Raw genomic sequence first — 55,618 nt, 5'->3', positions numbered from 1 at the left:
CTTGTCGAGCGTCAGCACGAAGATCAGCGCGAAGCCCTTGACGACGAGCGAGGTGATCTTGCTGACCTTGGCCTCCTGCTGCACCGTCGCGTCGGGCTTGAGCCACGCCTTGTAGATGTTGCGCGTGAAGGTGTTGGCCGCGGCGATCGACATGATCGCGGCCGGCACGAGCGCGCCGATCGCGATGGCGGCGAAGGCGACTCCCGCGAACCACGCGGGGAACATGTCCTCGAAGAGCTGCGGGATGACGAGCTGGCCGTTGACCTTGCCGTCGAGACCGACCGGCTTGGTGCCGGCCGCGATCGCGACCCAGCCGAGGAGTGCGAGCAGCCCGAGCAGGAAGGAGTATGCCGGCAGGATCGAGGCGTTCTTGCGGATCGTGTTGCGGTTCTTGGCCGACAGCGTCGCCGTGACCGAGTGGGGGTACATGAACAGCGCCATCGCCGAGCCGAGGGCGAGCGTCGCATAGGCCCAGTACGCCTTGGGTCCGGGGATGAAGACGTTCGGGTTGCCCGTGGCCGCGTTGGTCGTCGTCTTCATCTTCTCCTCGGCCGCGTCGAAGACGTGACCCCAGCCGCCGACCTTCGAGGGCAGGTAGATGACGGCGACGATGATGACGATGTAGATGAGGATGTCCTTGACGAACGCGATGATCGCCGGCGCCCGCAGACCCGAGGTGTAGGTGTAGAGCGCGAGGACGAGGAACGCGATGAAGAGCGGCAGGTCCTTGGCGACCCAGTTGCCGCCACCGCCGACGCCTGCCACCTCGAGGACGGCCTGGATGCCGACGAGCTGCAGGGCGATGTAGGGCATCGTCGCGAGGAAGCCGGTGACCGCGACGGCCAGGGACAGGCCGCGCGAGCCCGACCGGCCGTGGACGAAGTCCGCCGGCGTGACGTAGCCGTGGCGGTGCGAGACCGACCACAGACGCGACATGAAGATGAAGATGATCGGGTAGAGGATGATCGTGTACGGCACGGCGAAGAAGCCGTTGACGGCGCCGAAGGCCCACATCGCCGCGGGCACCGCGACGAACGTGTAGGCCGTGTAGAGGTCGCCGCCGAGCAGGAACCACGTGATCCAGGTGCCGAACGAGCGGCCGCCGAGGCCCCACTCCTCGAGGCTCTCCATGCTCGTCGGGCGACGCCAGCGCGCGGCCCAGAAGCCGGCCGCCGCGACGACGACGAAGAAGAAGATGAGCACGGTCAGGGCGACGCCGTTGACGCCGCCGGTGTCGGCGGCCGGGGCGAGTGCTGCCACTGCAGGGGCGCTGGCGGTCATCGGGTGCCGTCCTCTCGGGGCGCGTCGTCGGCGTCGAGGTAGGCGTCACCCTCGGGGTTCATCGGCACGTGCGGTCGCGCCTTGAGGACGATGCGGTAGGCGGAGTAGGTCAGCGCCGAGCAGATGACGACCCAGAGGAACTGGTACCAGATGAAGAAGGGGAATCCGCCGAGTCGCGGCTCGTCCTTGGCGTAGGTGCCGACGAGGAGCAGGGCGACGATGGGGATGGCGAGGAGCACGCCGGCAAGGGCGAGCATGCCCTTGTTCGCCGGCGGCGCCTCGTGGCGGTGCGGAGTGGTGCTCACGCTGGTGACCTCCGTTGGTCGGGCCGGACAGTTCGGCCGTGCGTCGCGGAAACTTACTCCCGTGGCCGTGCGTGATGTGGTCTGCGACACCGTCAATTGCGCAGTTCTGTGCAGATCGTGATGTGGGGGCGGACGCCGTCTCGGCTGCTGCGCGCGCACGGATAGGGTGTCTCCATGGCTGATTTCGATCTCGTTGTGCTCGGTGCCGGTCCCGGTGGCTACGTCGCGGCGATCCGCGCGTCGCAGCTCGGCAAGAAGGTTGCGGTCGTGGAGAAGCAGTACTGGGGCGGCGTGTGCCTCAACGTCGGCTGCATCCCGAGCAAGGCGCTGCTGCGCAACGCCGAGATCGCGCACATCATCACGCACGAGAAGAAGACGTTCGGCATCGAGGGCGACGCCACGATGAGCTTCGGCCCGACGCACGCGCGCAGCCGCTCGGTCGCCGACGCCAGCGCCAAGGGCGTCCACTACCTCATGAAGAAGAACAAGATCGAGGAGATCGACGGCTGGGGCACCATCACCTCGGCCACCTCGCTCGACGTCGCCACCAACGACGGCTCGAAGCGCTCGGTCACCTTCGACAACCTCATCATCGCCACGGGTGCGACGGTCAGGATGCTGCCCGGCATGCAGGTCAGCGACAACGTCGTCACCTACGAGGAGCAGATCCTCGACGCCGAGCTGCCCTCGTCGATCATCATCGGCGGCTCCGGCGCCATCGGCGTCGAGTTCGCCTACGTCATGAAGAACTTCGGCGTCGACGTCACCATCGTCGAGTTCCTCGACCGCATGGTCCCGACCGAGGACCCCGACGTGTCCAAGGAACTCTTCCGCCAGTACAAGAAGCTCGGCGTCAAGGTCCTGCTGTCGACCGCCGTCAAGAACGTCGAGGACACCGGCTCGGGCGTCCGCGTCACCGTGACCCCGGCCGCCGGGGGAGACGAGACCGTCCTCGAGGCCGACAAGTTCCTCGCAGCCTTCGGCTTCGCCCCGCGCACCGAGGGCTACGGCCTCGAGTCCCTCGGCCTGGAGATGACCGAGCGCGGCGCCATCGCCGTCGACGGTCGCGGCCGCACGAGCGTCCCCAACGTCTACGCCATCGGTGACGTCACGGCCAAGCTCATGCTGGCCCACACCGCCGAGGCCATGGGCGTCGTCGCCGCCGAGACCATCGCCGACGCCGAGACGATGGAGCTCAACTTCGACATGATCCCCCGGGCGACCTTCTGCCAGCCGCAGATCGCCTCGTTCGGCTACACCGAGGCCCAGGCCAAGGAGAAGGGCCACGAGGTCAAGACGGCGAGCTTCCCGTTCTCGGCCAACGGCAAGGCCCGCGGCATGGCCGAGGGCGTCGGCTTCGTCAAGATCGTCGCCGACGCCGAGCACAACGAGCTCCTCGGCGCCCACATGATCGGCCCCGAGGTCACCGAGCTGCTGCCGGCGCTGACGCTGGCCCAGCAGTGGGACCTGACGGCCGACGAGGTCGCCCGCAACGTCTTCGCGCACCCGACGCTGAGCGAGGCGATGAAGGAAGCCATCGAGGGCATCGCGGGACACATGATCAACCTCTGAGCAGCCGGCCTTCGAAGGCCACAGCACGATGACGTATGCCGTCCGCCCACCTCAGGCGGACGGCATACGTCATCTCGTGGTGACGGGGGCACGACAGCACAGACACCACAGACAGCACGAAGCCCCCGCGGTGACCGCGGGGGCTTCGTGCACTTGCCGGTTCCTGCGACCGATCAGTACCAGTGCTTCCTGCCACCGATGGCGCGACCCGTCGCGCCGAGCACGAAGAGCACGATGCCAATCACCAGGATGATTGCGCCGATGGTCACAAGGATGCTGAGGGACTTCACCAGAAGTCCGATGATCAGCAAGATGAGTCCGAGAACGATCATGGTGTCGCTTAGCTCCTTCAAGATGGATTCCCCGAGCAATGGACGACGTACCCAAGCCGTGGCAGTCCTCGAACACCCCCACGGTCACGAAACGATCACGTGGCGGCGGCGCGTCGGTTCGGCGTCGGGGCGAAGGGCGGGTGGGCCGATTAGGGGCGCACGAACCCCACTGTTACGCTTGGAGACGCCGTAGACCGGCCGCGGACCGATAGCGCCCAGGTGGACATGCCCTGGAGCACCGCGCAACGAGAATGAGAAGGAGTCGGTTCATCCATGCCTTTGGACGCTGACGTGAAGAAGCAGATCATGACCGAGTACGCCACGGTCGAGGGCGACACCGGCTCTCCCGAGGTCCAGATCGCGATGCTGACGCAGCGCATCAAGGACCTGACCGAGCACTCGCGTGCCCACAAGCACGACCACCACAGCCGTCGTGGTCTCCTCCTGCTGGTCGGCCGCCGCAAGCGCATGCTGCGCTACCTCGAGGCGACCGACATCGAGCGCTACCGTTCGCTGATCAAGCGACTCGGCCTGCGTCGATGAGTTCGTGACGAAAGGCGGTCACCGCGTCCATCGCGGGGACCGCCTTTCGTCGTAGGTGCGGGTTGACGCCCGTCGACCGCCGCACCAGGGCCACCCGGCCCGAAGAAGCAACCACGCACACAACGACGATGTGCGCGGCACATGAGAAAAAGAAAGCGAGGGCCCACATGGAGGGTCCAGACATCACCTTCGCCGAGGCCGTCATCGACAACGGCAGCTTCGGCACCCGCACGGTCCGGTTCGAGACCGGCCGCCTCGCCCGTCAGGCCGGCGGCGCCGTCACGGCCTACCTCGACGACGACACGATGCTCCTGTCGACGACGTCCGCGGGCAAGTCCCCGAAGGACCAGTTCGACTTCTTCCCGCTGACGGTCGACGTCGAAGAGCGCATGTACGCCATCGGCAAGATCCCCGGCAGCTTCTTCCGCCGTGAGGGCCGCCCGTCCACCGAGGCCATCCTCACCTGCCGCCTGATCGACCGCCCGCTGCGCCCGACCTTCAAGAAGGGTCTGCGCAACGAGGTCCAGGTCATCATCTCGGTGTTCTCGCTGAACCCTGACCACCAGTACGACGTGCTCGCCATCAACGCGGCCAGCGCCTCGACGCAGATCTCCGGCCTGCCGTTCTCCGGCCCGGTCGGTGGCGTCCGCGTCTCGCTCATCGACGGCCAGTGGGTCGCCTTCCCGAACTTCTCCGACATCGAGCGCTCGGTCTTCGACATGGTCGTCGCCGGTCGCGTCGTCAAGCACGCCGACGGCAGCGACGACGTCGCGATCATGATGGTCGAGGCCGAGTCCACCGAGTCGACGTGGGACCTCGTCAAGAACGAGGGCAAGCAGGCTCCGACCGAGGAGGTCGTGGCCGAGGGCCTCGAGGCCTCCAAGAAGTTCATCAAGCAGCTCTGCGACGCCCAGGCCCAGCTCGCTGCCGAGGCCGCCAAGCCGGTCCAGGACTTCCCGATCTTCCTCGACTACGAGGACGACGTGTACGCCGCCGTCGAGTCCGCCATCGAGGCCGACACGACCGCTGCCCTCACGATCGCGGGCAAGCAGGAGCGCGAGGAGCGCCTCGACGAGATCAAGGCCGCCGTCAAGGCGCAGCTCGCCGAGCAGTTCGAGGGGCGTGACAAGGAGGTCTCGGCCGCCTTCCGCTCCGTGCAGAAGAAGCTGATCCGCCAGCGCATCCTGCGCGACAAGGTCCGCATCGACGGCCGTGGCCTCGCCGACATCCGCGCCCTCGGCGCCGAGGTCGAGGTCCTGCCGCGCGTGCACGGCTCGGCGATCTTCGAGCGTGGCGAGACCCAGATCATGGGTGTCACGACGCTCAACATGCTCAAGATGGAGCAGCAGCTCGACACGCTGAGCCCCGTCACGCGCAAGCGCTACATGCACAACTACAACTTCCCGCCCTACAGCACCGGTGAGACCGGCCGTGTCGGTTCGCCGAAGCGCCGCGAGATCGGTCACGGCGCCCTGGCCGAGCGTGCGCTCATGCCGGTCCTGCCGACGCGCGAGGAGTTCCCCTACGCCATCCGTCAGGTGTCCGAGGCTCTCGGCTCCAACGGCTCGACGTCCATGGGTTCGGTCTGTGCCTCGACCCTGTCGCTGCTCAACGCCGGTGTGCCGCTGCGCGCCCCGGTCGCCGGCATCGCGATGGGCCTCGTGTCCGACACCGTCGACGGTGAGACGCAGTACGCCGCGCTCACCGACATCCTCGGTGCCGAGGACGCCTTCGGCGACATGGACTTCAAGGTCGCCGGCACCAAGGAGTTCGTCACGGCCATCCAGCTCGACACGAAGCTCGACGGCATCCCCGCGTCGGTCCTCGCCGGCGCGCTGACCCAGGCCCGCGACGCGCGTCTGCACATCCTCGACGTCATGGCCGAGGCCATCGACGTGCCCGACGAGATGAGCCCGTACGCGCCGCGCATCATCACGGTGAAGGTCCCCGTCGACAAGATCGGTGAGGTCATCGGCCCGAAGGGCAAGATGATCAACCAGATCCAGGACGACACGGGCGCCGACATCTCGATCGAGGACGACGGCACGGTCTTCATCGGTGCGGTCGACGGCCCCTCGGCCGAGGCGGCTCGCGCGGCGATCAACGCCATCGCGAACCCGACGATGCCCGAGGTCGGCGAGCGCTTCCTCGGCACCGTCGTCAAGACGACCACCTTCGGTGCGTTCGTCTCGCTGCTGCCCGGCAAGGACGGTCTGCTGCACATCTCCGAGGTGCGCAAGCTCGTCGGCGGCAAGCGGATCGACAGCGTCGACGACGTCGTCAAGATCGGCCAGAAGATCCAGGTCGAGCTCAAGGAGATCGACCCGCGCGGCAAGCTCAGCCTCGCGGCGGTCCTGCCCGAGGGTGAGAGCGGCGACTCCGCTGCCGACGCCCCGGCCGAGGCCCCTGCCGAGGTCTGACCGGTCCCGGATCCACGCGAGCGGCCCGTCACCCCTTCCGGGGTGGCGGGCCGTTCGCCGTCCCCGGACGGCTCGCGCGCCCACCGGCTGGCGCCAGCCGCCGATCCGCGACGAGTCCGGTCAGCCGGCGGAGTCGCGGTGGCCGAAGCGGGCCGAGAGTCGCGGGTCGGTCTCCCACCAGAGGCCCGGATCGGCCGCGCCGGGGTCGTCCGGCGCCGGCCCATGCGTTCCGGCCGGGTCGGCCACCTGTGCGGTCTCGAGCTGAGCGTCGATGACCCGCGCCTCGCGCTCGTCGCTGCGCACCCACTCCATGAAGACGGCCCCGATGACCGGCAGCCCGACCGACTCGGCGACCGCGAGCAGCGCCCCGCCGCCGAGCTTCTGGTCGAGCGCCGGGTCGATGCCGCTCACGGCGGTCGAGAAGCCGGGGAAGTGGGGCGTGAGCAGCGTCGACGACGTCATCACGAGGATGCCGGGGATCGCGTCGAGCAGGCCGTCACCGAAGGCGAGGAAGGCGCGCACGGGTGGTGTGGCCCAGTGCGGCAGCAGCTCCTCGACGAGGAGCGGCAGCACGAAGAGCAGGCCCGAGCCGAGCAGGACGACGTAGAGCACGGCGGCGACGGTGTCCGAGTGCACCGAGCGGTCGAACCACGGGGTGTAGAAGACGGCCAGCAGCGTGCCCACCGCAAGCAGCGTGCTGACGGCGGGGAACATCAGGGCCCGGGCGAGACGGCTGTCGAGCAGCCGGAGCAGCCAGTGGCCGGACTCGGGGGAGACGGCCCGCAGCAGGCGCACCGGGTCGCCGAGCGCGAGTCCCACCGGCGTCAGCGAGGCAAGCACCCCGACCTGCAGCGCGCCGATCCAGAAGACCTGGGTGCGGTAGACGGCGAGAGGTCCGCACACGGCATACGCCAGCGTGCCGACGCCGAGGCCGAGGTAGAGGGCCGGGCGCCACCACGACCACGCGACCCCCAGGCGCCGGGCACGTCGCAGCCACACCGCGTAGGGCGCTAGGGCGAGCGTCACGAGCGCCAGCCCGACCGGTGCCGGGGTCCATGTGGTGAGCAGGGACGTCGGGGTGAACACGGGCACGACCCGCATCGTCGCGCCCGGTCCTGAGTGTCCGGTGGGAGCCGCGGTCCTCGCGGGACCCTGTGCTGGCGTGCTGACCCGGGTTTCGTATGCCGTGTGCGCCCGACGGACGCCCGGGCCGGCTCGTTAGGGTGGCCGGGTGAGCGACACGACACGCAACCCGTCCCGCGACCTCAAGGTCGCCGTCATCGGGGCCAGCGGCCGTATGGGGTCCGAGGCGGTGCGGGCCGTCGAGAGCGCCCCCGGCCTGTCCCTCGTCGGCGCCTACGGGTCCGGCGACGACCTCGGTGACCTCGGCGGCGCTGACGTCGCCGTGGAGCTGACCGTGCCGGGAGCCTCGCCCGCCAACGTCGCCCACTGCGTCGAGCGCGGCATCCACGTCGTCGTCGGCACCACCGGCTGGGACGACGCTCGGCTCGAGACCCTGCGGGGCCAGCTCGCCGAGGCGCCGCCCGCGGCCACCGGAGCCGGCGTCGGGGTCCTCATCGCGCCGAACTTCGCCATCGGGGCGCTGCTCATGATGTCGTTCGCCGCCAAGGCCGCTCCCTTCTTCGAGTCGGTCGAGGTCATCGAGCTGCACCACCCGGCCAAGGTCGACGCGCCGTCGGGGACGGCGGCGCGCACGGCAGCGATGATCGGCAGGGCCCGGTCCGAGGCCGGCTGCGACCCGGTGCCGGACGCCACGACCCACGACCCGGACGGTGCCCGCGGCGCCCGGTTGGACGGCATACCCGTGCACTCGGTGCGGCTGCGCGGGCTCACCGCGCACCAGGAGGTGCTGCTCGGCAACGCGGGCGAGATGCTCACCCTGCGGCACGACTCGTTCGACCGGGGCAGCTTCATGCCCGGCGTCATCGCCGCGGTGCGCGCCGTGGCCGACCACCCGGGCCTCACGGTCGGGCTCGAGCACTACCTCGGCCTCGCCTGACCGGCGCCCTCCTCGAACGAGCTCCTCCCGTGGCCATCCCCAAGGTCGTCCTCTTCTACGCGTTCCGGCCGCTCGCCGACCCTGACGCACTTCGCCTCTGGCAGCGCGACCTCTGCGAGGGCCTCGGGCTGCGCGGTCGGATCCTGTTGTCCCCGCACGGGATCAACGCGACGGTCGGCGGCGACGTGACCGTGCTCAAGACCTACGTCCGCAAGACCCGCGAGTACGCGCCGTTCCACGACATCGACGTGAAGTGGAGCGACGGGACCGGGCTCGACGACGAGGGACACAGCCTCGACTTCCCGCGCCTCGTGGTCAGGGTCCGTGACGAGATCGTCTCGTTCGGCGTGCCCGACGAGGTCGTCGTCGACGAGCACGGCGTCGTCGGCGGCGGCACCCGGCTGCGTCCCGACGAGCTCGACGCCCTCGTCGCCGAGCGGGGCGACGACGTCGTGCTCTTCGACGGGCGCAACGCCGTCGAGGCGCAGGTGGGCCGCTTCCGCGGCGCCATGGTCCCCGACATCGGGCACACGAGCGACTTCGTGCGCGAGCTCGACGCCGGCCGCTGGGACGAGCTCAAGGGCCGCCCCGTCGTCACCTACTGCACGGGCGGCATCCGGTGCGAGGTGCTGACGAGCCTCATGCGCTCCCGCGGCTTCGAGGAGGTCTACCAGCTCGACGGCGGCATCGTGCGCTACGGCGAGGAGCGGGGCGACCGAGGCCTCTGGGAGGGGCACCTCTACGTCTTCGACGAGCGGATGGCGGTGGGCTTCACGGACGAGGCCGTGCACCTCGCGGCCTGCCACGTGTGTGGTGCACCGACCAGCCGCCTGCACAACCGCGAGGAGCTGCCCGGGCGCCCGCTCCAGCCCGTCTGCGACGCCCACGCCTGAGGCCGGCTCAGGGGCCGAGCAGCTCCTCCGGAGCGCGCATGCGCCAGGCGTCGGTGACGAGCTCGTCGAGCCGTCCGACGTCGACCTGGTCGAGGCGGAGCATGACGAGCGGGGCGCCGTCGTAGGCGGGCGTCGTGAAGAAGAGGTCCGGCTCGCCGAGCACGAGCGCCTGCTTCTCGGCCTCGTCGCCGACGTAGAGCACCGCGATGTCGGTTCGGATCACCCGGCGCTGCCCGGGTCGTCGCTCGGGCCAGGACCACACGAAGCCCTTGTTGGCCACCCGGAAGTCGAAGCCGTCGCTCGCGATCTCCTCGACGCCGGGCAGCGCCAGGGCCAGTCGACGGACGTCGTCGGCGTCGGCCATGGGTCAGCCCCAGCCCATCGCCCGCAGCAGAGCCGCGGTGGCCGCCCCGAGCACGACGACGACGATGAACGGAGCGCGGAGCGCGAGCGCGACGACCGCGACACCGACGGCCGCGGCCCGGGCGTCGAGCACGAACGCCCCACCCGTGACGGTGAAGGCCTGCGTCGCGACGAGCGCGGCCAGCAGGGCGACGGGCAGGGCAGCGGTGACGCGGCGCACCCTGGGGCCGTCGAGCAGGTCGGCCGGCACGAGGTGACCGGCGAGCTTGAGTGCGAAGGCGATTCCGGCCGCGAGCAGCAGCGCGGTCCAGAGGCTCACGGCGTCTCCCTCCTCGGCGTCCGCCAGGCCAGCAGCGACGCGGCCGCCGCCACGACGACGGGTATGCCGGGCGGCATCGTCGGTGACAGAACGATCGCCACGACGGCGCCCAGGACGGCGATGGCGACCGCGTCCCGGTCGCGCAGCCGCGGCCACAGCAGGGCGGTGAACGCCGCACAGGCCGCGGCGTCGAGACCGTAGGTGCGGGGGTCGCCGATGTGTGAGCCGAGGACGGTGCCGACAAGCGTGGTGAGGTTCCACAGGACGAAGACGGTCAGTCCGGTGACCCAGAAGCCGAGGCGGGAGGCGCGCGGGTCGTCCTGCGCCACCGCCACGGCCGTCGACTCGTCGATGGTCAGGTGGGCCGCGGCGACCCGGCGCGGACCGCGCGCCCCGAGCAGGTGGGTCAGCTCCAGGGCATAGAGCCCGTTGCGGATGCCGAGCATCGAGGACGCGGCGATCGCCGCCGGCGCCGCGTGCAGCCCGTTCGCGATGATGCCGACGAACGCGAACTGCGACCCGCCGGTGAACATCAGCAGCGACAGCGCCATCGCCTGCCACGTGTCCAGCCCGGCAGCGACCGCGAGCGCCCCGAAGCTGAGGCCGTAGGCGCCGGTCGCGACGCCCACCGACAGCGCCTGCCGCACGACGGCCTGCCGCGCCGCCGGGTCAGCCGGGTCAGCCGGATCAGCCGGGTCTGCCGCGTCGGATCCTGCGGATGCGGTCACGTCGGCTCCGTGCCCCCGCTGTCCTCGCCGGGTGTGCCGTCCTCGCCGTCGACGACGGCCGCCGACAGGCGGATCTCACCGGTGGTGCCACCGTCCTGCGACACCACCCGCTCGCGGTGCGCACCGTCGGCCACCATCCCGGCTGCGGTGAGGAACCCCCGGGTGGCGTCGTCGCTCGCCAGCACCCAAGCGGCGAGCTCGGAGCGGCCCCGGCCCCGGGTCGTGTCGACGACGGCGTGCAGCAGCCGGGAGCCGTGCCCCTGGCGCCGCGCGTCCGGGTGCACGCCGAGGACGAGCAGCTCCGCGGTGCCGGGATCGGCGTCGGCGTCGTCGGAGGCGCCGACCGCGGCGAACCCGACGACCTGCTCACCCGCGCAGGCGACGAGCAGCACGCCGTCCCCGGACTGCTCGCCCTCGAGCGTCGCGCGCCAGGCGTTGGCGAAGGCCCGGGGCTCGAACGTCGCGAGGACCTCGGGTGCCAGCGTGGCGGCATACGCCTCCCGGAAGACGACGGCCTGCACGAGGCCGACCGCGGGGGCGTCCGAGGCCCGCGCGACCCGGACCGACGCGTCGGCGACGGGGCCGCGCTCGTGCTGGTGGTCGTGCCCGTGGTCGTGCTGGTGTCCGTTCGAGTGCTCGTGTGCCACCCCGGCATCCTCTCAGGCGCGAGCGGCGCGGTCGTCCACCCCGGTCGCTCTCGACCCGCCCCGGCCGACCCCGGCTTTGGACGCCCCCGGCCCCATCTCGCATACTGGACTCATGTATGGCAACGACGTCATCGACCCGAACGAACCGCTGAACGCGGCCGAGACCGGCGCGTACGACGCGGCCGCGGCGCACGAGGACCAGCGTGAGGCGATCGGGTCCGACTTCGACGCCCTCATCGCCGCCGACCAGCGCATCGAGCCGCGGGACGCGATGCCCGACACCTACCGCGAGACGCTGATCCGCCAGATCGCCCAGCACGCGCACTCCGAGATCATCGGCATGCAGCCCGAGGGCAACTGGATCACCCGCGCCCCGTCGCTGCGCCGCAAGGCCATCCTCATCGCCAAGGTGCAGGACGAGGCCGGGCACGGGCTCTACCTCTACTCGGCCGCCGAGACGCTCGGCGTCGACCGGCAGGAGCTGCTCGACCGGCTGCACGACGGCAAGCAGAAGTATTCCTCGATCTTCAACTACCCGACGCTGACGTGGGCCGACTGCGGGGCCATCGGCTGGCTCGTCGACGGCGCCGCGATCATGAACCAGGTGCCGCTGTGCCGGTGCTCCTACGGGCCCTACGCCCGCGCCATGATCCGTGTGTGCAAGGAGGAGTCCTTCCACCAGCGGCAGGGCTTCGAGATCCTCTGGAACCTCATGCGTGGCACCGAGGCCCAGCAGGCCATGGCGCAGGACGCCGCCGACCGCTGGTGGTGGCCGGCGCTCGCGATGTTCGGCCCGCCCGACACCGGCGAGGCCGCCAAGGGTGGTCACACCGAGCAGTCGATGGCGTGGGGGATCAAGCGGTTCAGCAACGACGACCTGCGCCAGAAGTTCGTCGACATGATGGTGCCGCAGGCCGAGAAGCTCGGCATCGTGCCGCCCGACCCGCAGCTGCGCTGGAACGAGGGGCGCGGCCACTACGACTTCGGCGAGATCGACTGGGACGAGTTCTGGCAGGTGCTGCGCGGTGACGGCCCGTGCAACGCCGAGCGCATCGAGCACCGCCGCCGCGCCCACGACGAGGGTGCGTGGGTGCGCGAGGCCGCCAACGCGTACGCCGCCAAGCAGACCATCCGCGAGAACGAGAAGGAGAGTGCCGCGTGACCGACGCACCCGAGGGGGCGACCGAGCGCAGCTGGCCGCTCTGGGAGGTCTTCGTCCGCGGCAAGCGCGGCCTGTCCCACGTGCACGTCGGCTCGCTCCACGCACCTGACGCGGAGATGGCCCTGCGCAACGCGCGCGACGTCTACACCCGCCGCCAGGAGGGCGTGTCGATCTGGGTGGTCAAGGCCGACGACGTCACGGCGAGCAGCCCGTCGGAGAAGGACTCGTTCTTCGACCCGGCCGGCGACAAGATCTACCGGCACCCGACGTTCTACGACGTCCCCGAGGACGTGGAGTACCTATGACCACCCCACGAAGTTCTCCGCTTCGCTCCGATACTTCGCAGGGACCCCGGCCGATGGACGACCACGCGACGTCGGCGGCCCCGTCCGCAGCGGAGTCGGCGCGGCGTGAGTCGCTGCCCGGGGCCGCGGAGAACACCGGCGCGGCCCCCGGCGACAAGCCGTATGCCGGCTACCTACTCGGCCTCGCCGACGACGCCATGGTCTATGCCCAGCGTCTCGGCGAGTGGATGACGAACGCGCCGCAGATCGAGGAGGACATGGCGCTCGGCAACATCGCGCTCGACCTCCTCGGGCAGGCGCGCGGGCTCTACCCCTACATCGGCTCGATCGACGGGTCCCGTCGCGGTGAGGACGACTTCGCCATGCAGCGCGACGAGCGCGACTGGCGCAACGTCCACCTCGTCGAGCAGGAGCGCGGCGACTTCGCCGACGAGATGGCGCGGCTGCTGTGGTTCTCGGCCTACCAGGTCGAGCTGCACACCGCGCTGACCGGATCGGGCGACGACGTCGTCGCGGGCGTCGCCGGCAAGGCGCTGAAGGAGGTGCGCTACCACCTCGACCACGCGTCGCTGTGGGTCGTGCGCCTCGGCGACGGGACCGAGGAGTCGCACCGACGCATGCAGGCTGCCCTGGAGCGCGTGCTGCCCTACGTCGCAGAGCTGTTCGACGACGACGAGGCCTCGGTGCTCGCCGTCGACCGCGGGGCCGGGGTGCTGCCCTCGAGCCTGCGCGACCGGGTCGAGGGCCGGGTCGCGGCCGTGGTGGCGCAGGCGACGCTGACCCTTCCCGAAGGCTCCCGGTGGCGGTCGCGCGGCGGCCGCTCAGGCATCCACTCGCGCCCGATGGGCTACCTCCTCGCCGAGATGCAGCACATCGCGCGGTCCCACCCCGGCGCGACGTGGTGACTGTCGTGGCCGCGGAGTCCGCTGTGGCACAGGCGATCTCGCGCATCCCCGACCCGGAGGTGCCGGTCATCAGCATCGCCGACCTCGGCATCCTGCGTGCGGTCGACGTGGACGAGCAGGCACACACCGTGACCGTGACGATCACGCCCACCTACAGCGGGTGCCCGGCCATGGAGGCCATCGCGTCGCGCATCGTCTTCGAGGCCGACCGTCAGGGGTATGCCGCCGACGTCCGCACGCAGCTGTCGCCGGCCTGGACGACTGACTGGATGAGCGACGAAGGTCGAGCAGCCCTGAGCCGCTTCCGCATTGCGCCACCCGGGCCGGCGCCGACGGGGGAGCCCTCCGGTCCCGTCGCGGTCACCCTGACCCGCCACGTCGTCGCCTGCCCGCTCTGCGGGTCCACCGACACCACCGAGATCGCCCACTTCGGCTCGACCGCCTGCAAGGCCCTGCGCCGGTGCAACGCGTGCCTCGAGCCCTTCGACGAGTTCAAGGCCATCTGAATGACCGACGTCACCACCCCGGCCGCGGCCGAGTCCGCCTCGGCCCCTGCTCCGAGCACGGCCGCGAGCACCGCCTCGGCACCTGCCGGCGCCCGTCACCGCGCCCGGTTCCACCCGCTCACCGTCGACTCGGTGGAGCGTCTGACCGAGGACGCCGTCGCCGTCACCTTCCTCGTGCCCGAGGACCTCGTCGAGGAGTTCGCCTTCGAGCCGGGCCAGCACCTGACCCTGCGCGCCACGATCCGCGGGGAGGACGTGCGCCAGTCCTACTCGATCTGCCAGTCGCGCCGCGCCGACCCGGCCGGGCGTCGCCTGCGGGTCGCCGCCGCCCGTGTGCCCGAGGGCCGCATGTCCAACTGGCTCAACGACGGGGTCTCGCCCGGTGACGTCGTGGAGGTCATGACCCCCCAGGGCTCCTTCACGTGCGCGACCCGGCCGGACGGCATACGCCATCACGTCGCCATCGCGGCAGGCTCGGGCATCACGCCCGTGCTGTCGCTCCTGACGAGCGCCCTCGAGGAGGAGCCCCGCTCGCGCGCGACGCTGCTCTTCGGCAACCGGCGGACGAGCTCGATCATGTTCCTCGAGGAGCTCGAGGACCTCAAGAACCGCTTCCCCGGACGCTTCCACCTGGTCAACGTGCTCTCCCGCGAGGCCCAGGACGTCGAGCTCTTCCACGGACGCCTCGACACCGAGCGGCTCACGGCGATCTTCGACACGCTGCTGCCCGTCGGGTCCGTCGACGAGTGGTACCTCTGCGGGCCGTTCGGGATGGTGACCGGTGCCGAGTCGCTGCTCACCGGTCGCGGCGTCGACGCGCACCACATCCACCACGAGATCTTCCACGTCGACGACGGCACCGAGCCGAAGCGCAAGGTCGTCGTCGACGCCGGCGCCCCGCCCGAGGCCACCGTCACGGTCAACCTCGACGGGCGCACGACGGTCATCCCGATGCCGAGCCGCGAGGAGACGATCCTCGACGCGACGCTGCGGGCCCGGCCCGACGCGCCCTACTCGTGCACCGGGGGAGTGTGCGGCACGTGCCGGGCGCGCCTGGTGTCGGGCGAGGTCCGGATGGACCGCAACTACGCCTTGGAGCCCGAGGAGGTCGAGGCCGGCATCGTGCTCGCCTGCCAGAGCCACCCGGTCACCGACGAGGTCAGCCTCGACTACGACGCCTGACCGGCGCCGGCTGGGTCTGCCTCCGTGTGCAGCCGTCGCCCTCCCGGGGGCTCCCTCTGCACACGAGGCCGCCACGACGCAGGCGTCAGCCTGCTCGCTGGCGCGCGAGGAAGCACCCGGGCCGGCGGCATGGGACGGCACGACCGGTCCACCCTCGGCTCCTGAGGATCGTGTCCAGGTCGGCGGCCAGCCGGCAGGGAGCATCGGCGACCTCGAGCCAGGTCGGCCGCACCGTCAGCCAGCCGGTGACGGCGCTGTCGATGTCACGGCGCCGGTCGACGGCCTGCGCGGCCCAGCCCTCGTGTCCGAGCCGGCCGTCGACCTCCACGACGACCTTCTGAGCGTCGTAGGCCGAGTCACGGTGTCGCTGTCCCGGCGCAGGAGCCTGCCGGCGCCCGACCGGCAACCCGTGCGCGCGCTCGACGTCCCGCACGTAGCGGTGCTCCGCCGCGCTCTCGACGCCTTCTCCGACCTCGCCCAGGGCCTCCATCAGCAGGCGCCGCTGCGGCTGGCGCGACCGAGTGGCCAGGGCAGCACGCAGCTCGTCGGGCGTGCAGAGGCGCAGCTGCTGCGCCTTGGCCATCAGGGCGACAGCCCGGTCCAGGGGCGCGCCGGCCGACAGGTCGAAGACGGTGTGGGCGGCGGAGACGCGGTGTGGCCAGGCCGTGGGGTCGAGGCGTTGGTGGAACTCGCGGCTGCGCACGATCGTGATCCCGTCGCGGGTCCGTCCGGAGCGGCCGATCGGCACGACGACCTCGATCGGGTCGTCGCCCCGGTGGACGAGGGACCACGCGTGCCCGGCACTCCACCGGAACAGGGCAGCGGGGCGCCCGACGTGCAGCAGCGCTGCCGTCGCACGGAGGTCCCACCCCTCTCGGCCCGGCTCCGTGAGGTACACCCGCGGGTGCACGACGGTCCACCGACCCGAGGTGACGCGCCAGCGGATCGCCTTCTCGGTGAGTCCTGCCGCCAGTGCCTGCTCGCGCGTCACGAGGCCCGACTGTCCCCTGATGCGCGCGGCGAGCAGAGGATCCATGACCCACAGCCTCTCGGCGCCGGGGCGGCGAGGGCGACGGTCGTCCACAGCCCCGGCGCGCACCAGCACTGGGGAAGGATTCGTGTGCATCCACGGCCCCAGACGGGGCGGGCTGTGCACACGCAGGTGTCGATCGTGGGCGGGGTCGGTGGCCGGGGTTAGGCTGCGGACCGTGCGGCAGTACCTCGACCTCCTCGACCACGTCCTGACCCATGGTCAGGAGAAGTCCGACCGGACCGGCACCGGCACGCTCAGCGTGTTCGGCCACCAGATGCGCTTCGACCTCGCCGACGGCTTCCCGGCCATGACGACCAAGAAGCTGCACCTGCGCTCGATCATCGGCGAGCTGCTGTGGTTCCTGCGGGGCGACACCAACGTGCGCTGGCTGCAGGAGCGCGGCATCTCGATCTGGGACGAGTGGGCCGACGAGCGCGGCGACCTCGGCCCGATCTACGGCTACCAGTGGCGGTCCTGGCCGACCCCTGACGGTCGCCGCGTCGACCAGATCGCCAAGGTCATCGAGCAGATCCGCACCAATCCCGACAGCCGCCGCCTCATCGTCTCGGCCTGGAACGTCGCCGACGTCGACGACATGGCGCTGCCGCCCTGCCACACGATGTTCCAGTTCTACGTCTCGCCGCCCGGGCCCCACGGCCGCCGCCGGCTGTCCTGCCAGCTCTACCAGCGCAGCGCCGACATCTTCCTCGGCGTGCCCTTCAACATCGCGAGCTACGCGCTGCTGACCCAGATGGTGGCGCAGCTGACCGACCTCGAGCCGGGCGAGTTCGTGCACACCCTCGGCGACGCGCACCTCTACCTCAACCACCTCGACCAGGCGCGCCTGCAGCTGACCCGCACGCCGCACGCGCTGCCGACGATGCGCATCACGCCGGGCAAGACCAACATCGACGACTTCGACCTCGACGACTTCGAGCTCGTCGACTACGTCGCCGACCCGGGCATCAAGGCCCCCATCGCGGTCTGACCCGCGGCCGTCTGGGAGCCTTGGCGCCATGTCGACCGTGCTGCCCAACGTCACGATGATCGCCGCCGTCGGGCGCAACGGCGTGATCGGCGACGGACTGACCATGCCGTGGCACCTCTCGGAGGACCTGAAGTACTTCAAGCGCACGACCATGGGCCACCCGATGGTCATGGGCCGCCGCACGTTCGACTCCATGGGCGCTCTGCCCGGCCGGCGCAGCATCGTCATCACCCGCCAGACCGGCTGGAGCGCGCCCGGTGTCGAGGTCGCGCACTCGCTGCCCGAGGCGCTGGAGCTCGCCGCGGGTGCCGAGCAGGTCTTCGTCGTCGGCGGGGGAGAGATCTACCGCCAGGCGATGGGGTATGCCGCCCGCCTCCTCGTCACCGAGGTCGACCAGTCCCCGGACGGCTCGGTCACCTTCCCGCCGATAGACCCCGCCGACTGGGTCGAGACGGCGCGCGACGAGCACCCCGGCTACGCGTGGGTCACCTACGAACGGCGCGGCTGACACGGCATACGCAGACGTTCGGAAAAAGTCTTCGGTCCGGGCTGTAACGCCCGCCGCAGACCCGCGATGTAGGGGGTGGCGAGGCACTACTCGGACCCCCGAGCGAGTAGTGCCTCGCCATTGTCGTGCCCCCCCCCAGGGACGGCTGACAGCGCCCGTGAAGGGGCGCTGTGGGCGTCGTCTCGGCGTGGCGTGGGCGTGGCGTCGTGCCCGGTCACACGGGCGCTAACCTTGGGCGCATGGCTGACGCACCCGCCCTCGGACGTGTTCTCTCGGCGATGGTCACGCCCATGCGGCCCGACGGCTCCATCGACCTCGACGCCGCCCAACGGGTCGCGACCCACCTCGTCGACGCCGGGCACGACGGCCTCGTCGTCTCGGGCACGACCGGCGAGTCGCCCACCACCTCGGCCGACGAGAAGGACGAGCTGCTCCGGGCCGTCATCGAGGCGGTCGGCGACCGGTGCATCGTCATCGCCGGAGCCGGCAGCAACGACACCGCCAAGAGCGTCGAGTCGGTGCGCCTAGCGCATAAGGCCGGCGCGGACGCCGTGCTGGCCGTCACGCCCTACTACAACAAGCCGCCGCAGGCCGGCCTCGTCGCCCACTTCACGGCGCTCGCCGACGCCTCCGACCTGCCCGTCATGGTCTACGACATCCCGGGGCGCTCGGGCATCGCCATCGAGCGCGAGACCTACCTGCGCATCGCCGAGCACGACCGCATCACCGCCGTGAAGGACGCCCGCGGCGACCTCTGGTTCGCCGGCGCGATCATGCAGGAGACCGGCCTCGACTGGTACTCCGGCGACGACGCCATGAACCTCCCGCACTTCGTCAACGGCGCGGTCGGCTTCGTCGGCGTCACCTCGCAGGTGGCCCCGGTGGACTACCGCGAGATGGCCGACGCCGTCGTCGCGGGCCGCTGGGAGGACGCACGCGCCGTCCACCGCCGGCTCGTGCCGATCGTCGACGCCGTCATGAACGTCACGCAGGGCGCGATCATGGCCAAGGCCGGTCTCGCGCTCCAGGGCGTCATCGAGTCCCCGGCGGTCCGCCTGCCCCTCGTGCCCGCCGACGACGACCAGACCGCGCTCGTGCGTGCCGCGCTCTCGACGATCACGGCGCCCGCGGCATCCGCTGAGCGCCCGGCGGCAGGATGACCGCCCCCACGACCTCCGACCGGCGCCCGTGACGGCCCGGCAGCACCACCGAATGACAGGACACCTGTGAGCCACCCCCACCCCGAGCTGAGCACGCCCCCCGCCCTCCCCGACAACGGCCTGCGGGTCGTCGCGCTCGGCGGGCTCGGCGAGGTCGGCCGCAACATGGCCGTGCTCGAGACGAAGGGCAAGCTGCTCGTCATCGACTGCGGCGTGCTCTTCCCCGAGGACCACCACCCCGGCGTCGACCTCATCCTCCCGGACTTCAGCTACATCGCCGACCGCCTCGACGACATCGTGGCGATCGTGCTCACCCACGGCCACGAGGACCACATCGGCGCCGTGCCCTACCTGCTCAAGCTCAAGGGCGACATCCCGATCATCGGCTCCACGCTGACCCTCGCCCTCGTCGAGGCCAAGCTCAAGGAGCACCGCATCCGGCCGTACTCCATGGCGGTCAAGGAGGGCCAGCGCGAGAAGCTCGGCGTCTTCGACCTCGAGTTCGTCGCCGTCAACCACTCGATCCCCGACGCGCTCGCCGTCTTCGTGCGCACCGAGGCCGGCACGCTGCTGCACACCGGCGACTTCAAGATGGACCAGCTGCCGCTCGACGGCCGCCTGACCGACCTGCGCGCCTTCGCCCGGCTCGGCGAGGAGGGTGTCGACCTCTTCCTCACCGACTCGACCAACGCCGACGTCCCGGGCTTCACGACGCCCGAGCTCGAGATCGCCCCGGCCATCGACAAGGTCTTCCGCCACGCGGAGCGCCGGATCATCGTGGCCTGCTTCAGCAGCCACGTGCACCGCGTCCAGCAGGTGCTCGACGCCGCCGAGAAGGCGGGGCGCAAGGTCGCCATGGTCGGCCGTTCGATGGTGCGCAACATGGGGATCGCGGCCGAGCTCGGCTACCTCCGGGTGCCCGACGACATCCTCATCGACATCAAGAAGATCGACAGCCTGCGCGACGACGAGCTCGTCCTCATCTGCACCGGTTCGCAGGGCGAGCCGATGGCTGCCCTGTCGCGGATGGCCAACCGCGAGCACCGCATCGACGTCGGTCCGGGCGACACCGTGCTGCTCGCGAGCAGCCTCATCCCCGGCAACGAGAACGCCGTCTACCGCATCATCAACGGCCTGATGCGCCTCGGCGCCACCGTCGTGCACAAGGGCAACGCCAAGGTCCACGTGTCGGGCCACGCCAGCGCCGGCGAGCTGCTCTACTGCTACAACATCGTCAAGCCACGCAACGTCCTGCCCGTGCACGGCGAGTGGCGCCACATGTACGCCAACGCCCAGCTCGCCATCGCCTCCGGTGTCCCCGAGGAGCAGGTCGTGCTCGCCGAGGACGGAGTCGTCGTCGACCTCGTCGACGGGGTGGCCGAGGTGACGGGCGTCGTCGAGTGCGGCTACGTCTACGTCGACGGCAGCAGCGTGGGTGGCGCCGACGAGGCCCTGCTCAAGGACCGCCGCATCCTGCGCGACGAGGGGTTCATCACCTGCGTCGTCGTGCTCGACGCCGCCACCGGCAAGATCGCGAGCGGCCCGGAGATCACCGCTCGCGGGTTCGTCGAGGACGCCGAGATCTTCCAGCAGGTCATCCCGAAGGTCGAGCGGGCCATCGAGGAAGCCGTGGCCAAGGGTGTCAGCGACGACCAGCAGCTCCAGCAGGTCATCCGCCGTGCCGTCGGCTCGTGGGTCGGTGGCAAGATCCGCCGCCGTCCGATGATCATCCCGGTCGTGCTGCAGGCCTGAGGTGACGGTGCGCGAGGTCGACAGGGGGATCGACACGGGGGTCGACGGGGGTGCCGAGCCCGCCGGCGACGGACCGGACCAGCCCGACCACTCCGCCGGGACGGATCGGGACGAGCCCCGGCGCCAGCATCGCGGGCGCTGGGTCGACATCGCCATCGGCCTCGTCCTGGTCGGCCTCGGCGCCGTCGGGGCGCTGCGCTGGTACGACTCCACGGCATACCCCGTCGTCGTGCTCCAGACGGCAGGGCCGTTCGTCGTCGTGGGCCTCGGCCTGCTGGCGATCGCGACGCTCGTGCTGCGTCGCTGGTGGATGCTGCTCCCGGTCGTCGCCGTGCTCGCGGTGGCCGTGACCGTCGCGGCCCCGGCCTTTCGCGACACGACCTCGCCGAAGGCCGAGCGCGACCTCACGGTCATGTCGGCCAACGTGTGGATCGGGGAGGCCAACGCCGTCCAGCTCATGGATGCCGTGCGCTACCACTCCGTCGACGTGCTCGTCCTGACCGAGGCGACGCCGGCGATCCTGCGCCGTCTCGACGCCGAGGGCGCCACCGTCTACTTCTCCCAGCGCGAGGGGGTGGCGCGCGCCGGGACGTTCACCGGGACGATGGTGCTCTCGCGCTACCCGCTCACGGTGATCGACCGCGGCGCCGACCCGGCCGTCCAGGGCACCGACAGCGTCCAGCCAGAGCTCGACGTCACCGCTCCGGAGGGCACGGTCCGCCTCAAGGTCGCCCACCCCACGGCGCCGCTCCGGGGCGACACCGAGCAGTGGCGGGCGGGGCTGCGTGCCCTCGACTCGTGGAAGCAGCGGCTCGACGGCGACGAGTTGCTCGTCATGGCGGGCGACTTCAACGCAGGCTTCGGCCACCCCGGTTTCCGCGACCTCGCCGCCGGGCTCGACGATGCCCAGCGCACCGCCGGCCAGGGCTGGGTGCGCACCTGGCCGTTCGCGGGCAACCGGCTGCCGGCGTTCGCGGCGCTCGACCACCTGCTGAGCCGGGGCCTGACGGTCGTCGCGGCCGGGCAGGTCGCCTACAACCGCGCCGACCACGCGGCGGTGTGGGCGAGCTACCACCTGCCGGCGCGCTGAGGCGGGACCGCACGGACGCGGCCCCCGACGTCGCCAGGGACGTCGGTCGTCACCAGGGGCGCTCGACCTCGACGTCGCGCGGGTCGGTGCCCTCGAGGCTCCAGCCGGACTCGGTGAAGGTCCACGTGCCGTCGGTGCCGTGCTCGACGAGCCGCGCGACGGCCGCGACGAGGCGCTCGACGCCCTCGAGGGTGCTGCCGAGGCCGATGCTCGCCCGCACGGCCGTGGCGGCGCGCTCGCCCCACGGGTCCTCGAGCAGCTCGTCGACGAGCAGGTGGGCGCAGAACTTGCCGTCGCGCACGCCGATGCCGTGCTCGACGGACAGGACCTGCGAGACGAGCGAGGAGTCCCAGCCCTCGAGGGTGAAGGCGACGACGCCGACCCGGTCGCTGTCCTCGCCGAAGATCGAGAGCACCTCGACCCCGGCGACCTCGTCGAGCCCGGCGCGCAGCCGCGAGAGCAGGCGCGACTCGTGCTCCTCGATGGCCTCGCGGTGACGGGCGATCGTCGAGCAGGCCGCGGCCAGCGCGATGGCGCCGATGACGTTGGGGCTGCCGCCCTCGTGCCGTGCCGGGCCGGTGGCCCACGTCGTGCCGTCCTCGGTCACCGACCGGGTGGCGCCGCCGCCGACGAGGTAGGGGCTGCCGGCGTCGAGCCAGTCGGACCGCCCGGCGAGCACGCCGGCGCCGTAGGGGGCATACGTCTTGTGGCCGGAGAACGCGACGTAGTCGGCGTCCCACTCGGCGAGGTCAATGGTGCGGTGCGCCGACAGCTGGGCGGCGTCGACGGCGATCCGCGCGCCGTGCTGGTGCGCGAGGGCGGCGAAGCGCTCGACGGGCCAGACCTCACCCGTGACGTTCGAGGCGGCTGCGACGACGACCAGACGGTGGCGCGACGGGTGGTCGGCCAGGGCCTCCTCGAGGAGGGCCTGCGCGTCCTCGACGGTCTGCGGGACGGGCAGGCGCACGGTGCGGAAGCGGCCCCACGGCAGCAGGGTCGAGTGGTGCTCGGAGTCGAAGACGAAGACCGTCGTGCGGCTCGGCAGCGCCTTGCTCAGCAGGGCCCACGAGTCGGTGGTCGTGCGGGTGAAGACGACCGAGTCGCCCTCGCGCGCACCGACGAAGGCCGCGACCTCCTCGCGGGCCTGCTCGTACCACGTGCTCGTCAGGCGTGAGGCGAAGCCGGCGCCGCGGTGCACGGAGGAGTAGGTCTCGAGCGCGCGGTCCACCGCCGCCTTGACCGTCTCGAGCGCGGGCGTCGACGCGGCGTGGTCGAGGTTGGCGTATGCCGTCTCGCCGTGGAGGGTGGGCACGCGCAGTCCCGCGCCCACGACGGTGGGCAGCGTGCGCGACTCGGGCACCACGTGCAGGGCGCGGGTGCGCACGACGGGGGCGGGGGAGCCGCCGCAGAGGGAGGCGGCGGGGTGCGTCGAGTCAAGGGTCGAGGGAAGGGGCGAGGGAAGGACCGACATGAGGGTGCTCCTGGGTCAGGGACCCACCCGGTGCGGGTCCGCGCTTGCCGACCTCAGTTCCACGAACGGACCGAGGGCGGCCTGGTCGTCACCCGGAGCACCCCACCGCGGAGGAGGGTTGCTGGCCAGCGAGCCGGGGCTTGTCACTGGCACTCATGACCTGCGACGACGATAGGGGGACGGCTCGCGGACTGTCCACCGGTCGGTCCTCGGGTGTCGCGATCTGAGACGCGCGCAGTCGTGCGACCCCATTCGCGGAGGCTCGGCGGCCGCGCCGACCGGGCCACCCGGCATACGCGACGGGGTTGCGCCGCCGTCCAGTCGGTCGTCGCTGTTGCGCGTGTGACGCGTGAGTTCAGCGGTGCGTTGACGTACGGTGCGAGCATGGCGTCACGTCCGTCCAGCAGCCCACGCTCGAGCACCACCGCGGCAACCCGTGCCAAGGGGTCCTCCGGCGGGGCCACGTCGCGCCCGCCCGCAGCCCGGTCGACCCGGCCCGCGCAGCGCAAGCCGGCGGCCCGCAAGCCGGCCGCCAAGACCCCGACCAAGACGTCCTCCAAGGCGCGCGGCGGGGGTCTGCCCTTCCCGTTGGGCGCGATGCGCAACACGTGGATGGGCGTCTCGCACATGGCCGGGGGAGCGGTGCGCCGCGTCGGCCACAGCGCCGCCGACCTCGAGCCCGAGCACAAGCGTGACGGCATCGGCTTCTCCCTCATCGCGCTCGCGATCGTCGTCGCCGCCCGCGAGTGGTGGGGCGTCTCGGGCACCTTCGGCCAGATCGTGCACGCGGTCTTCGCCGGCACGTTCGGCCGCGTCGCGTATGCCGTCCCGCTCGTCCTGCTCGCCCTCGGCCTGCGCATGCTGCGCGCCCCGCAGGACGACGCGGCGACCAACCGCATCGTCGTCGGCACCATCGCGCTGACCTTCGCCGCATGCGGCCTGTCGCACCTCGCCGACGGCATCCCCAACCCGCCCGACGGCGCCGACGGCATGCGGGCGGCCGGCGGCATCCTCGGCTTCCTCGCCTCGAGCCCGCTCGCCGCGGCCGTCTCGACCTACGGCGCCCTCGTGCTCCTGATCCTGCTCGGGCTCTTCGGCCTGCTCGTCATCACGGCCACACCGGTCAACATGATCCCGACCCGGATGCGCCAGCTGCGCGCCCTCGTCATCGACCGCGGCCACGGCGACGACGACCACGCGCCCGACGACGCCCCTGCCGCGGCCGTCAAGCGCGCCCGCCGCAAGCCCGTCGACCTGTCCGACCGCGACGGCGACGAGGCCTTCCGCCAGGCCGCGCAGAAGGCGCTCGAGGACGACACGACGACCCGCCCGCGACCTGGTGAGAAGCGCCCGACGCCGCCCGGCCTGGTCGTGCCGCGCCCCGGTGGCGAGAAGGGTGAGCGCGTCATCGACGCCACCGACCCGAAGACGCTCGGTGCGCCCGACACGGGCAAGGTCGGCCCCAAGGCCGAGCTCATCCCGCCGCCCATGTCGGAGCTGCCGGCCCGCGTCGAGCAGCTGAGCCTCGGCGGCGACATCACCTACCGCCTGCCCGACCCCGCGATGCTGACCCCCGGCGCGCCGCACAAGACGCGCAGCGAGACCAACGACCGCGTCGTCGAGTCGCTGACCGGCGTCTTCGACCAGTTCGACATCGACGCCGCCGTCACCGGCTTCACGCGCGGCCCGACGGTCACGCGCTACGAGGTCGAGCTCGGCTCGGGCACCAAGGTCGAGCGCGTCACCGCCCTCTCCAAGAACATCGCGTATGCCGTCGCGTCGGCCGACGTGCGCATCCTCAGCCCGATCCCGGGCAAGTCCGCCATCGGCATCGAGATCCCGAACCTCGACCGCGAGAACGTCGCGCTCGGCGACGTGCTGCGCAGCCACACGGCCCGCAGCAACGAGCACCCGATGGTCATGGGTGTCGGCAAGGACGTCGAGGGCGCCTACGTCATCGCCAACCTCGCGAAGATGCCCCACCTGCTCGTGGCCGGCGCCACGGGCTCGGGCAAGTCGAGCTTCGTCAACTCGATGATCACCTCGATCCTCATGCGCTCGACGCCCGAGGAGGTGCGCCTCATCCTCGTGGACCCGAAGCGCGTCGAGCTCACGGCCTACGAGGGCATCCCGCACCTCATCACGCCGATCATCACCAACCCCAAGAAGGCCGCCGAGGCGCTCGCCTGGGTCGTCAAGGAGATGGACCAGCGCTACGACGACCTCGCGGCGTTCGGCTTCAAGCACGTCGACGACTTCAACAAGGCGGTCCGTGCCGGCAAGGTCAAGCCGCTGCCGGGGTCCGAGCGGCAAATCACGACCTACCCGTACCTGCTCGTCGTCGTCGACGAGCTCGCCGACCTCATGATGGTCGCCCCGCGCGACGTCGAGGAGTCGGTCGTGCGCATCACCCAGCTCGCGCGAGCCGCCGGCATCCACCTCGTGCTCGCCACGCAGCGACCGTCGGTCGACGTCGTCACCGGCCTCATCAAGGCCAACGTGCCCTCGCGGATGGCGTTCGCGACGAGCTCGCTCGCCGACAGCCGCGTGGTGCTCGACCAGCCCGGCGCAGAGAAGCTCATCGGCCAGGGTGACGCGCTCTTCCTGCCGATGGGCGCGAGCAAGCCGATGCGTGTGCAGGGCGCGTGGGTCAACGAGTCCGAGATCCACGAGGTCGTCAAGTTCGTCACGACCCAGCTCAAGCCCAACTACGTCGAGAACGTCACCGTCGCGGCGCCCAAGAAGCAGATCGACGACGACATCGGCGACGACCTCGACGTGCTGCTCCAGGCGACCGAGCTCGTCGTCACGACGCAGTTCGGCTCGACGTCGATGCTCCAGCGCAAGCTGCGCGTCGGCTTCGCCAAGGCCGGACGCCTCATGGACCTGCTCGAGTCGCGCGGCGTCGTCGGCCCGAGCGAGGGCTCCAAGGCCCGCGACGTGCTCGTGCGCCCCGATGACCTCGAGCAGACGCTCGCGCTGCTGCGCGGTGAGGACGTGCCGCACCCCAACGAGCCGATGGACGACGACCTCGCGGAGCTCATCGAGCCCGCAGAGCCGTATGCCGCCCCGCCGGTCGACGTCGAGCCGCCCGAGGTCTCGGCCCGCTACGCCGACGAGATCGACGTGCCCGACGTGCCCGAGGTGGCGCCGCAGCGGACGGCCGCGATCGTCGCGCAGCGTGGCGAGCAGCGCCGCGGTGACGAGGAGACGACCGCCGTGCCGACCGCCCAGTGGACGCCCGGCGACATGGCGCGCACGGTCGACGAGGACGACGAGGAGTCCGAGGACGCCTGGAACCTCACCGACCGTGGTGCGCGCGGCTATCGCGAGCGCGACTGACCCCCCCCGACCCTCCGATCTCCACCGTCGAGAGGCCACGAATGGCCCCTCTTCGACCGTCGAAAGGCCACGTTCGGCCCTTCTGAACCGTCGAGAGGCCACGAGCGGCCGGTTGGGATTCAGGGGTTGAAGCGGTAGCCGAGACCGGGCTCGGTGACGAGGTGGCGCGGGTTGGCCGGGTCGGGCTCGAGCTTGCGGCGCAGCTGGTTGGCGTAGACGCGGAGGTAGTTCGACTCCCGGCCGTAGGACGGGCCCCAGACGGCGCGCAGCAGGTCCTGCTGCTGCACGAGGTGTCCCGGCTCGCGGCACAGCGCCTCGAGCAGGCGCCACTCGGTCGGGGTGAGGCGCACGTCCTCGCCGCCGACCGTCGCGCGCCGCTCCGCGAAGTCGAGCCGGAAGTGATCGGTCGTGACCGGTTCGAGGTGCCGCCCGGCGTCGCCGCCCCGGCGGACGGCGGCGCGCACCCGCGCGAGGAGTTCCTCGACCCCGAAGGGCTTGGTGACGTAGTCGTCCGCCCCGAGGTCGAGCGCCTCGATCTTGTCGTCGGACTCGTGCCGGGCCGACAGGACGATGACGGGGACGACGGACGTGGCACGGATGCGACGCAGCACCTCGGTGCCGTCGAGGTCGGGCAGGCCGAGGTCGAGGATGACGACGTCGGGCGCGTCCTCGGCGACCGACTGCACCGCGGTGCGGCCGTCGGCGGCGGTGACGACCTCGTTGCCGTGGGCGCGCAGCGCGATCGTCAGGGTGCGCTGGAGTCGGGGGTCGTCGTCGACGACGAGCACTCGGGTCACGCGTCCTCCTCCTGGGCGGTCTCATGGGCGGTGCGGTCGGTCGAGGTGATCCCGTCACCCACGTGGTGGTCGCCATCACCTCGACCCGGTGGCGGGGTCGGGGTCAGCGGGAGCTCGACGACCATGGTCAGGCCGCCGCCGGGGGTGTCCTCCGGCGCGAGCGAGCCGCCCAGGACGGTCATGAGCCCGCGGGCGACGGCCAGTCCGAGTCCGAGTCCGTCGCCCTGGGGGGCGTCACCGACGCGCTGGAACGCCGCGAAGATGCGCTCCTTGTCGGCGTCGGAGACCCCCGGCCCGCGGTCGATGACCCGCAGCTGCACGGTGTCGCCGATGCGGCCGGCCGTGATGCGCACGTCGGCGTCGCCGCTGTGCCGCAGGGCGTTCTCGACGACGTTGGCGAGCACCCGGTCGAGCAGGCCGAGGTCGGTGCGCACGAGGGGGAGGTCCGTCTCGAGGTCGACCTCCACGCGTCGCGGGTCCGAGGTGGTGCGCACCGTCGATACGACGGCGTCGAGAAGGTCGATCGAGTGGTGGTGGGCTCGCACCGCACCCGTCTCGAGGCGCGAGAGGTCGAGCAGGTTGCCGATGAGGGCGTCTAGGCGGTCGGCGCTCTCCTCGACCGACTCGAGCAGCTCCGCCTCGTCCTCGGCCGGCAGGTCGAGCCCTGACTGGCGCAGCGTCGAGACGCCGGCCTTGATGCTGGCGAGCGGAGTCCGCAGGTCGTGCGAGACGGCGGCCAGCAGCGTCGTGCGCGCGGCGTTGTCACGGGCGAGACCGGCGGCCTCGCGCGCGGTGCGGACGAGCTGCTCGCGTCCGTGCAGGATCGCGGCGTGGGCGGCGTACGCGTTGACGACGCGCTGGTCCTCGGCGGCGACGGGCGGCCCGTCGAGGAGCAGGTGCACGCCGTCGTCGACGGTGACGTCGAGCGCCCACCCGTGGTCGGTCGGCAGCTCGCTGCCGGGCTGCAGGTGCGGGTCGGTCGAGGCCACGACGGTGGGCGGCCGGTTGTCGTGGGCCTCGGTGAGCACCGCAGCGCGCATGCCGAGGTCGCTCCGGGCGCGGTCGAGCAGGGCGGGCAGCGGCCGTGGCTCCGCGAGCAGGTCCCGGCTCATGGCCGCGAGCGCCGTCGACTCCCTCTCGGCGGAGATGGCCTGCTCGGTCCGGCGGGCGGCGACGTTGACCACCGACGAGACGGCCATGGCGACGAGGACGAAGACGGCGAGCGCCAGGGCGTTGGGCGGGTCGCTGATCGTCAGCGTGCCGCGGGGCTCGGTGAAGAACCAGTTGACGACGAGGGAGCCCACGACGGCGCAGAACAGGGCGGGCCAGATGCCGCCGACGAGGGCGCAGACGACGGTCAGTGCGAGGTAGAGCAGGAGGTCGAGCGAGAGGGTGTGGCCCTCGCGCGTCGCGACGAGCACGCCCGTCAGGGCGACGAGCGCGACGACGGCGAGCAGGAGCCCGGCGACGACGCGCCGGATGGGCAGGCCCGTGGCGCGCGAGCGACGGCGTCCGACCTTCGAGCCCTCGTGGGGCACGAGGTGCACGTCGATGTCTCCCGAGCCGTCGGCCACCTCCGAGGCGATGCTCGGTCGCAGGGTCTGCTGCCACCGTCCGCGCCGGCTCACCCCGACGACGATCTGGGTGGCGTTGACGCCGCGGGCGTGGTCGAGGATCGCCTCGGCCACGTCGTTGCCGGCGACGTCGTGGAACTCGGCCCCTAGGTCCCGGGCCAGGCGCCGCAGCCGGGTCAGGACCGCCGGGTCCGTCGACGCGAGCCCCTCGGCCGACCGGACGTGGCAGGCGATGAGGTCGCCGCCGGCGGCCCGCGTGGCGATGCGGGCCCCGCGGCGCAGCAGGGTCTCGCTGCCGGCGCCGCCGGTCAGCGCGACGACGACACGCTCGCGCGCGGGCCACGGCTCGTGGATGCCCTGGTCGGCGCGGTAGCGCTCGAGCGCCTCGTCGACGCGGTCGGCGAGCCACAGCAGCGCGATCTCGCGCAGCGCCGAGAGGTTGCCGATGCGGAAGTAGTTCGACAGCGCGGCGTCGACCCGGTCGGGCCCGTAGATGTTGCCGTGCGCCATGCGGCGGCGCAGCGCCTCCGGTGACATGTCGACGAGCTGCACCTGGTCGGCACGGCGCACCACCTCGTCGGGGACGGTCTCCTGCTGGCGGATGCCGGTGATCGACTCGACGACGTCGTTGAGCGACTCGAGGTGCTGGATGTTGACGGTCGAGATGACGTCGATGCCGGCGTCGAGGATCTGCTCGACGTCCTGCCAGCGCTTCTCGTGCCCCGAGCCGCCTCCGACGTTCGTGTGGGCGAGCTCGTCGACGAGCACGACCTCGGGCCGGCGCGCGAGCACCGCATCGACGTCGAGCTCGGTCAGCCGGCTTCCGCGGTGCTCCACCGTGCGGCGGGGTAGCACCTCGAGCCCCTCGGCGAGCGCCGCGGTGTGGGCCCGGCCGTGGGTCTCGACGTAGCCGACGACGACGTCCGTGCCGCGCTCGAGGCGGCGGTGCGCCTCGTCGAGCATCGCGACCGTCTTGCCGACTCCCGGCGCCGCACCGAGGTAGATCCGCAGCGAGCCACGCCCCATGCGGTGATCCTCTCAGGTCACCCCGCGCTCGGCGCCGAGAGGCGCGCGAGGGCGAGGTTGAGCTCGAGGACGTCGACCCGCGGCTGGCCGAGGAAGCCGGCCGTGCGTCCCTGCGTGTGCTCGTCGACGAGCTGGCGTATGCGTGCTGCGTCGACCCCGCGAGCCGCGGCGACGCGCTCGACCTGGGTCACGGCATACGCAGGGGAGATGTGCGGGTCCAGCCCGCTCGCTGAGGCGGTGAGCGCGTCGGCGGGTGCTGTGGCTGGGTTCAGCCCGGCGGCCCGCGCCCGGTCGGCGACCGCTGCGTCGAGCTCGGCGCCCGGACCGAGGTTGGTGCCACCGCTGGTCTCCCCGGAGTGATCGCTCGCGGACGGCCGCGAGTGGAACCACTCGTCGCCCGTCCACTGCTGGCCGAGCAGGCTCGACCCGACGAGGCGCCCGCCCGAGGCGACGAGGGAGCCGGCGGCCTGGTCGCGCGCGACCACCTGCCCGACGCCCCACACGGCCGCGGGGTAGAGCACCCCGAGCAGCACGGTGAGCACGAGCATGGCCCGGAGGCCGGCGAGGGACTGCTTGAGGACGTTGTTCACGGGTCTCATACCATTCCGGGGAGGTGGCTCACGACGAGGTCGATCAGCTTGATGCCGATGAACGGCGCGATGACGCCGCCGACGCCGTAGACGAGGAGGTTGCGTCGCAGCAGGGCAGTGCTGCCGGAGGGCCGGTAGCGAACCCCTCTCAGCGACAGGGGAATCAGCGCGATGATCACGAGCGCGTTGAAGATGACGGCCGAGAGCATCGCCGACTTCGGCGTTGCCAGACCCATGACGTTGAGGGCCTCGAGCCCGGGGAAGAGGACGACGAACATCGCCGGGATGATCGCGAAGTACTTCGCGATGTCGTTGGCGATCGAGAACGTCGTCAGGGCCCCGCGGGTGATGAGCAGCTGCTTGCCGATCGAGACGATGTCGATGAGCTTCGTCGGGTCCGAGTCGAGGTCGACCATGTTGGCCGCCTCCTTGGCCGCGGACGTGCCGGTGTTCATCGCGACGCCGACGTCGGACTGGGCGAGGGCCGGGGCGTCGTTCGTGCCGTCACCGGTCATCGCGACGAGGCGGCCGCCCTCCTGCTCCTGCTTGATGAGCGCCATCTTGTCCTCGGGAGTGGCCTCGGCGAGGAAGTCGTCGACGCCGGCCTCGGCCGCGATGGACTTCGCCGTCAGAGGGTTGTCGCCGGTGATCATGACGGTGCGGATGCCCATGGCGCGCAGCTGGGCGAAGCGCTCCTTCATGCCGGGCTTGACGACGTCCTTGAGGTGCACGACGCCGAGGACCCGGGGCTGCTCGCCGGGGCGTGCGGAGGCCACGACGAGCGGGGTGCCGCCCGCGCTCGCGATCGCGTCGACGATCGTCAGCACTCCCTGGGGCACGTGGCCCTCGTGGTCGGCGACCCAGCGGCACACGGCGTCCGACGCACCCTTGCGCACGGCGGTGCCGTCGGGCAGGTCGACGCCGGACATGCGGGTCTGCGCGCTGAACTCCACGAAGCTCGCTCCGTGCCGGCGCAAGCCGTCGAAGCGGACGCGCGTGTCGTCGGGCAGCCCCGTCGCCGCGAGCTCCACGATCGAACGCCCCTCGGGCGTCTCGTCGGCGAGCGAGGACAGGTAGGCCGCCTCGGTGATCTCGGCCTCGTCGAGGTGCGGGGCCGCGAGCAGCTCGGTGGCACGGCGGTTGCCGAACGTGATGGTCCCGGTCTTGTCGAGCAGGAGGGTCGACACGTCGCCGGCGGCCTCGACGGCACGCCCCGACATGGCGAGGACGTTGTGCTGCACGAGCCGATCCATGCCGGCGATGCCGATGGCCGAGAGCAGCGCGCCGATCGTCGTCGGGATGAGGCAGACGAGGAGGGCGACGAGCACGACGACCGACTGCGCCTGCCCGGAGTAGACCGCGAGCGGCTGGATCGCCATGACGGCCAGGACGAAGATGATCGTCAGCGTCGTGAGCAGGATCGTCAGCGCGATCTCGTTGGGGGTCCTCTGCCGGGCGGCACCCTCGACGAGGGCGATCATGCGGTCGATGAACGTCTCGCCCGGCTTCGTCGTGATGCGCACGGTGATGCCGTCCGAGAGCACCGTCGTGCCGCCGGTGACGGCGCACCGGTCGCCGCCCGACTCGCGGATGACCGGGGCGGACTCGCCCGTGATCGCGGACTCGTCGACCGTGGCCATCCCCTCGACGACGTCTCCGTCGCCGGGGATGACCTCGCCGGGCCGCACGACGACGACGTCGCCGATCGTCAGCTCCGACGCCGAGACGGTCTCGAGCGAGCCGTCGGCCCCGCGACGACGTGCGGTGGTCGTCGTGCGAGCCGCTCGCAGGGTGGCGGCCTGCGCCTTGCCGCGCCCCTCGGCGACGGCCTCGGCCATGTTGGCGAAGAGGACCGTGGCCCACAGCCACAGCGTGACGCTCCACGCGAACCACGACGGGTCGACGACGGCGACGACGGTCGTGAGCAGCGAGCCGACCCACACGACGAAGACGACGGGGCTGCGCCACACGTGGCGCGGGTCGAGCTTGCGCACGGCCTCGGGGGAGGTCGCGACGAGCTGCCGCGCCAGGACACCGAGGGACATCGAGCCGGTCATGAGAGAGCCTCCGCGAGGGGACCGAGGGCGAGGGCTGGGAAGAACGTGAGTCCGGTGACGACGACCGCCACCCCGACGAAGAGCCCTGCGAACGTGGGTGTGTGGGTGGGGAGGGTGCCGGCACTGGCGGGCCGGCGTCGCTGCGCGACAAGGGAGCCCGCGAGGGCCAGCACGAGGACGATGGGCACGAAGCGGCCGAGGAACATGCAGAGGGCCAGCGTGAGGTTCGTGCACGGCGTGTCCGCCGAGAAGCCCGCGAAGGCGCTGCCGTTGTTGTTCGCGGCCGAGGCGTAGGCATACATCACCTCGGTGAGCCCGTGCGGTCCCGACGCGAGCATCTGGGACGTGACGAGCGGCGCGACCATGCCGATGCCGGTGAAGACGAGCACGAGCGCCGGCATGACGAGCAGCGCGAGCGCGGTCAGCGTGATCTCGCGCCGGCCCACCTGCTTGCCGAGCAGCTCGGGCGTGCGGCCGACCATGAGGCCGGAGATGAAGACCGTCAGCACGGCGAGCAGCAGGGCCCCGTAGAGCCCCGACCCGACGCCGCCGGGCGACACCTCGCCGAGCATCATCGAGAAGAGCACGCCGCCGCCACCGAGCGGACTGAAGCTCTCGTGCATCGAGTTGACGGCACCCGTCGAGGTGCCCGTCGTGCTGGCGGCGAAGAGCGCCGACGGCCACACCCCGAAGCGCAGCTCCTTGCCCTCGAGCCCGCCCAGCCGGCCGGAGGCCGCGCTCACCTCGGCCCACGTCACCGCCGCGACCATGAGCCCCCACAGCGTCGCCATGAAGCCCAGCACGGCCCACCCCTGGCGGCGGTCGCCGACGAGGATGCCGTAGGTCCGCGGCAGCGAGAACGGGATGGCGAGCAGCAGGAAGATCTCGACGAGGTTCGTGACCGCGTTGGGGTTCTCGAACGGGTGGGCCGAGTTGGCGTTGAAGTACCCACCGCCGTTGGTGCCCAGCTCCTTGATGGACTCCTGCGACGCGACGAGGCCGCCCTGGACGACCTGCGAGCCGCCCGAGAGCGTCGTGACGGTCGTCGGCGGGGCGAGGTTCTGGATGACCCCGCCGAGCAGCAGCACGACCGCGCCGACGAGCGCGAGCGGCAGCAGCACCCGCACCGTCCCGCGCACGAGGTCGACCCAGAAGTTGCCGATCCGCGAGCCGCTCGACCGCGCCAGGCCTCGCACGAGCGCGACTGCCACGGCGAGCCCGACGGCGGGGGAGACGAAGTTCTGCACGGTAAGCCCGAGCGTCTGGACGAGGGGCGAGGTGCCGGACTCACCGGCATACGACTGCCAGTTCGTGTTCGTCACGAAGGAGACGGCCGTGTTGAGCGCCGTGTCGAGGTTCATCGACGCTCCCCGCGCGAGCGGCAGCACGCCCTGCAGCGCGATGAGCGCGAAGAGCAGGACGATGCCGACGACCGAGAAGCCGAGGACGGCGACGGCATACGTCGTCCACCGCTGCTCGGAGGAGGGGTCGACGCGGCACAGACGGTAGACGAGGCGCTCGACGCGCCAGTGCCGCTCGTCGGTGAAGACCCGGGCCATCCACGACCCGAGGGGCACGTGGACGGCGGCGAGGGCGGCGACGAGGACGGCGACGGTGAGCAGCCCGCTGGCGGTGTCGCCCATCAGAAGCGGTCCGCGTGGAGGAGGACGTGGACGAGGTACGCCAGCACGGCGACCCCGACCACGAGCAGGAGGACGTTGGTGAACATGCCTCCTTCCTAGGGCGGCCCGTCGCCCCCGCCGGCGCCGTTGACCTCGCGCTGACGGCTCTTGACGCCTTCTTGACGGGGTCGCCACTAGAGTCCGAGTCGTGAGTGCGTCGCTGGAGCTCTGGCCGTCATCGCCCCGTCGTGCGGGGCCGCCGTCGAGGCTGGATCGTCTGCGCCGCAAGGTCACCGAGCTGCCGTGCGCCCTGCTGCTCTTCGTCCAGCTCGCGGCGCTCGTCGCCTACCCGTTCGTCGAGACGCGCGCCGGTGACGTCCGTGAGACCGGTCGGGCGATCTTCGGCCTCATCGGCCTGCTCGTGCTCTTCCTCGCCGTGCGTGCCGTGCGGGCGACGCCGGCGCTGACGTGGGTGGCGGCCGTGCTCGGCGGTCCCGTCGTGCTGCTGACGATCGCCGAGGCAGTGTGGACCGACAACACGACGATCGCCTTCTGGAGCTCGCTGCTGCACGCGCTCTTCTACTTCTACACGGGCTACGGCCTGCTGCGGTACATGTTCGCCGACAACTGGGTGACCCGCGACGAGCTCTATGCCACCGGTGCCACCTTCACCGTCGTGGCCTGGGGCTTCGCCTACCTCTACGTCGCGGTCCAGATGCTCTGGCCGAACTCGTTCACCATCTACGGCGAGGTCGACCCGGGCACGCGCACGTGGTTCGAGCTGCTCTACCTCTCGATCACGACGATGACCTCGACCGGCCTGTCCGACATCATCGCCGTCGAGCCCCACGCGCGGGCGTTCGTGCTGCTCCAGCAGATCACGGGCATGCTCTACGTCGCGCTCGTCGTCGCCCGTCTCGTCGGGCTCACGATCGCCCGCTTCCGCCAGTAGCCGGCTGCGCCACCGAGGGCGTATGCCGTGTGCCCGGGTGGCGCTCAGGCCGTCCCGTCGAGCTCGGCGAAGGTCTTGAGGCTCGGGGCGCGGGTGGTCTGCAGGTCGCGGGACACCGCCTCGACGTCGCGCATGACCCGGAGGGTGTTGCCGCGGACGAGCTTGGCGACGTCGGCGTCGGACCACGATCGCTCGAGCAGCGCGGCGACCAGGCGCGGGTAGCCGCTGACGTCCTCGAGGCCCACGGGGAAGGTGTCGGTGCCGTCGTAGTCGCCGCCGATGCCGACGTGGTCGATGCCGGCGACGTCCCGCACGTGCTCGACGTGCGCGACGACCTGCTCGAGGGTTGCGTCGGGCTTGGGGTGCGCGCCCTGCCAGGTGGCGGTGAACCGGCCGAAGGCCTCCCAGTCGCGGGCCTCGACGCCGACCTCGGCGGCCGCGGCCGCCGCCTCGACGCGCCAGGCGGCGGTGGCGGGGGAGACGAACTCGGGCACGAAGGTCACCATGCACACGCCGCCGTTGGCGGGGAGCGCCGCGAGCACGTCGTCGGGCACGTTGCGCGGGGTGTCGCACAGGGCGAGCGCCGAGGAGTGGCTGAAGATCACGGGCGCGTCGGTGGTCTCGAGCGCGGTGCGCATCGTCGTCTCAGCGACGTGGCTGAGGTCGACCATCATGCCGAGACGGTTCATCTCGCGCACGACCTCGCGGCCGAACTCGCTGAGGCCGCCGACGACGGGGACGTCGGTCGCGGAGTCGGCCCAGGGGGTGTTGTCGTTGTGCGTCAGGGTCAGGTAGCGCACGCCGAGCACGTGGAGCAGCCGGAGCGTGCCGAGCGAGCAGCCGATCGAGTGGCCGCCCTCGGCCCCGAGCAGCGACGCGAGCCGCCCCGTCGCGGTGGCCGCCTCCACCTCGTCAGCCGTGCGCGCGAGGGCCAGCCGGTCGGCATACGACCCGATCATCCGGTGCACGCCGTCGACCTGCTCGAGGGTCGCGACGACGGCCGAGTCGCCCTGCAGGGTGCTCGGGACGAAGACCGACCAGAACTGCGCCCCGACCCCGCCCTCGGCCAGTCGCGGCAGGTCGGTCTGGGTCGTCGTGAGCCGGCTGCCGATGTCGAGGGCGTCGAAGTCGTAGCGGGTCTGCTCGCGGGCCTCCCACGGGAGGTCGTTGTGCCCATCGACGAGCGGGTGCTCGCGGAGCAGGTCGCGCGCCCTCGCCAGCAGGTCGTCGTGGCCGAGGGGGGCGGTTCCGAGCATGTCGGCCATTGAACACCCCGGCCTCTAGAGTGGACGCATGACCCCTCCCCACCCGAGCGCCGACAGAAGCGTCGCACTCGTCACCCTCGGGTGCACGCGCAACGAGGTCGACTCCGAGGAGCTGGCCGGACGGCTGCTCGCGGAGGGCTGGCGTCTCGTCGACGACGCCGCCGAGGCCGACGTTGCCGTCGTCAACACCTGCGGCTTCGTCGAGCAGGCCAAGAAGGACTCCATCGACGCCCTCCTCGAGGCCTCCGACCTCAAGGGCGACGGCGGTCGCACCCAGAAGGTCGTCGCCGTCGGCTGCCTCGCCGAGCGCTACGGCAAGGAGCTCGCCGACCAGCTGCCCGAGGCCGACGCGGTGCTCGGTTTCGACTCCTACCGCGACATGAGCACGCACCTGCAGACGATCCTCGCGGGCGGCCACGTCGAGAGCCACACGCCCGGCGACCGCCGCACGCTGCTGCCGCTGACCCCGGCCAAGCGCCAGGAGGGTGCGGGCGGCGTCGCGCTGCCCGGTCACGGCGACCACGACGGCGACCACGGCGACCACGGCGATCACGGCGACACCCAGGGCGCGACCGACGGCGACGTCCGGCCCGACCTCGCCGACGCCGGCGTGCCGACGCCCGCCACCGGCCCCCGCGTCATCCGCGCCCGCCTCGACGGTCGCCCGTGGGCACCGCTCAAGATCGCCTCGGGCTGCGACCGCCGCTGCTCGTTCTGCGCCATCCCGATGTTCCGCGGGGCGTTCCTGTCCCGCCGCCCGGCCGACATCATCGCCGAGGGCCGCTGGCTCGCGCAGCAGGGCGTCAAGGAGCTCTTCCTCGTCTCCGAGAACTCCACGTCCTACGGCAAGGACCTCGGCGACCTCGGGCTGCTCGAGAAGCTGCTGCCGGAGCTGACCGCCATCGAGGGCATCGAGCGCGTCCGCGTCTCCTACCTCCAGCCGGCCGAGATCCGCCCGGGCCTGCTGCGCGCCATGGCCGACACGCCCGGCGTCGTGCCCTACTACGACATCTCCTTCCAGCACGCGTCCGAGCCGCTGCTGCGCTCGATGCGCCGCTTCGGCTCGCGCGAGGCCTTCCTCGAGCTGCTCGGTCGCGTCCGCGCCGACGCCCCGCACGCCGGCATCCGCTGCAACGTCATCGTCGGCTTCCCCGGCGAGACCGAGGCCGACCTCGACGAGCTCGAGGCCTTCCTCACCGAGGCCCGCCTCGACGTCGTCGGCGTCTTCGGCTACTCCGACGAGGACGGCACCGAGGCCGAGGGGTATGCCGGCAAGCTCGCCCCCGAGGTCGTGGCCGAGCGCCTCGACCGCTTCACCCGCCTCGTCGAGGAGCTCAACGCCCAGCGCGCCGAGGAGCGCATCGGCGAGCGCGTCGTCGTCCTCGTCGAGGAGATCGACGACGAGGAGGGCACCGTCATCGGCCGGGCCGACTTCCAGGGTCCCGACGTCGACGGGGTCACCATCGTGCACGTCCCGGAGGGCGCCCCGGCACCCCAGGTCGGCGACCTCGTGCCGGCCGTCGTCGTCGGCACCGAGGGGATCGACCTCGTCGCGGAGCCGCGATGACGCCGCAGACCTTCCACCGGGGGGAGGGGCCCGCGCCCCGGCCCACCGACTGGAACCTGCCCAACGCCCTGACGGTGCTGCGCTTCCTGCTCGTGCCCGTCTACGCCGTGCTGCTCTTCCAGGACGGCGGCCACGAGCCGTGGTGGCGCTTCTGGGCGTGGGTGGTCTTCGCGCTCGCGGCCGTGACCGACGGCGTCGACGGCAAGATCGCCCGACGCCGCGGTGAGATCACCAACTTCGGCAAGGTCGCCGACCCCATCGCCGACAAGGCCCTGACGGGCACGGCCTTCATCGGCCTGTCGGTGCTCGGGGTCGTGTGGTGGTGGGTGACCGTCGTCATCCTCGTGCGCGAGATCGGCATCACGGTGCTGCGGTTCGTCGTCATCCGGCACGGCGTCATGCCCGCCGGCCGCGGCGGCAAGCTCAAGACGATGCTGCAGACGCTGGCCCTCGGCTCGCTGACCCTGCCGCTGTGGGTCTGGCCCTTCGGTGACGTGCTGACGACCATCGCCTACGTCCTGCTCGGTGCGGCGCTGGTCATGACCGTCGTCAGCGGGGTCGACTACGTCTTCAAGGCCGCCCGCCTCCGGGAGACGAGCGAGCGCACCCGCACGCGGCGTGCGGCTCGGGCGGCCCGCGCTGCGGCGCCGGCGCAGCCGGAGGCACCCACCGAGCGGACGGCGAAGCGGGACTGACGTGGGCGTCGACGACACGCCGGGGTCGCTGCTCGTGGCCCGTCTGACCGGCGCCGGACAGACGCTGGCGTGCGCCGAGTCGCTGACGGCCGGGCTCGTGGCCGCCACGGTCGCCGACACCCCGGGTGCCTCCGTCGTCCTGCTCGGCGGCGTGGTGGCCTATGCCGCGCAGGTCAAGACGCTGCTGCTCGACGTGCCCACCGAGCTCATCGCCCGGGTCGGCACGGTCGACCCCGCCGTCGCGGTCGCCATGGCCGAGGGCGTACGCCGTCGGCTCGGTGCCACGTGGGGCCTTTCCACGACGGGCGTTGCCGGTCCCGGACCCTCGGAGGGCAAGCCCGCCGGCACCGTGCACGTCGCCGTGGCGGGGCCGTCGGGAACAGCGACGCGTGCGCTGCGGTTGAACGGGACCAGGGCCGAGATCCGCTCGGCCACGGTCGACGCGGTGCTCCGGCTCGCGGTGGAGGAGACGGGCGCCACGCGCCGAACTCCTGCGCCGCCGTGGGAGCCTCGGGGTACGGTAGGGCTGTCGGGCCACCCCGGCCGTGACCCCGCACCGGACCACACGACACCAGCGACCTGAAGGAGGACGGCATGACGACACTGTTGCGACGCGAGCTCGGTGACGTCCTGCGCGAGCGCCGACGCGCTCAGGGCCGCACCCTCCGCGAGGTGTCCGCGACGGCCTCGGTGTCCCTCGGCTACCTCAGCGAGGTCGAGCGCGGGGAGAAGGAGGCGTCCTCGGAGCTGCTCGCCTCGATCTGCGGCGCGCTCTCGCTGCCGCTGTCCCAGGTGCTCATCGACGTCTCCAGCCGGATGGCCGAGAGCGAGGGGCTCGCGCCGACCGTCGCGCTGCCCGTCCCCTCCGGTGACGTGGTGTCGGCCTCCGCCGCCTGATCGTCTACCGTGCTGGGGTGCCCAGCCCCTTCTCGATCCTCGACTCACGACTCGACGAGGCCGCCGCGGCAGCGCGCTCGTCGGACCCGTCCCGTCCCGCCGTCCTGTCGGTGTGGCTCGGCGACCTGCAGGGCCGGCCCCGCTACGAGCACGACGCCCTCGCGCCGCACTACGCCGCCTCGACCATGAAGCTCCCGCTCGTCGTCGCGGCCTACCGTCGGGTGGTGCGGGGTGAGCTCGACCTCGATGCCCCGGTCACCGTCACGGGCACCTTCGCGTCGGTGCTCGACGGCTCACCGTTCGAGCTCGACGAGTCCGACGACCAGGACCCCGACACGTGGGCGGCCGTCGGCGGCACCCGGACCCTGCGCGAGCTGGCCGAGCAGGCCATCACGCACTCGAGCAACATCGCGACCAACCTGCTCGTCGACGTCGTCGGCCTCGACGAGGTCGCCGAGGTGCTGCGCCTCGTCGGGTGCTCGCCGACGACGGTCGTGGCCCGCGGCATCGAGGACGCGGTCGCGCGCCGGGCCGGCATCACCAACACCGTGACCGCCGCAGACCTCGGCCTCGTCATGGCTGCCGTCGGGCGACGCGACCCGGCCCTCGGCAGTGACGCGGTGCTGGCCCCGGTCGAGGCGCTGCTGGCCCGCCAGGTGCACGTCGACCAGGTGCCGGCCGGGCTACCGCCGGGCACGCCGACGGCGAGCAAGTCCGGCTGGATCCCCGGTGTCTCCCACGACGTCGCCCTGGTGCGCCCCGGGGGCGAGGAGCCCTTCGTGCTGGCCGTGTGCACGACCATCGACCTGGACGAGGCGCAGGCAGCAGCCTTCGTCGCCGAGGTCGCCCGCGACGTCTGGGATGCCGAGCACCGGGCGCAGGTGCAGGCATGACGACCATCGAGCGGGTCACGACGACCGCGTCGTCGGTGCCGCTGCACACGCCGTTCGTCACCGCGCTGCGCCGCACCGAGACCACCGACACCGTCCTCGTGACCGTCACCGACAGCGACGGCCGCACCGGCTGGGGCGAGGCGCCACAGGTGTGGCAGGTCACCGGTGAGTCGCTCGCGAGTGCCACGGCCTGTCTCGAGACGATGCTCGCCCCCGCAGTCACCGGCCGGCGCCTCCACGACCGCGACGACCTCACGGCCACGGCCGCCGTCGTCCAGCGCACCGTGGCCCGCAACTTCGGCGCCAAGGCCGCGCTCGACGCGGCGCTGCACGACCTCGTCGCCCGGGCAGAGGGCACCTCGGTGGCCGCCGTCCTCGCGGGCCGGCCGGACGGCATACGCGATGTGCTGACGACCGACGTGACCCTGTCGGCCGGCAAGGCCGACGCGCTCGCGGACACGGCTCGTGCCCGGGTCGCGGACGGCTTCCGCACCCTGAAGATGAAGGTGGGCACCGACGCGAGCACCGACGTGCAGCGGGTCGCGGCGGTGCGCGACGCCGTGGGACCCGACGTCGCGATCCGCCTCGACGCCAACCAGGGATGGACGCGCGAGGAGGCCGTGCAGGTCATCCGCGCGCTCGAGGTCGCCGACCTCGGGGTCGAGTTCGTCGAGCAGCCCGTCGTGGCCGACGACGTCGAGGGGCTCGCGTGGGTGCGTGAGCGCGTCGGCCTGCCGGTCATGGCCGACGAGTCCTGCTACGGGCGTTTCGACCTCGAACGGATCATCCGGCTCGGCGCGGCCGACCTCGTCAACGTCAAGCTCGCCAAGTGCGGCTCGCTCACGGTCGGACGCGACATGCTGCGGCGCGCGCACGAGGCGGGCCTGCGCACCATCGTCGGCTCGATGATGGAGAGCCACGTCGGGGTGGGCGCCGCGGCTGCTCTCGTCGCGGCCGAGCCGACGACCGAGGTCAGTGACCTCGACGCGGCCTGGTGGTCCCGACGCTCGCCGGTGGACGGCGGAATCTCCTACTCCGGCAACCAGATCCACCTGCCGGTGAACGGCGGTTCGGGCATCACGGGTCTCTCGGCGGCCGGCTGACCGCTGCCGTCGTCGCACGACCGGCCGCACGACGAAGGGCCCCGCCGGAGCGGGGCCCTTCGTCGTGCGGGAGTGGGTCAGTCGCCCACGACGCGGAGCGTGAAGCTGCCCTCGCCGTTGCCCGTGCTGGAGGCGTTGAAGCCGACCGCGCGCAGCGACTCGAGGAACGACTTGGCCTCGCCGTGCACCTGGCCCTGCGCCAGCTTGTCGATCTTGTCGAGGTCGACGAAGAGCGTCGCGTTGGAGCTCGTGACGTCGCCCACGGCCAGCTTGAAGGCGTCGCTGTCACCCAGCTTGCCGCCGGCCTTGAGGTCGTCGGCGTAGTCGGGCTTGGTGGCGACGAAGACCTTGTCGCCCTCGACCTTGTGGGTCAGGACGTCGCTGCCGACGCCCGCGGTGTCCATGAGGCGGCCGACGAGCTCGTCGGCGCGCTTGGCGTCGCTCGAGACGACCTTGGCACCGATCGTGGGCACCTCGGAGTCGAACTTCTGGTCGGGCATCGCGAGGGTGAACGAGCGGCCGAGGAGGACCTTGAGGTCGTCGGGCAGCTTCATGTCGAGCTGCTGCTCGAGCGAGCCGATCGGGTCGGACTCGCCCTGGGCCCCGGCGAGGGTCTCGATCTGCTTCTTCAGCGCGGGCCAGGCTCCGTCGACCATCGCGTCGGCGCCAGAGACGTTGATCGCTGCCATGGTGTCGGCCGGGAGGGAGGCCACCTCGGCGCCGTCGCCCTTGACCGACGTCTTGGTGTCGGTGCCGCGCACGACGCCGGCCATCTCGACGTAGTCGGCGTCGAAGCGCAGTGCTGCCGCGACCCGGCCCTTGGCGCCGGCCGGCGGGACGGCCGCGAGGTCCGACGAGCCGCTCAGCTTCTGGATCTCCTTGAGGCCCGAACCCATGTCGAACCAGGCCGACACGACGCCCTGCTCGCCGAGGGCGTTCATGTCGTCGGTGAAGGTGGTGTTCTGGGCCAGCGACCCCTTGTCGACGGCGGCGAGCGTGGCGTCGCCGACGCCGCGCGGCGTGATGATGGCGTAGCCGTCCTTCATCCGCAGCTCGGTGTCGCCCTTCTTGTCGCAGGCGAAGAGCTTGGTCAAGGTGTCCTTGGCGGCGCCCTCGTCCTTGACCTGGACGGCGATGGCGACGTTGGGGGCGTCGGACGTGCCGCCGGGGCGGATCGCGGCACCGACGCGGTCACCGAGCCAGGGTGCGATGTCGTTGTCGTAGCTGAACTTCGCGACGCAGTCGTTGCTGGCGTCCTTGGAGGCGAGCTCCCACAGCTTCTTGCGCGGGTCGTCGCTGCCCAGGGTGTCCTTGACCTGGGGGAGCTTGCCGAGGAAGCGCACCGCGGCGATCTTCTGCCCCGCGGAGGGGTCGATGTCGAGGCGGAAGTAGGCGTACGCGTCGCCGGGCAGCACCTCGGCGGGCTGCGAGCCGCCGCCGCTCAGCGTCTGGAAGGCGAAGGCCCCGGCGCCGCCGAGGACCAGCGCGGTGACGACGCCGCCGACGAGCAGGCCGGTCCGCTTGCGGCTGCCCGCGGGCGTGGGCTGGGGGTCGTCGGAGAGGGTGACCCCGCCCGGGACCGCCTGGGTCGCCTCGGAGGGTGAGGCAGGCGTGGGGTAGGAGTAGGGCTGGGCGGACCCGTGGGCCGGCTGGTCGATGGGCGCCCCGGAGGGTCCCTGCGTGGGCTCGTTCATGGTGTTGCTCCCCTGGAAAGAGTTCGGTGTGCCGCACGGCCTCGCGCGGGACGAGAGGACGATACCGGTACGGCAGGCCGTCCGCGGCCGGTTGTGGTAACGCTCCGACGACGGTTCCGCGCGGATCGGTTCCGGTGTCGGGGTGGCACACTGCTGGGGTGCGGATCAGCCACTTCTGGACCTTGATGGACGACGAGTTCGGCCCGGCGTATGCCGGGTCGCTCGCCCGCGACCACGTGCTGGGTGCGCTCGGCAACCGCACGGTCGTGCAGGCGCTCGCAGACGGAGAGGCGCCGCGGGCCGTCTGGGAGGCCCTCTGCACGGACATGGACGTCCCGCCGGAGCGGCGGCTCGGCCGGGACGTCCGGGTGGCCCGCGGGGCCCAGGGCGGTCAGACCGGCCGCTGACCGGCGTGTCGCAGCGACTTCGAACACCTGTTCGGTAGTGTTCTCCACAGGTCCTGCGCCACCACCCGCATCGTCCACAGGCCGTCTCGTGGGCCACCCGATGTCGGCGCCGGCACCTAGCGTCTGACCCGACAGCGAATCTCTCAGGAGCCGTGGCGGGTCGAAGGTAGACGACCGCAGCGCAGACGGCAGATAGGTGACCGACATGGCATCGGTGCAGACGAAGGACAAGGACAAGGCCCTCTCCTCGGTGATGGGCCAGATCGAGAAGAGCTACGGCAAGGGCGCGGTGATGCGCCTCGGCGACGACATCCGTCCGCCGATCGAGGTCATCCCCACCGGGTCGATCGCCCTCGACGTGGCGCTCGGCATCGGTGGTCTCCCGCGGGGCCGCGTCGTCGAGATCTACGGCCCGGAGTCGTCGGGCAAGACGACGGTCGCGCTCCACGCGGTCGCCAACGCGCAGAAGGCCGGTGGCATCGCGGCCTTCATCGACGCCGAGCACGCACTCGACCCCGACTACGCCAAGAAGCTCGGCGTCGACACCGACGCGCTGCTCGTGTCGCAGCCCGACACGGGTGAGCAGGCGCTCGAGATCGCCGACATGCTGATCCGCTCCGGCGCCATCGACATCATCGTCATCGACTCGGTCGCCGCGCTCGTGCCCCGGGCCGAGATCGAGGGCGAGATGGGTGACAGCCACGTCGGTCTGCAGGCGCGCCTCATGAGCCAGGCGCTGCGCAAGCTGACCGGTGCCCTCAACAACACCGGCACGACCGCGATCTTCATCAACCAGCTGCGCGAGAAGATCGGCGTCATGTTCGGCTCGCCCGAGACGACGACCGGTGGCAAGGCGCTGAAGTTCTACGCCTCGGTGCGTCTCGACGTGCGTCGTATCGAGACGCTCAAGGACGGCACCGAGCCGGTCGGCAACCGCACCCGCGTCAAGGTCGTCAAGAACAAGGTCTCCCCGCCGTTCAAGCAGGCCGAGTTCGACATCCTCTACGGCCACGGCATCTCGCGCGAGGGTGGCCTCATCGACATGGGCGTCGAGCACGGCTTCGTCCGCAAGGCCGGCGCCTGGTACACCTACGAGGGCGACCAGCTCGGTCAGGGCAAGGAGAACGCCCGCAACTTCCTCAAGGACAACCCCGACCTGGCCGACGAGATCGAGAAGAAGGTCAAGGAGAAGCTCGGGGTCGGCCCGCGCGTCGACCAGCCCGCCGAGGTCTCGGACGTGCCCGTCGACTTCTGATCATGGGCTTCTCCGAGGAGGAGACCATGCAGGACCGTCTGGCCCGCGCCGCGGCCGCCCTGGCTGAGGCCGAGGGTGTCGCCGGGGTGCGGGCCGGCGGTGTCTCGGGTGTGACGTCCGACCTGCTGTCACGCCGATCCGCCCATGCAGAGTCGTCGAAGCCATCTACGTCGTCGACCGAGCGGTCCACGAAGGCTGAGCCGTCTTGGAAGGCTGAGCCGTCCACGAAGGCCGAGCCGAAGAGGAAGGCCGAGCCGTCCACGAAGGCCGAGCCGTCCGCGAAGGCCGGACGGACGCAGCGGCGGGGTCGGACGGAGCGGTCGACGAGGTCCGAGCCGACCGGCGGGTCCGGCGGTTCTGGCGGGTCCGTGCGGTCAGGACGGGCAAGCCGCCCGGGGTGGGCCGGCCGCGGGGGAGGTTCGGGCTGGGGTGTCGACGACGCGGGGGAGCGCCCCGACTGGGCGCCGCCGCCGGAGGAGACCGAGAGCGCGGTCCCCGACGCGGATGCCGAGTCGGTGGCGCGGGCCATCGTGCTGCGACAGCTGAGCATGGCGCCACGCAGCCGCACCCAGCTCGAGCGGAAGCTGCGCCAGCGCGGGTGCGACGACGACGTCGCCGCGCGGGTGCTCGACCGCATGACCGAGGTCGGTCTCGTCGACGACGAGGCGTACGCCCAGATGCTCGTGCGCTCGCGCCAGTCCGACAAGGGGCTGGCACGTCGTGCCCTCGCGCACGAGCTGCGCAAGCAGGGGATCGACCAGGAGATCGCCGACGAGGCCCTGGGCCAGGTCGGCGCCGGCGACGAGCGGCTGCGCGCCGAGCAGCTCGTCGCGAAGAAGCTGCGCTCCATGCGCGGCCTAGCTCCCGAGGTCCAGACCCGTCGGCTCGCAGCGATGCTCGCGCGCAAGGGCTATTCGGGCGAGGTCGCGTGGCCCATCGTCCGCGACGCCGTCGACGGCCTGCCCGAGCATCGCCGCGACTGACGCGATCGCGCAGGATGCGCCTGCCGGCGGGTCCTTCAGGCTGGGCACACCACGAGGGGGTGAGGACCGGTCCGGTCCTCACCCCCTGGGGCGGTGCTGTGGTGCTGTGGTGCTCAGACCTCGGCGGGCACGTTGGCGATCGCGGAGATGTCGAACTCGAGCTTGACCTTCTCGCTCACGAGGACGCCACCGGTCTCGAGGGCGGCGTTGAAGGAGAGGTTCCAGTCGGTGCGGTCGATGGTGACGTCACCCTCGAAGCCGACGCGGGTGTTGCCGAACGGGTCCTTGGCCGAGCCGGTCTCCTCGAAGGGGATCGTGACGGGCTTGGTGACACCGTTGATGGTGAGGTCGCCCGTGATGGCCCACTCGGAGCCGTCGCGCTCGACGTTCGTCGAGACGAAGGTGATCTGCGGGTAGTTCGCGATGTCGAAGAAGTCGGGGGTCTTGAGGTGGCCGTCGCGCTGCTCGTTGCCGGTCGTCACGCTGGCGGCGTCGATGGTGACGGTGACCGAGGAGTTGGCCGGGGTGACGGTGTCGACGTGGGCGGTGCCCTCGAACGTGTCGAAGTGGCCGCGGACCTTGGTCACCATGGCGTGGCGGGCGGAGAAGCCGATGCGGGTGTGGCTCGGGTCGAGCGTGTAGTCGCCGGAGATGTTCTCGACGGCGACCGACGGGGTCTCGGTGACGGTCTCGTCCTTGGTGCGGTTGAACAGGCCCATGATGTGTCCTTCGGAGTAGGTTATTGAATCTTCAACAACTATGATGCAGGCAAGTTGTTGAACTGTCAAGCAGTATCGTCAACGGGTGCGGGTGGCCCGCTATTCCCGGTGTCCGGCCGGTGGGATCCCGGATCCGCCGGCAGGGGCTCGGTGCCCGGCTCGGCGTGGTTGCCACACGACGTACCCTTGTCGATGCCATGACAACGCAGAACTTCGCTCCCACGCCAGTCGCGCCCGGGCCGGTCGGCTCGCCCCGCACCTATGACGTGCGCACGCACGGCTGCCAGATGAACGTCCACGACAGCGAGCGCCTCGCCGGCCTGCTCGAGACGGCCGGCTACGTCGACCTCGCCAGCCTGCCGGCGGGGGAGCGCCCCGAGGTCGCCGACGTCGTCGTGTTCAACACGTGCGCGGTGCGCGAGAACGCCGACAACAAGCTCTACGGCAACCTCGGCCAGCTGCGTCCGGCCAAGCAGAAGAACCCCGACATGCAGATCGCCGTCGGGGGCTGCATGGCGCAGAAGGACCGCGGCACCATCGTCGAGCGCGCGCCCTGGGTCGACGTCGTCTTCGGCACCCACAACATCGGTTCCCTGCCGGCGCTGCTCGACCGGGCCGCCCACAACCGGCGTGCCGAGGTCGAGATCCTCGAGAGCCTCGAGGTCTTCCCCTCGACGCTGCCGACCCGGCGCGACTCCGCCTACAGCGCCTGGGTCTCCATCTCGGTCGGCTGCAACAACACGTGCACCTTCTGCATCGTGCCGAGCCTGCGGGGCAAGGAGCAGGACCGTCGCCCCGGCGAGATCCTCGCCGAGATCGAGGCGCTCGTCGCGCAGGGCGTCGTCGAGGTGACCCTCCTCGGTCAGAACGTCAACACCTACGGCGTCGAGTTCGGTGACCGCCTCGCCTTCGGCAAGCTGCTGCGCGCGTGCGGCGAGATCGAGGGGCTCGAGCGGGTGCGTTTCACCAGCCCCCACCCGGCGGCTTTCACCGAGGACGTCATCCTCGCGATGGCCGAGACGCCCAACGTCATGCCCAGCCTGCACATGCCCCTGCAGTCCGGCTCCGACAAGGTGCTCAAGGACATGCGCCGCTCCTACCGGAGCACGAAGTTCCTCGGCATCATCGACAACGTCCGTCGGCACATCCCCGACGCCGCGATCACGACCGACATCATCGTCGGCTTCCCCGGCGAGACCGAGGAGGACTTCCAGGGCACGCTCGACGTCGTGCGCGAGTCCCGCTTCTCGAGCGCCTTCACCTTCCAGTACTCCATCCGACCGGGCACCCCGGCGGCGACCATGGCCGACCAGGTCCCCAAGGAGGTCGTGCAGGAGCGCTTCGAGCGGCTCATCGCCCTCCAGGAGGAGGTCAGCTGGGCCGGCAACCGCGCCGTCGAGGGCCGCGAGGTCGAGGTGCTCGTAGCGCCCTCGGAGGGCCGCAAGGACCTCGAGACCAAGCGGCTTTCGGGCCGCGCCCGTGACAACCGTCTGGTGCACTTCGCGGTGCCCGAGGGCGCTGAGGTGCCGCGACCCGGTGACATGGTCACGGTCCGGGTGACCTACGGAGCGCCCCACCACCTCGTCGCCGACTCGGGCGTCGAGGGCGGGACGTATGCCGTCCGGCGCACTCCCGGCGGTGACGCCTGGGCAGCGCTCCAGGACGCACCGCAGGGCACCGGCAAGCCGGCCGTCAGCCTGGGCATGCCATCGATCGGGCGACCCACCGCAGCGCCGGCCGCGCCGGGCTGCTCTGTCGTCTGAGCCGATTCGGGCGGGCACTGTCCCTCGTGCTTGACTTGGCGCATGAGTGTGCGCCCCATCGTCATCACCGGCGAGCCCGTCCTGCACCGGGCCGCAGCCCTCGTCACGAGCTTCGACGACGAGCTGCGCACCCTGGTCGAGGACATGTACGAGACCAACGTCGCGGCCAACGGAGTGGGACTCGCGGCGCCGCAGATCGGTGTCGGCCTGCGCGTCTTCATCTGGAAGATGGCCAACGAGGACGGCGTGCCCGAGCAGGGCCACGTCATCAACCCGACCCTGACCATCTCGAAGATCCCGCAGGAGCGCCCCAACCCCGACGAGGAGACCGAGGGCTGCCTGTCGGTGCCGGGTGAGGCCTTCCCGCTCAAGCGTGCCGACCGCGCGCACGTCATCGGCTTCGACGTCGACGGCAACCGCGTCGAGTTCGACGCGACGGGCTGGTTCGCCCGCTGCATGCAGCACGAGTACGACCACCTCAACGGCACGCTCTACGTCGACCGCCTCGATGACCGTCAGGCCAAAAAGGCGCGCAAGGCCGTCAAGCGCAACGGCTGGGGCAAGCCCGGCAACTCGTGGCACCCCGGCGTCGACCGCGACCCGTTCGGCCACGACGAGGACGAGCTCGACGAGCACACCGGCGACCACAGCGACCAGCTCATCGGCTGAGCGCGTGAGCGCCGATCCGACCCTCCCCGTCGTCGCCGTGGTGGGTCCGACCGCCACGGGCAAGTCCGACCTGGCCCTCGACCTCGCCGAACGCCTCGGCGGCGAGGTCGTCAACGCCGACGCCATGCAGTTCTACCGCGGCATGGACATCGGCACCGCCAAGCTGGCCCCGGCCGAGCGACGAGGCATCCCGCACCACCAGCTCGACGTCCTCGAGGTGACCGAGGAGGCGAGCGTCGCCGGCTACCAGGCCGCCGCCCGTGCCGACATCGGTGCCATCCGGGAGCGCGGCCACCGCCCGTTGCTCGTCGGCGGCTCAGGTCTCTACGTCCGGGCGGCGCTCGACCGGCTCGACATCCCGCCGACCGACTCCGCGGTCCGCAGCCGGCTCGAGGCGGAGTCCGAGGCGATGGGCGGCGACGCGCTCCACGCCCGACTGCGCGAGCTGGACCCCAGGTCGGCGGCCACGATCCTGCCCGGCAACCTGCGCCGGGTCATCCGCGCGCTCGAGGTCATCGAGCTCACCGGCAGGCCGTTCAGCGCGACCATGCCGACCCGCGAATTCGTCTCTCCTGCAGTGATGCTCGCTCTGCGAGTCGATCGCGACCGGCTCGTCGACCGTATCGACCTGCGCGTCGAACGCATGTGGGAGCAGGGGCTTCGCGCCGAGGCCGAGACGCTGCTCGCGCGCGGCCTGCGCGACGGTGTCACCGCGAGCCGGGCCATCGGCTACAGCCAGGCGATCGCGGTGATCGACGGCGAGATGGACGAGGCAACGGCGCGGACCGAGACGGCCCAGGCCACACGGCGCTATGCCCGGAGGCAGGAGTCGTGGTTCCGGCCCGACCCCCGCATCGTCTGGCTCGATGCGACCGACGGTGACGGGGCCAGGGTGCTGGACGAAGCCCTCAGCGTGCTCCGCGCGTCCTGACCGGCCGGCGCGCCCGGACCGGGTCCTGCCGTCTCCCGGAGCCACCGTGGCTGACGCACACTTCATCACTTGATAAAGTGTGCAACTAAAAAGCTCCGCATCGAAGGGTCGTTCCATGAGTGTGCCGCTCTACCAGGCGAAGGCAGAGTTCTTCAAGACGCTCGGCCATCCGGCCCGGATCCGGATCCTCGAGCTGCTCTCGGAGCGCGACCACGCCGTGCACGAGCTGCTCGACCACATCGACATCGAGCCGAGCAGCCTGTCGCAGCAGCTCGCCGTCCTGCGGCGCACGTCGCTCGTCACGTCGACGAGGGTCGGCGGTGAGGTGGTCTACTCGGTCAGCGTCCCGGAGGTGCGTGACCTGCTGCTCGCCGCACGGCGCATCCTCTCCGGCGTCATCGCCGCCCAGGGAGAGCTCGAGTCCGAGCTGAGCCCGACGGCCGGCTCATGACCCTCGAGCTCGACGTCCACGGGGTCCGGGCCTGGACCGCCCGGCAGGGGCGACGGATGAAGTCCCTGGCTCCACGCAGGTCCGACTGGGCCTCGACGCGGATCGGGCGAGACCTGCCTGCCGGCCTCATGGTCGGCCTCGTCGCGCTGCCGCTCGCCCTGGGCTTCGGGGTCAGCTCCGGGATGGGAGCCACGGCAGGGCTCGTGACGGCTGTGGTCGCGGGCGCCGTCGCGGCGGTCTTCGGGGGCAGCCGGGTGCAGGTGAGTGGGCCGACCGGCGCGATGACCGTCGTCCTCGTCCCCATCATCGCGACGTACGGTCCGCACGGCGTCCTCGTCGTCGGGCTCATGGCCGGTGTCGTGCTCATCGCGCTCGGCTTCGCGGGTGCCGGCCGCTACATCCGCTACGTGCCCGTGCCGGTCGTCGAGGGCTTCACCCTCGGGATCGCGGCGATCATCCTGCTCCAGCAGGTGCCGGCCGCCCTGGGCGTGCACGCTGAAGGGGAGAAGGTGCTCGGTCAGGCGCTGGGTGCAGTCGGCGACTGGTCGTCCCTCCCGGCCTGGCCCTCGCTCGCCGTCGCCGCCGCCGTCGTGGTCGGGGTGCTCGGGCTGGCGCGCCTGCGCCCGGGCCTGCCGTGGGCGCTCGTCGTCGTCGTGCTCGCGACCGTCGCCAACTCGGTGCTCGCTCTCGGGATCGCCACCATCGGCGCGGTGCCCGCCGGCCTCCCGGCCCCCTCGTTGCCGTCGATGGCGGTGTCCGACCTCAGCTCGCTCGTGCTTCCCGCCGTCGCGGTCGCGGCCCTCGCGGCGCTCGAGAGCCTGCTGTCCGCCACCGTGTCGGACGCGATGAGCGTGGGGCAGCGGCACGACTCCGACCGCGAGCTCGTCGGGCAGGGTCTCGCCAACCTCGCGGCGCCGCTCTTCGGCGGCATACCGGCCACCGCGGCCATCGCCCGCACGGCGGTCAACGTGCGATCGGGGGCGGCGTCGAGGCTCGCGGCCCTCACGCACGCGGCCGTCCTCCTCGTCATCGTGCTCGTGGCCTCCCGGTGGGTGGCGATGATCCCCACTGCCGCCCTGGCCGGAGTCCTCGTCGCGACCGCGGTGCAGATGGTCCGGGTCTCGAGCCTCGGCGCCCTGCTGCGCTCCTCGCGGGGGGATGCCGTCGTCCTCGTCGGCACGGCTGCGGCGACGGTCCTGCTCGACCTCGTCATGGCGGTGCTCATCGGGCTCGTCATGGCCGGCTTCTTCGTGCTGAGGCAGGCCGCAGCCTCCGCCCGGCTCGAGGAGGTGCCCCTCGACGAGAGCGACCACGGCGACGAGGAGCGCGCGCTGCTCGACGAGCACATCGTCGCCTACCGCATCGACGGGCCGATCTTCTTCGGCGCCGCGCACGACTTCCTCCTCGAGCTCACCGAGGTGAGCGACGTGCGTGTCGTCGTCCTGCGCATGTCGCGGGTGACCGTCATCGACGCGACGGGTGCCACCGTCCTCGCCGACACGATCTCGCGGCTCGAGGCACGCGGCGTCTCGGTGCTGCTCTCGGGGGTGCGCCCCCAGCACGAGCGCATCCTCCGCGAGCTCGGGGTCTACGATGGCTTGGCGCACGAGAAGCACCTCTTCGCGACGACGCCCGGCGCGATCGAGCACGCGCGCGTGCACGCCGCACGCGTCGCCCACGATCCGGCTGCGACCCCACCCCGGACCGACCGGGTGGACCCCGCGAGCACGGCGGGTCGGCATACCGGAGAATGGCCGGCATGACGCGCTTCACCAAGGGCCACGGCACCGAGAACGACTTCGTGCTCGTCCCCGACCTCGAGGGAACGCTCGAGCTGACCCCCGCCCAGGTGCAGCGCATCGCCGACCGGCACGCCGGTCTCGGCGCCGACGGCGTCATCCGGGTCGTGCGCACCGCGCTCGCGACCGACGAGTCGGTGCGCGCCCAGTCGCACGAGGCGCAGTGGTTCATGGACTACCGCAACGCCGACGGCTCCCTCGCCGAGATGTGCGGCAACGGCACGCGCGTCTTCGCCGAGTACCTCCGCCGCGAGGGACTCGCCTTCGGCTCGTCGTTCGCCATCGCGACCCGTGCCGGTGTCAAGACCGTCCGGGTCGTCGACGAGGGGTATGCCGTCGACCTCGGTCCGTGGCGCCTCGGCGACGAGGAGGGTGACCGACGTGACGGCTTCGACGTCATGGTCAAGCCGCGCCACGGCAAGCCGGTGCCGGCGCTGACGCTCGACATCGGCAACCCGCACGCCGTCGTCATGCTCCCCGAGGGCATCACCCTGGAGAACCTCGACCTCGGCGAGGCGCCCCAGCTGCACCCCGAGCCCGCCGGCGGCTCCAACGTCGAGTTCGTCCGCGCGGTCGGCCCGGGGCACATCGCCATGCGCGTCCACGAGCGCGGCGTCGGCGAGACGCGGTCGTGCGGCACCGGAGCCGCCGCCGCAGCCCTGGCGACGCGCTTCTGGTCCGGGGTCGAGGACCTCAGCCCGTGGACCGTCGACGTGCCGGGCGGACGCCTGACCGTCACGCCCCTGCCCGGTCAGCGCGTCGAGCTCGCCGGACCGGCTGTCCTCGTCGCCGACGGGGACTTCCCACTCTGACCCCGGTCGGCCCTCGTTCGAGGTGATGCCGGCAGCCACGTGAGTGCCACGATCACCTCGACCGGCGGCCACTCACCCCCCGGTTCGAGGTGATCCCGGCAGTCACGCACGTGCCGCGATCACCTCGACTGTGGGGTCTCCGACGGGTCGGTGCCAGCGAGCCGGAAGCCCTCGAAGAGCGGCCCGCCGTGGCGGACCAGGACGTCGTCGGCGAAGGCCATCAGGAGCGACACGTCGCCGGCCGCCGCGGTGACGAGCGCCTGCTCGTGCCGGCTCCGCCAGGTGCTGGCCTCGCGCTCGTCGAGGTCGGCCAGCTCGCGCGCCACCCACTTGCCCCGGCCCCACCAGTGGCCCGACCCGTGCAGGAGCAGGTGGGCGGCCTCGTCGGCGAGCAGCGTCGCGCACACGAGTCGCTCGTGGGCGTCGTGCGCGTGGGTCACGTCGTCGAGCAGGTCGGTGACGGCATACCTCAGGGTGGCGAGGTCGTCGCCGGTGAGCGGGGGTGGTCCGGCGGCGAGCAGCTGCTGGGCGGTCTGCTGCCACTGCTCGCCGGAGCCGTCCGTGTCGAGGAGGACGGCCGAGCGTCCGAGGAGCCGCACCATGGTGGGCCGCCCGCCGGCGACGTCGCGCCGCACGTAGTGGCCGAGCGAGGTGTCGGTGTGCACGAAGAGCTCGACCGGCCAGCCGCGGAAGCGGCGTGCGTCGCGGTACGGCGCCGGCGGTCCCGGCAGCAGCACGGTCACGTCGAGGTCCGATCCTGGCGTGGCCGACCCGAGCACGACGCTGCCGCCCAGCCACGCGGCCCGGGCCTCGGGGAACCACTGCGCGACGAGGGCGCGGGCGTCGTCGACCGCGCCGTCGACGTCAGGCACGCCGCACCTCGAGGATGCGGAACGCCTTGGCCGAGGACCGGCGCGTGCACCGCAGGCCCCAGTCCTGCTCGTTGATCCACCTCTGAAGCGAGTCCGAGCCGAGGTGCTTCTGCACGACGAGGTGGGCAACGCCGTCGTCGGTGAGGCGGGGGAGCCAGCGCTCGAGGAGGGCGTGCAGGGCGGCCTTGCCGACGTGGATCGGTGGGTTGGACCAGATCGTCGCGAAGCGAAGCCCGTCCGGGACCTCGTCGGGCTCGCAGAAGGTCGCGTTGTCGACGCCTGCCGTGGCGGCGTTGGTGCGCGCGAGGTCGAGCGAGCGTCGGTTGACGTCCACGCCCCACACGTGCGCGCCGGGGGAGCGGAGCGCGAGGGTGATCGAGATGGGGCCCCAGCCACAGCCGATGTCGAGCAGGTCGCCGGCGGGACTCGGGTCGGGGGCGCCGGAGAGCAGCACTGCTGTGCCCGGGTCGAGCCGGTCGGGGGAGTAGACCCCCTTGGCCGTGGTCAGCGTGAAAGGCCGCCCCTCGAGCGTCACCTCGATGGTGCGGCGCTCCTCCGGCGTGGCCGGCTCGGCGGTGAAGTAGTGGTCGGTCGGCTCGCTCATCAGGGGCCACGCTATCGACGCGGCCGCGGCTCCGCCGACGAGCGCGCGGGGCACACGTCGCCCAGTGCGGCGACGAGCACGTCCAGCGTGGGTATGCCTCCGGTGGGCACAAACGAGTGGATCGCGGCGTTGCACCAGTGGAACCATAGGGAGAACATGACGAGCAACCACACCCACACCACCGATGACTCCGCCCGCACTGCCGAGCGTGAGCGCGACCTCTTCGCCACCCGCGCCGACGCGCTGGCCGAGGACACCCACGAAAGCGCCGACACGGCATACCCCCTCTACGACGGCGACCAGTTCGACCGTGAGGAGCGTGCCGCACTCCGACGCGTCCAGGGCCTGTCGACCGAGCTCGAGGACATCACCGAGGTCGAGTACCGCCAGCTACGCCTCGAGCGCGTCGTGCTGGCAGGCGTCTGGACCGAAGGCACCGCCGAGGACGCCGAGAACTCCATCCGTGAGCTCGCGGCCCTCGCCGAGACTGCCGGGTCGACCGTGCTCGAGGGCGTCGTCCAGCGTCGCCAGAAGCCCGACCCCGCCACGTGGCTCGGCAAGGGCAAGGCCCTCGAGCTGCGCGACATCGTCGTGGAGGAGGGCGCCGACACCGTCATCTGCGACGGCGAGCTCGCCCCCAGCCAGCGGCGTGCGCTCGAGGACGTCGTCAAGGTCAAGGTCATCGACCGCACCGCGCTGATCCTCGACATCTTCGCCCAGCACGCCAAGAGCCGCGAGGGTCGCGCCCAGGTCGAGCTGGCCCAGCTCCAGTACCTCCTGCCGCGCCTGCGTGG

54 protein-coding genes and 1 riboswitch (2 of these 55 running past the window's edge) are annotated in these 55,618 nt (G+C 71.7%); of the genes, 33 read left to right on the top strand and 21 right to left on the bottom strand.

Annotation, left to right across the window (positions count from 1 at the left end; genetic code table 11):
- Together mctP and U5C87_RS18515 are read right to left on the bottom strand one after the other, a co-directional pair.
- On the bottom strand, positions 1–1,281 hold the 5' portion of the coding sequence (mctP, locus tag U5C87_RS18520) for a monocarboxylate uptake permease MctP (protein ID WP_330473953.1). The gene continues 414 nt to the left of window position 1, outside the view; the window shows 1,281 of its 1,695 coding nt (coding positions 1–1,281); its start codon is at positions 1,279–1,281; the stop codon falls past the left edge of the window.
- On the bottom strand, positions 1,278–1,586 hold the full coding sequence (locus tag U5C87_RS18515) for a DUF3311 domain-containing protein (protein ID WP_330473952.1): 309 nt from the start codon (positions 1,584–1,586) through the stop codon (positions 1,278–1,280). The genes mctP and U5C87_RS18515 overlap by 4 nt, the downstream gene beginning before the upstream one ends.
- A gap of 174 nt (positions 1,587–1,760) precedes the next feature.
- On the opposite strand from U5C87_RS18515, the gene lpdA reads away from it, so the two are divergent.
- Positions 1,761–3,158, top strand: coding sequence for a dihydrolipoyl dehydrogenase (gene lpdA / locus U5C87_RS18510; protein ID WP_330473951.1), 1,398 nt, complete (start codon positions 1,761–1,763; stop codon positions 3,156–3,158).
- A 173-nt stretch (positions 3,159–3,331) separates the two neighbouring features.
- On the opposite strand, the gene U5C87_RS18505 is transcribed toward lpdA, so the two are convergent.
- On the bottom strand, positions 3,332–3,490 hold the full coding sequence (locus U5C87_RS18505) for a DUF6131 family protein (protein ID WP_186815187.1): 159 nt from the start codon (positions 3,488–3,490) through the stop codon (positions 3,332–3,334).
- 273 nt (positions 3,491–3,763) lie between these two features.
- Here U5C87_RS18505 and rpsO point away from each other — a divergent pair, with 273 nt between their 5' ends.
- Entirely contained in the window at positions 3,764–4,033 is a 270-nt protein-coding gene (gene rpsO / locus U5C87_RS18500; RefSeq protein WP_030146552.1) for a 30S ribosomal protein S15, read from the top strand.
- A gap of 167 nt (positions 4,034–4,200) precedes the next feature.
- Positions 4,201–6,453, top strand: a complete 2,253-nt coding sequence (locus U5C87_RS18495) for a polyribonucleotide nucleotidyltransferase (RefSeq protein WP_030146551.1) — start codon at positions 4,201–4,203, stop codon at positions 6,451–6,453.
- Between the two features lie 120 nt (positions 6,454–6,573).
- On the opposite strand, the gene U5C87_RS18490 is transcribed toward U5C87_RS18495, so the two are convergent.
- Entirely contained in the window at positions 6,574–7,545 is a 972-nt protein-coding gene (locus U5C87_RS18490) for a cytochrome c oxidase assembly protein (RefSeq protein ID WP_330473950.1), read from the bottom strand.
- 205 nt (positions 7,546–7,750) lie between these two features.
- On the opposite strand from U5C87_RS18490, the gene dapB reads away from it, so the two are divergent.
- Entirely contained in the window at positions 7,751–8,473 is a 723-nt protein-coding gene (gene dapB, locus U5C87_RS18485) for a 4-hydroxy-tetrahydrodipicolinate reductase (RefSeq protein ID WP_443082141.1), read from the top strand.
- 29 nt (positions 8,474–8,502) lie between these two features.
- Positions 8,503–9,366 (top strand): oxygen-dependent tRNA uridine(34) hydroxylase TrhO, encoded by an 864-nt coding sequence (gene trhO, locus U5C87_RS18480; protein ID WP_330473948.1) that lies wholly within the window; start codon positions 8,503–8,505, stop codon positions 9,364–9,366.
- Between the two features lie 7 nt (positions 9,367–9,373).
- Here trhO and U5C87_RS18475 read toward each other — a convergent pair whose 3' ends face one another.
- The 4 genes from U5C87_RS18475 to U5C87_RS18460 are packed head-to-tail and all read right to left on the bottom strand — an operon-like array spanning position 9,374 to position 11,423.
- Positions 9,374–9,730, bottom strand: coding sequence for an MmcQ/YjbR family DNA-binding protein (locus tag U5C87_RS18475; protein ID WP_330473947.1), 357 nt, complete (start codon positions 9,728–9,730; stop codon positions 9,374–9,376).
- Between the two features lie 3 nt (positions 9,731–9,733).
- A complete protein-coding gene (locus U5C87_RS18470; protein WP_330473946.1) occupies positions 9,734–10,048 on the bottom strand; it encodes an AzlD domain-containing protein in 315 nt (104 codons plus the stop codon).
- A complete protein-coding gene (locus U5C87_RS18465) occupies positions 10,045–10,776 on the bottom strand; it encodes an AzlC family ABC transporter permease (protein WP_330473945.1) in 732 nt (243 codons plus the stop codon). The genes U5C87_RS18470 and U5C87_RS18465 overlap by 4 nt, the downstream gene beginning before the upstream one ends.
- Complete coding sequence (locus tag U5C87_RS18460) at positions 10,773–11,423, bottom strand: GNAT family N-acetyltransferase (RefSeq protein WP_330473944.1); 651 nt, start codon at positions 11,421–11,423, stop codon at positions 10,773–10,775. The genes U5C87_RS18465 and U5C87_RS18460 overlap by 4 nt, the downstream gene beginning before the upstream one ends.
- Before the next feature lie 112 nt (positions 11,424–11,535).
- On the opposite strand from U5C87_RS18460, the gene paaA reads away from it, so the two are divergent.
- The 5 genes from paaA to paaE are packed head-to-tail and all read left to right on the top strand — an operon-like array spanning position 11,536 to position 15,483.
- On the top strand, positions 11,536–12,585 hold the full coding sequence (gene paaA, locus U5C87_RS18455; RefSeq protein ID WP_330473943.1) for a 1,2-phenylacetyl-CoA epoxidase subunit PaaA: 1,050 nt from the start codon (positions 11,536–11,538) through the stop codon (positions 12,583–12,585).
- Positions 12,582–12,890: a 1,2-phenylacetyl-CoA epoxidase subunit PaaB gene (paaB, locus tag U5C87_RS18450; RefSeq protein ID WP_030146542.1), complete on the top strand. Its 309-nt coding sequence runs from the start codon at positions 12,582–12,584 to the stop codon at positions 12,888–12,890. Before paaA ends, paaB begins: the two co-directional genes overlap by 4 nt.
- 53 nt (positions 12,891–12,943) lie before the next feature.
- Positions 12,944–13,795: a 1,2-phenylacetyl-CoA epoxidase subunit PaaC gene (gene paaC, locus U5C87_RS18445; protein WP_330473942.1), complete on the top strand. Its 852-nt coding sequence runs from the start codon at positions 12,944–12,946 to the stop codon at positions 13,793–13,795.
- A complete protein-coding gene (paaD, locus tag U5C87_RS18440) occupies positions 13,792–14,301 on the top strand; it encodes a 1,2-phenylacetyl-CoA epoxidase subunit PaaD (RefSeq protein WP_443082140.1) in 510 nt (169 codons plus the stop codon). Before paaC ends, paaD begins: the two co-directional genes overlap by 4 nt.
- The gene (paaE, locus tag U5C87_RS18435) at positions 14,302–15,483 is read left to right on the top strand and encodes a 1,2-phenylacetyl-CoA epoxidase subunit PaaE (protein ID WP_330473940.1); all 1,182 of its coding nucleotides are present in this window, start codon (positions 14,302–14,304) and stop codon (positions 15,481–15,483) included.
- Between the two features lie 85 nt (positions 15,484–15,568).
- Here the strand turns inward: paaE and U5C87_RS18430 are convergent, their stop codons facing one another.
- Positions 15,569–16,519, bottom strand: coding sequence for a type IV toxin-antitoxin system AbiEi family antitoxin domain-containing protein (locus U5C87_RS18430; protein WP_330473939.1), 951 nt, complete (start codon positions 16,517–16,519; stop codon positions 15,569–15,571).
- Between the two features lie 172 nt (positions 16,520–16,691).
- On the opposite strand from U5C87_RS18430, the gene U5C87_RS18425 reads away from it, so the two are divergent.
- The 5 genes from U5C87_RS18425 to U5C87_RS18405 all read left to right on the top strand — a co-directional run bounded on the left by U5C87_RS18425 (position 16,692) and on the right by U5C87_RS18405 (position 22,014).
- Positions 16,692–17,504 carry a thymidylate synthase gene (locus tag U5C87_RS18425; protein ID WP_330473938.1) on the top strand — a complete coding sequence of 271 codons (813 nt, stop codon included), beginning with the start codon at positions 16,692–16,694 and terminating at the stop codon, positions 17,502–17,504.
- Between the two features lie 28 nt (positions 17,505–17,532).
- Positions 17,533–18,012, top strand: a complete 480-nt coding sequence (locus U5C87_RS18420) for a dihydrofolate reductase (RefSeq protein WP_330473937.1) — start codon at positions 17,533–17,535, stop codon at positions 18,010–18,012.
- A 239-nt stretch (positions 18,013–18,251) separates the two neighbouring features.
- Positions 18,252–19,172 carry a 4-hydroxy-tetrahydrodipicolinate synthase gene (gene dapA / locus U5C87_RS18415; RefSeq protein WP_330473936.1) on the top strand — a complete coding sequence of 307 codons (921 nt, stop codon included), beginning with the start codon at positions 18,252–18,254 and terminating at the stop codon, positions 19,170–19,172.
- Positions 19,173–19,238: 66 nt separating this feature from the next.
- Entirely contained in the window at positions 19,239–20,924 is a 1,686-nt protein-coding gene (locus U5C87_RS18410) for a ribonuclease J (protein WP_330473935.1), read from the top strand.
- A 7-nt stretch (positions 20,925–20,931) separates the two neighbouring features.
- Positions 20,932–22,014, top strand: coding sequence for an endonuclease/exonuclease/phosphatase family protein (locus tag U5C87_RS18405; RefSeq protein ID WP_330473934.1), 1,083 nt, complete (start codon positions 20,932–20,934; stop codon positions 22,012–22,014).
- Between the two features lie 49 nt (positions 22,015–22,063).
- Here the strand turns inward: U5C87_RS18405 and U5C87_RS18400 are convergent, their stop codons facing one another.
- The gene (locus tag U5C87_RS18400; protein WP_330473933.1) at positions 22,064–23,485 is read right to left on the bottom strand and encodes an aminotransferase class V-fold PLP-dependent enzyme; all 1,422 of its coding nucleotides are present in this window, start codon (positions 23,483–23,485) and stop codon (positions 22,064–22,066) included.
- Between the two features lie 35 nt (positions 23,486–23,520).
- A riboswitch (SAM riboswitch) is annotated at positions 23,521–23,646 on the bottom strand.
- Positions 23,647–23,869: 223 nt separating this feature from the next.
- Here U5C87_RS18400 and U5C87_RS18395 point away from each other — a divergent pair.
- Positions 23,870–26,827: an FtsK/SpoIIIE family DNA translocase gene (locus tag U5C87_RS18395; RefSeq protein WP_330473932.1), complete on the top strand. Its 2,958-nt coding sequence runs from the start codon at positions 23,870–23,872 to the stop codon at positions 26,825–26,827.
- A gap of 119 nt (positions 26,828–26,946) precedes the next feature.
- Here U5C87_RS18395 and U5C87_RS18390 read toward each other — a convergent pair whose 3' ends face one another.
- From U5C87_RS18390 to U5C87_RS22685, 6 genes are read right to left on the bottom strand one after another with little or no spacing between them, the layout of a single operon-like run.
- A complete protein-coding gene (locus tag U5C87_RS18390; RefSeq protein ID WP_330473931.1) occupies positions 26,947–27,624 on the bottom strand; it encodes a response regulator transcription factor in 678 nt (225 codons plus the stop codon).
- Positions 27,621–30,224 (bottom strand): sensor histidine kinase KdpD, encoded by a 2,604-nt coding sequence (locus tag U5C87_RS18385; RefSeq protein WP_330473930.1) that lies wholly within the window; start codon positions 30,222–30,224, stop codon positions 27,621–27,623. Before U5C87_RS18385 ends, U5C87_RS18390 begins: the two co-directional genes overlap by 4 nt.
- Before the next feature lie 17 nt (positions 30,225–30,241).
- Positions 30,242–30,823 (bottom strand): K(+)-transporting ATPase subunit C, encoded by a 582-nt coding sequence (gene kdpC, locus U5C87_RS18380; RefSeq protein WP_330473929.1) that lies wholly within the window; start codon positions 30,821–30,823, stop codon positions 30,242–30,244.
- The gene (gene kdpB / locus U5C87_RS18375; protein ID WP_330473928.1) at positions 30,820–32,871 is read right to left on the bottom strand and encodes a potassium-transporting ATPase subunit KdpB; all 2,052 of its coding nucleotides are present in this window, start codon (positions 32,869–32,871) and stop codon (positions 30,820–30,822) included. The genes kdpC and kdpB overlap by 4 nt, the downstream gene beginning before the upstream one ends.
- Positions 32,868–34,514 carry a potassium-transporting ATPase subunit KdpA gene (gene kdpA, locus U5C87_RS18370; protein WP_330473927.1) on the bottom strand — a complete coding sequence of 549 codons (1,647 nt, stop codon included), beginning with the start codon at positions 34,512–34,514 and terminating at the stop codon, positions 32,868–32,870. Before kdpA ends, kdpB begins: the two co-directional genes overlap by 4 nt.
- Complete coding sequence (locus U5C87_RS22685; RefSeq protein WP_142178494.1) at positions 34,514–34,600, bottom strand: potassium-transporting ATPase subunit F; 87 nt, start codon at positions 34,598–34,600, stop codon at positions 34,514–34,516. Before U5C87_RS22685 ends, kdpA begins: the two co-directional genes overlap by 1 nt.
- Before the next feature lie 101 nt (positions 34,601–34,701).
- Between U5C87_RS22685 and U5C87_RS18365 the strand changes: the two genes are divergently transcribed.
- Positions 34,702–35,445 (top strand): ion channel, encoded by a 744-nt coding sequence (locus U5C87_RS18365; protein WP_330473926.1) that lies wholly within the window; start codon positions 34,702–34,704, stop codon positions 35,443–35,445.
- Between the two features lie 44 nt (positions 35,446–35,489).
- On the opposite strand, the gene U5C87_RS18360 is transcribed toward U5C87_RS18365, so the two are convergent.
- Positions 35,490–36,710 (bottom strand): dipeptidase, encoded by a 1,221-nt coding sequence (locus tag U5C87_RS18360; RefSeq protein WP_443082074.1) that lies wholly within the window; start codon positions 36,708–36,710, stop codon positions 35,490–35,492.
- Positions 36,711–36,738: 28 nt separating this feature from the next.
- On the opposite strand from U5C87_RS18360, the gene rimO reads away from it, so the two are divergent.
- The 6 genes from rimO to U5C87_RS18330 are packed head-to-tail and all read left to right on the top strand — an operon-like array spanning position 36,739 to position 41,865.
- Positions 36,739–38,277, top strand: coding sequence for a 30S ribosomal protein S12 methylthiotransferase RimO (gene rimO / locus U5C87_RS18355; protein ID WP_330473924.1), 1,539 nt, complete (start codon positions 36,739–36,741; stop codon positions 38,275–38,277).
- Positions 38,274–38,972: a CDP-diacylglycerol--glycerol-3-phosphate 3-phosphatidyltransferase gene (pgsA, locus tag U5C87_RS18350; protein WP_330473923.1), complete on the top strand. Its 699-nt coding sequence runs from the start codon at positions 38,274–38,276 to the stop codon at positions 38,970–38,972. Before rimO ends, pgsA begins: the two co-directional genes overlap by 4 nt.
- A 1-nt stretch (position 38,973) precedes the next feature.
- Positions 38,974–39,555 carry a CinA family protein gene (locus U5C87_RS18345; RefSeq protein WP_330473922.1) on the top strand — a complete coding sequence of 194 codons (582 nt, stop codon included), beginning with the start codon at positions 38,974–38,976 and terminating at the stop codon, positions 39,553–39,555.
- An 11-nt stretch (positions 39,556–39,566) separates the two neighbouring features.
- Positions 39,567–39,869: a helix-turn-helix domain-containing protein gene (locus U5C87_RS18340; RefSeq protein ID WP_030146525.1), complete on the top strand. Its 303-nt coding sequence runs from the start codon at positions 39,567–39,569 to the stop codon at positions 39,867–39,869.
- 17 nt (positions 39,870–39,886) lie between these two features.
- A complete protein-coding gene (locus U5C87_RS18335) occupies positions 39,887–40,762 on the top strand; it encodes a serine hydrolase (RefSeq protein ID WP_330473921.1) in 876 nt (291 codons plus the stop codon).
- Positions 40,759–41,865, top strand: coding sequence for a dipeptide epimerase (locus U5C87_RS18330; protein WP_330473920.1), 1,107 nt, complete (start codon positions 40,759–40,761; stop codon positions 41,863–41,865). The genes U5C87_RS18335 and U5C87_RS18330 overlap by 4 nt, the downstream gene beginning before the upstream one ends.
- Positions 41,866–41,942: 77 nt before the next feature.
- Here U5C87_RS18330 and U5C87_RS18325 read toward each other — a convergent pair whose 3' ends face one another.
- Positions 41,943–43,559 carry a DUF3352 domain-containing protein gene (locus U5C87_RS18325; protein ID WP_330473919.1) on the bottom strand — a complete coding sequence of 539 codons (1,617 nt, stop codon included), beginning with the start codon at positions 43,557–43,559 and terminating at the stop codon, positions 41,943–41,945.
- Between the two features lie 158 nt (positions 43,560–43,717).
- On the opposite strand from U5C87_RS18325, the gene U5C87_RS18320 reads away from it, so the two are divergent.
- From U5C87_RS18320 to U5C87_RS18310, 3 genes are all read left to right on the top strand, one after another.
- Entirely contained in the window at positions 43,718–43,966 is a 249-nt protein-coding gene (locus tag U5C87_RS18320; RefSeq protein ID WP_330473918.1) for a DUF3046 domain-containing protein, read from the top strand.
- A 205-nt stretch (positions 43,967–44,171) separates the two neighbouring features.
- The gene (gene recA, locus U5C87_RS18315) at positions 44,172–45,221 is read left to right on the top strand and encodes a recombinase RecA (protein ID WP_330473917.1); all 1,050 of its coding nucleotides are present in this window, start codon (positions 44,172–44,174) and stop codon (positions 45,219–45,221) included.
- A gap of 368 nt (positions 45,222–45,589) precedes the next feature.
- Positions 45,590–46,204, top strand: a complete 615-nt coding sequence (locus tag U5C87_RS18310; RefSeq protein WP_330473916.1) for a regulatory protein RecX — start codon at positions 45,590–45,592, stop codon at positions 46,202–46,204.
- Positions 46,205–46,317: 113 nt separating this feature from the next.
- Here U5C87_RS18310 and U5C87_RS18305 read toward each other — a convergent pair whose 3' ends face one another.
- Positions 46,318–46,923 (bottom strand): YceI family protein, encoded by a 606-nt coding sequence (locus U5C87_RS18305; RefSeq protein ID WP_330473915.1) that lies wholly within the window; start codon positions 46,921–46,923, stop codon positions 46,318–46,320.
- A 197-nt stretch (positions 46,924–47,120) separates the two neighbouring features.
- Here U5C87_RS18305 and miaB point away from each other — a divergent pair, with 197 nt between their 5' ends.
- From miaB to dapF, 6 genes are all read left to right on the top strand, one after another.
- Positions 47,121–48,686 carry a tRNA (N6-isopentenyl adenosine(37)-C2)-methylthiotransferase MiaB gene (miaB, locus tag U5C87_RS18300; protein ID WP_330473914.1) on the top strand — a complete coding sequence of 522 codons (1,566 nt, stop codon included), beginning with the start codon at positions 47,121–47,123 and terminating at the stop codon, positions 48,684–48,686.
- A gap of 42 nt (positions 48,687–48,728) precedes the next feature.
- The gene (gene def / locus U5C87_RS18295; protein ID WP_330473913.1) at positions 48,729–49,355 is read left to right on the top strand and encodes a peptide deformylase; all 627 of its coding nucleotides are present in this window, start codon (positions 48,729–48,731) and stop codon (positions 49,353–49,355) included.
- 4 nt (positions 49,356–49,359) lie between these two features.
- Positions 49,360–50,286 carry a tRNA (adenosine(37)-N6)-dimethylallyltransferase MiaA gene (miaA, locus tag U5C87_RS18290; protein ID WP_330473912.1) on the top strand — a complete coding sequence of 309 codons (927 nt, stop codon included), beginning with the start codon at positions 49,360–49,362 and terminating at the stop codon, positions 50,284–50,286.
- A gap of 115 nt (positions 50,287–50,401) precedes the next feature.
- Complete coding sequence (locus U5C87_RS18285; RefSeq protein ID WP_330473911.1) at positions 50,402–50,737, top strand: ArsR/SmtB family transcription factor; 336 nt, start codon at positions 50,402–50,404, stop codon at positions 50,735–50,737.
- Entirely contained in the window at positions 50,734–52,500 is a 1,767-nt protein-coding gene (locus tag U5C87_RS18280; protein WP_330473910.1) for a SulP family inorganic anion transporter, read from the top strand. Before U5C87_RS18285 ends, U5C87_RS18280 begins: the two co-directional genes overlap by 4 nt.
- Positions 52,497–53,348 carry a diaminopimelate epimerase gene (gene dapF, locus U5C87_RS18275; RefSeq protein WP_330473909.1) on the top strand — a complete coding sequence of 284 codons (852 nt, stop codon included), beginning with the start codon at positions 52,497–52,499 and terminating at the stop codon, positions 53,346–53,348. Before U5C87_RS18280 ends, dapF begins: the two co-directional genes overlap by 4 nt.
- Before the next feature lie 119 nt (positions 53,349–53,467).
- Here the strand turns inward: dapF and U5C87_RS18270 are convergent, their stop codons facing one another.
- Entirely contained in the window at positions 53,468–54,220 is a 753-nt protein-coding gene (locus tag U5C87_RS18270; protein ID WP_330473908.1) for a nucleotidyltransferase domain-containing protein, read from the bottom strand.
- Positions 54,213–54,824 carry a class I SAM-dependent methyltransferase gene (locus U5C87_RS18265; protein ID WP_330473907.1) on the bottom strand — a complete coding sequence of 204 codons (612 nt, stop codon included), beginning with the start codon at positions 54,822–54,824 and terminating at the stop codon, positions 54,213–54,215. The genes U5C87_RS18270 and U5C87_RS18265 overlap by 8 nt, the downstream gene beginning before the upstream one ends.
- A gap of 156 nt (positions 54,825–54,980) precedes the next feature.
- Between U5C87_RS18265 and hflX the strand changes: the two genes are divergently transcribed.
- Positions 54,981–55,618, top strand: the 5' portion of a protein-coding gene (gene hflX, locus U5C87_RS18260; RefSeq protein WP_330473906.1) for a GTPase HflX. 868 nt of this gene lie beyond the right edge of the window; 638 of the gene's 1,506 nt are visible here — the first part of the coding sequence; its start codon is at positions 54,981–54,983; its stop codon lies beyond the right edge, outside the window.

The organism is Terrabacter sp. C0L_2, from assembly GCF_036352015.1.
Taxonomy (GTDB): Bacteria; Actinomycetota; Actinomycetes; order Actinomycetales; family Dermatophilaceae; genus Terrabacter; species Terrabacter tumescens.
The sequence above is the reverse complement of the archived record's forward strand: the minus strand, read 5'-3'. Positions and strand labels throughout refer to the sequence as shown.

Excerpts from the sequence above, each read along its gene's own strand:
- lpdA (WP_330473951.1), top strand. The coding sequence starts at position 1,761 with ATGGCTGATTTCGATCTCGTTGTGCTCGGTGCCGGTCCCGGTGGCTAC.
- U5C87_RS18505 (WP_186815187.1), bottom strand. The coding sequence starts at position 3,490 with ATGATCGTTCTCGGACTCATCTTGCTGATCATCGGACTTCTGGTGAAG.
- rpsO (WP_030146552.1), top strand. The coding sequence starts at position 3,764 with ATGCCTTTGGACGCTGACGTGAAGAAGCAGATCATGACCGAGTACGCC.
- U5C87_RS18495 (WP_030146551.1), top strand. The coding sequence starts at position 4,201 with ATGGAGGGTCCAGACATCACCTTCGCCGAGGCCGTCATCGACAACGGC.
- dapB (WP_443082141.1), top strand. The coding sequence starts at position 7,751 with ATGGGGTCCGAGGCGGTGCGGGCCGTCGAGAGCGCCCCCGGCCTGTCC.
- U5C87_RS18475 (WP_330473947.1), bottom strand. The coding sequence starts at position 9,730 with ATGGCCGACGCCGACGACGTCCGTCGACTGGCCCTGGCGCTGCCCGGC.
- paaA (WP_330473943.1), top strand. The coding sequence starts at position 11,536 with ATGTATGGCAACGACGTCATCGACCCGAACGAACCGCTGAACGCGGCC.
- paaC (WP_330473942.1), top strand. The coding sequence starts at position 12,944 with ATGGACGACCACGCGACGTCGGCGGCCCCGTCCGCAGCGGAGTCGGCG.
- paaE (WP_330473940.1), top strand. The coding sequence starts at position 14,302 with ATGACCGACGTCACCACCCCGGCCGCGGCCGAGTCCGCCTCGGCCCCT.
- U5C87_RS18430 (WP_330473939.1), bottom strand. The coding sequence starts at position 16,519 with ATGGATCCTCTGCTCGCCGCGCGCATCAGGGGACAGTCGGGCCTCGTG.
- U5C87_RS18420 (WP_330473937.1), top strand. The coding sequence starts at position 17,533 with ATGTCGACCGTGCTGCCCAACGTCACGATGATCGCCGCCGTCGGGCGC.
- dapA (WP_330473936.1), top strand. The coding sequence starts at position 18,252 with ATGGCTGACGCACCCGCCCTCGGACGTGTTCTCTCGGCGATGGTCACG.
- U5C87_RS18400 (WP_330473933.1), bottom strand. The coding sequence starts at position 23,485 with ATGTCGGTCCTTCCCTCGCCCCTTCCCTCGACCCTTGACTCGACGCAC.
- U5C87_RS18395 (WP_330473932.1), top strand. The coding sequence starts at position 23,870 with ATGGCGTCACGTCCGTCCAGCAGCCCACGCTCGAGCACCACCGCGGCA.
- U5C87_RS18385 (WP_330473930.1), bottom strand. The coding sequence starts at position 30,224 with ATGGGGCGTGGCTCGCTGCGGATCTACCTCGGTGCGGCGCCGGGAGTC.
- kdpC (WP_330473929.1), bottom strand. The coding sequence starts at position 30,823 with ATGAGACCCGTGAACAACGTCCTCAAGCAGTCCCTCGCCGGCCTCCGG.
- kdpB (WP_330473928.1), bottom strand. The coding sequence starts at position 32,871 with ATGACCGGCTCGATGTCCCTCGGTGTCCTGGCGCGGCAGCTCGTCGCG.
- kdpA (WP_330473927.1), bottom strand. The coding sequence starts at position 34,514 with ATGGGCGACACCGCCAGCGGGCTGCTCACCGTCGCCGTCCTCGTCGCC.
- U5C87_RS22685 (WP_142178494.1), bottom strand. The coding sequence starts at position 34,600 with ATGTTCACCAACGTCCTCCTGCTCGTGGTCGGGGTCGCCGTGCTGGCG.
- U5C87_RS18360 (WP_443082074.1), bottom strand. The coding sequence starts at position 36,710 with ATGGCCGACATGCTCGGAACCGCCCCCCTCGGCCACGACGACCTGCTG.
- rimO (WP_330473924.1), top strand. The coding sequence starts at position 36,739 with ATGACCCCTCCCCACCCGAGCGCCGACAGAAGCGTCGCACTCGTCACC.
- pgsA (WP_330473923.1), top strand. The coding sequence starts at position 38,274 with ATGACGCCGCAGACCTTCCACCGGGGGGAGGGGCCCGCGCCCCGGCCC.
- U5C87_RS18340 (WP_030146525.1), top strand. The coding sequence starts at position 39,567 with ATGACGACACTGTTGCGACGCGAGCTCGGTGACGTCCTGCGCGAGCGC.
- U5C87_RS18330 (WP_330473920.1), top strand. The coding sequence starts at position 40,759 with ATGACGACCATCGAGCGGGTCACGACGACCGCGTCGTCGGTGCCGCTG.
- U5C87_RS18325 (WP_330473919.1), bottom strand. The coding sequence starts at position 43,559 with ATGAACGAGCCCACGCAGGGACCCTCCGGGGCGCCCATCGACCAGCCG.
- recA (WP_330473917.1), top strand. The coding sequence starts at position 44,172 with ATGGCATCGGTGCAGACGAAGGACAAGGACAAGGCCCTCTCCTCGGTG.
- U5C87_RS18305 (WP_330473915.1), bottom strand. The coding sequence starts at position 46,923 with ATGGGCCTGTTCAACCGCACCAAGGACGAGACCGTCACCGAGACCCCG.
- miaB (WP_330473914.1), top strand. The coding sequence starts at position 47,121 with ATGACAACGCAGAACTTCGCTCCCACGCCAGTCGCGCCCGGGCCGGTC.
- def (WP_330473913.1), top strand. The coding sequence starts at position 48,729 with ATGAGTGTGCGCCCCATCGTCATCACCGGCGAGCCCGTCCTGCACCGG.
- U5C87_RS18285 (WP_330473911.1), top strand. The coding sequence starts at position 50,402 with ATGAGTGTGCCGCTCTACCAGGCGAAGGCAGAGTTCTTCAAGACGCTC.
- U5C87_RS18280 (WP_330473910.1), top strand. The coding sequence starts at position 50,734 with ATGACCCTCGAGCTCGACGTCCACGGGGTCCGGGCCTGGACCGCCCGG.
- dapF (WP_330473909.1), top strand. The coding sequence starts at position 52,497 with ATGACGCGCTTCACCAAGGGCCACGGCACCGAGAACGACTTCGTGCTC.
- U5C87_RS18265 (WP_330473907.1), bottom strand. The coding sequence starts at position 54,824 with ATGAGCGAGCCGACCGACCACTACTTCACCGCCGAGCCGGCCACGCCG.